This window comes from Burkholderia sp. AU30198 (assembly GCF_020419825.1).
Lineage (GTDB): Bacteria > Pseudomonadota > Gammaproteobacteria > Burkholderiales > Burkholderiaceae > Burkholderia.
This window is the reverse complement of sequence record NZ_JAIZSA010000019.1, coordinates 110629-166346: the sequence shown is the minus strand read 5'-3', so window position 1 is coordinate 166346 and position 55718 is coordinate 110629. Positions and strand designations below refer to the sequence as shown.

The window sequence follows — 55718 nt, the reverse complement described above, 5'->3', positions numbered from 1 at the left end:
CGAACAGTCGGTGAACATCTACAACTGCGAGCGGCCACATGCCGCCCTCAAATACAAAACGCCCGATGCGGTGCATCGGGCGTTTAGCGGGTGAACACTGTCAACCTATTCCAGGACTTGACACCGGGCCGGTGATCAGTGCGCGAACAGGTTCATGATGTCCTGCTTTTCCTGCTCGTCGACGTGCGGCACGGTGGCGTCGACGTTCTGCGCGGCCGGTGCCTGCGGTACGCCGACTGTCGACACGAAGCCGTGACCCGGCGCGAACTCGGTGAAGTACAGCTCGCCGCCGAGCGATTCGACGCCGTCCGGCACCGTCGGCTTGAATTCGGGTACGCCCTTCAGCGCGGCCCCCATGTAGTCGATCCAGACGGGCAGCGACAGGCCGCCGCCCGTTTCGCGATCGCCGAGGCTGCGCGGATTGTCGTAGCCGATCCACGCGATCGCGGCGAGCGTGTGCTGGTAGCCGGCGAACCACGCGTCGTGCGAGTCGTTCGTCGTGCCGGTCTTGCCCGCGAGGTCGGTGCGCTTCAGCACGTTGGTCCGTGCGCCCGTGCCGCGCTGCGCGACGCTCTGCAGCAGGCTGTTCATCACGTACGCGTTGCGTGCGTCGATCGCGCGCGGCGCGTTCTGCTCGGCGACGAGCGGCTGCGCGCGCACGACGATCGCCCCGTTCGGATCGGTGACTTCGGCGATCAGGTACGGATTGACGCGGTAGCCGCCGTTCGCGAAGACCGAGTACGCGCCTGCCATCTGCAGCGGCGTGACCTGGCCCGCGCCGAGTGCCATCGGCAGGTAGGCCGGATGGCGTTCGGCGTCGAAGCCGAAGCGCGTGATGTACTGCTGCGCGTACTTCGTGCCGATGTGGTTCAGGATCCGGATCGACACGAGGTTGCGCGAGCGCTGCAGCGCGGTGCGCATCGACATCGGGCCTTCGAAGCCGCCACCGTAGTTCTTCGGCTCCCACGGCTGGCCGCCCGTTTCGGCGGCGCTGAAATACAGCGGGCCGTCGTTGATCACGGTTGCCGGCCCGAGGCCCTTGTCGAGCGACGCCGAATAGATGAACGGCTTGAACGACGAACCCGGCTGCCGCCATGCCTGCGTGACGTGGTTGAACTTGTTCTTGTTGTAGTCGAAGCCGCCGACGAGCGAGCGGATCGCGCCGTCCTGCGGGACGATCGACAGGAACGCCCCCTCGACCTGCGGCAACTGCGTGATCGACCATTTGCCGGCGTCGTTCTTCACGACGCGGACGATCGCGCCCGGGCGGATGCGGCGATTCGGCTGCGCATTGGCTGACAGCGCGCCCGACGCGAAGCGCAGGTTGTCGCCTTCGACCGTCGCATTGCTGCCGTCGATGAACGCAACCGTGATCTGGCGCGGGCTGGCGGCCGTGACGACCGCGGCAATCAGTTCGCCGTTGTCGGGGTGTTCGAGCAGCGCATCGTCGATCGCCTGTTCGCGGTCGTCGGCACCGGCCGGCAGTTCGATGAAGCCTTCCGGCCCCCGATAGCCGTGCCGGCGTTCGTAATCCATGATGCCCTTGCGCAGCGCGGTGTAAGCGACCTGCTGGTCCGCGGAGTCGATCGTCGTGACGACGTTGAAGCCGCGCGTGTAGGTTTCCTCACGGTACTGCGCGTACATCATTTGTCGGACCATTTCCGCGACGTACTCGGCGTGCACGCTGAAATCGCGGCCCGGCCCCTTGACGACGAGCGGCTGTGCGACAGCCTCGTCGTACTGCTCGCGCGAGATGAAGTTCAGCTCGAGCATCCGTTGCAGGATGTATTCCTGGCGCACTTTCGCGCGCTTCGGGTTCACGACCGGGTTGTACGCGGACGGCGCCTTCGGCAGCCCGGCGAGCATCGCGGCTTCGGCGAGCGTGATGTCCTTCAGGTCCTTGCCGAAATAGACCCGTGCGGCGCTCGCGAAGCCGTACGCGCGCTGGCCGAGATAGATCTGATTCATGTAGACCTCGAGAATCTGATCCTTCGTCAGCGCCCGCTCGATCCGGTACGCGAGCAGCATCTCGTAGATCTTGCGCGTGTAGGTCTTCTCGCTCGACAGGAAGAAGTTGCGCGCGACCTGCATCGTGATCGTGCTCGCACCCTGCGACGCATGGCCGTTCGTCAGCGCGACGAAGCCGGCGCGGACGATGCCGGTGAGGTCGACGCCGCCGTGATCGTAGAAGCGCGCGTCCTCGATCGCGAGGATCGCATTCTTCAGCGAGTCGGGCACGTCCTTGAAATGGACGACGTCGCGGCGCTCTTCGCCGAATTCGCCGATCAGCACGTGATCGGACGTATAGATGCGCAGCGGCACCTTCGGCCGATAGTCGGTCAGCGCGTCGAGCGACGGCATGTTCGGCCAGGCGACGACGAGCGCGTAGCCGAGCACGAGGCCGCCGGCCACGACGAGCGCCACGCACATCGTGGCGAATCCGAGCAGGACTTTTTGCCACCAGGGCCGCTTCTTCGGCTCCGGGGCGGGAGGCGGGGACGTAGGAGTCGTGGATTGCATAGGCATACCGGAAAACAGTCCCGCGATTATAGCTGCCCGGTAAGACCGGTCCTGACGCGAGGGGCCGCCCGCCGCGAAGCTGCGGGCTGGCGTACTACCAGCATAGCCCGCGCACGGCCGTGGCGAGCGGATGCTGGCCGTTAGGCCGACTGTCGGCCGCGCGCGCCGCTTTGCAGAATCAGGTCTCGGAAACGCGGCGTGGGCCGCGACGATCTCGGGAGGCTGGGATGGCAGGACGATGGGGAGCGTGGTTTGCGCGGAGCGGGCACCGGTCGACGGGAATCGACGTCGGTTCGGACGAGGTGAGGGTGGTCGTGCTGAGCCGGCGCGGCCGGGGCGCGGAGGTGTGCGTCGAGGGGCTTGAGCGGGAGCCGGTCGGGTTGGCGGGCGGGCCGGAGGATGCGCGTTGGGCGGCGGTCGCGCGTGCGCTGGCCGCCGCCGTGTCGAGGCTGTCGGCGGCCGACGTGCGGTGCGATGCGCGCGGGGTGATGGCATTGCACGATGACGAGATGCGCACCGCGACGCTCGATCTGGCCGGGCGGGATGACGTTGAAGACGCTGCGCGGCAGGCGGCTGAGCGCATCTCGGGGCTGGCGCCGGACAGCCTCGCGTTCGACTGGCGGCAGGATGGCGGCGCGGGGGCGGGCGAGATCGAGGTTGCCGTGGCCCCGCTGGCGCTGCTCGAACGGCGGATCGACGTGGCTGCGCAGGCCGGTGTCGACCTGACGGTGGTCGACGGCGAGTCGGCCGCAGCGCTGCGTGCGTTGCGCTACGCCGCGCAATTCGAACCCGACGCGCAGGCGGGCCCCTACGCGGCGCTCTGGTTTCACGACTCGGGCGTGCACGGCTGGCGAATCGACGGCCCGTTGGCCGTACCGGTGCTGACGCTGTCCGGTGCCGTGCCGGGGGCGTTTGCCGATGCATTGCGCCGGCGCGCGCTCGGGGCCGTGCAGTGCGTACTCGTGGCCGGGGACGAGCGGTGTATCGCCCGCTTCGATACGTCCGTCGCCGAGATTGGCGATGTGCTCGGCGCGGTTGCAGTGTCGTTCGACTGCACGGGCTGGAGCGGGCAGCCGCGCCAGCCCGCCGGCATGCCGGGCGGCCCGGCACTGGCTGTCGCATTCGGGCTGGCATTGCGCGGGGTGTGGGCGTGACGGCCGATCGCGCGGAGCAGGGCGGCTTCAACCTGCTGCCGTACCGCGAGCTGCTGGTGCAGGCGTTGCGACGTCGTCGGGCCGCGCAGTGCGGCATGGCGATTCTGTTCGGCGTGCTTGGCACCAGCCTGTGGACGGGCGCCGCCACCGGGGTGCGGTGGCGGGTGGATGCCGAGCGCGCAAGCGTGGAGGCGCGGCTGCGGCAGTTGCAGCCGCAGGTGGGCGCGGCGACGCGCGCCGCCAATGCAGCGGCCGTCGCCGCGCAGCGCGACGCGCAGGCGGCTGCGCTTGCCGTGCCTTACCGACACGTCGCGGGGCTGCTGGCGACACTGGCGCAGGTGGGCGACGGCACCGTCCGGCTCGACGCGCTGCGCACGACGTCGGCCAGTGCCGTGCTCGAGGCGCGCGCCGCGAGCTACCCGGCGGCGGCGCGATGGCTCGCGGCGATGGCGCACGCGCAGCGTGGCTGGCGGATCGATATCGATGCGTTGAAGCCTGCTTCGGATGCTCCGGTCGCGACGGGCGGGATGCCGTTCCGGTTCTCGGTCCAGTTGCGCCGGCACGATGCGATGCCGTCCCGGGAAGTGTCGGGAGGTGGCGCATGACGGCGCGCGCGCATCGGCCCGCACCGCGCGGTGACGGGTGGCTCGGCGGCATGCGGCGCGTGTCGCCGGCGGCGGTACACATCGCAGGCTGCGTGCTCGCGCTCGCCGCCGTGCTGGCGGGCGGCATTCATCTGGCAAATGCGGCCGACTGGAGCGGGCTCGCGCACAGCCGCGCGTTGCTGGCAGCGGCGCAGATGCGTGAGGCCGACGCGCAGCGTGTCCTGGCAGCCGCTGCACGGTCGCGCGGCGTGCATCCGGTGGCGGCACACGGCGATCGCTTGCCGCGAGCGCCGGAATGGGCCGCGTTGATGCTGGAACTGGCTGATCGCGCCGCGTCGAGCGGGCTGCACGGCGTCTCGATCGAACCGCAGCGCGCCGATGGCGCGGTGCCGGACGGTCGGCGCACGGTGCGCATCGTCGCGGATGGCGGCTTTCGTGCGTTGCTGCAGATGGTCGGCGGGCTGGCGCGTTTCCCGGTGCTGGCGGTGCCGACCGCGCTGCGTGTCGAACGCGGAAAGGCGGCGGCGCGCGTGGAAATGTCTGTCGACGTGTTTCCGGCGTTGCCGGCGGCAACGTCCACGGGCGGGGATGCGTCGGTTCTGGCCGATGCGCCCGGCGCCGATCCGTTCGGCGACGCCGGCAGGTCTGAAGCGGAGGGGGCGGCGGCCCGCCTGGCCGGCACGATTCGCGACGGGCGCGCCGGTCTCGCGCTGTTCGACGACGGTGACGGCGCGTTCGCGGCCGTGGTGCCCGGCGAAGCCCTCGGGGCCGCGCGAGTGGTACGAGTCGATCCCGTCACCGTGACGCTCGCGACGGCGGACGGCGCGTACCGCGTCACGCTGGATGACGGGAGGCGGCCATGATGAAGCACGGATGTCGGGTACTCGCCGTCTGGGCCGGATTGAGCGCGGCCGGCGCAAGCGCCTCGTTGCCACCGCTGCCGGCAGTCTGGCCAGCCGCCGCATCGATGGACATGCCGGTGCCGGGCCTGCCGTTGCCGCCAGGTACGGTGGACGGTGCGGACAACACCGTATCGGCGGAGGCCGGCCCGCCGCCGTTCGACCAGGCGGCTCGCGCGGCGCTTCAGGCGGGGGCCGCCACCCCGGCACCCGGGCTGGAGGGGCCGCCGATCCCGTTGGCGCCGCCGGCCCGGATCGGCGACGCCGCGGCGCGGCAACCCGGCGATGCGGACGATGCGCGGCGGATCTCGCTGAATCTGCGAGGCGCGGGGCTCGCGGCCGCGTTCGACGCGTTCGCGCGGTTCACCGGGCTCAATATCGTCGTCGGCGAACAGGTGCGCGGCACCGTCACGTTACGTCTGAACAATGTGCGCTGGCGCGACGCCTTCGACACGCTGCTCGACACGCACGGGCTCGCGATGTCCCGGCGGGGCAACGTGATATGGGTCACGCCGGCGGCCGAACTGGCCGCGCGCGAACGCGAGCGCTTCGAAATGCACGCGCGGGCCGCCGATCTGGAGCCGCTGGCGAGCCGCACGTTCGCGCTGCACTACCCGCGCGCGCAGGATGTGCAACGGCTGCTGGCCGGTGCGACGGGCCAGCGCCTGCTGTCGAAACGCGGCGCCGCGGCGGCCGATCCGCGTACGAACCTGCTGTTCGTCACCGATCTCGCGCCGCGTCTCGACCAGATCGCGAGCCTGATCGATGCGATCGACCGGCCGTCGCGGCAGGTCCGGATCGAGGCCCGCATCGTCGAGGGCGAGCAGGGTTTTTCGCGTAATCTCGGCGCTCGCGTTGCGTTGCGGGCGCAGGAGCGACCGCCGTCGGGCGAGAGCGCCACGTTCACGGCCGGCGCGCGCAACGCGCTCGACCTTGCCGCGCGGCCGCTCGGCGGCTTCGAAGCGGCAACCGCGGGCTTTACGCTGTTCGCCGCACCGCTCAGCCGTGTGCTCGACGTCGAACTGAGCGCGCTCGAGGCGCAGGGGCGGGGTCAGATCGTTTCGAGTCCGCGCGTGGTGACCGCCGATCGCGTCAAGGCCATCGTCGAACAGGGTTCGGAACTGCCGTACCAGGCGAAGGTCGGCAACGGCGTGAGCGGCGTGCAGTTCCGCCGGGCGACGCTCAAGCTCGAGGTCGAGCCGCAGATCACGCCGGACGGGCGCGTGGTGCTCGACCTCGACGTGACGAAGGACAGCATCGGCGAGCCGACCGCGGCTGGCCCGGCGATTCATACGAAGCACGTCCAGACGCGCGTCGAGGTCGAGAACGGCGGGACGGTCGCGATCGGCGGGATCTATGAGCAACTGAACCGGAACGATGTGACGCGCGTGCCGCTCTTGGGCAAAATACCGTTTCTGGGCGCGCTCTTCCGGCACCGCGCGCAGCGCGATCAGCGCAACGAACTGGTCGTCTTCATCACGCCGACCGTCGTCGATGCGCGCTGCGATGCGCGCGGCGCGGGCAGCGCGGATGGCGAAGAAACAGGGCCGGAAGCCGCCGGCGCAGGCTCGACAAGGCAGCCGCTTTGCCAGTAAGCTGCGCCACACACCAGCAAGATTGAAGCAGAGGAAGCCGTTGCAAGCGCGGGACCCACATGCAAGCGTATTTTTCGTCGGCCTTATGGGAGCGGGTAAGACCACCGTGGGCCGCGCGGTCGCGCGTCGTCTCGACAGGACGTTCTTCGACTCCGACCACGAAATCGAGGCCCGCACGGGCGCGCGCATTCCGACGATCTTCGAGATGGAGGGCGAGGCCGGGTTTCGCGATCGCGAAACGCAGGTGATCGCCGAGCTCACGCAGCGCGAGAACATCGTGCTCGCGACGGGCGGCGGCGCGGTGCTGCGCCCGGAAAATCGCGATTGCCTGAAAAGCAACGGCATCGTCATCTACCTGCGCGCCAATCCGCACGACCTGTGGCTGCGCACGCGCAAGGACAAGAACCGCCCGCTGCTGCAGACCGAAGATCCGAAGGGGCGTCTCGAAGCGCTATATGAAGTGCGCGACCCGCTGTACCGCGAATGCGCGGATTTCGTCATCGAGACCGGCCGTCCGTCGGTCAACGGTCTCGTCAACATGGTGCTGATGCAACTCGAACTGGCGGGCGTCATCGCCAAGCCGCTACAAGCATGATTACTGTCAACGTCGATCTGGGCGACCGCGCCTATCCGATTCACATTGGCGCCGGCCTGATCGGCCGCGCCGAGCTGTTCGCCCCGCACATCAAGGGTTCGTCCGTCACGATCGTCACGAACACGACGGTCGATCCGCTCTACGGCGATGCACTGCGCGCGGCGCTTGCACCGCTCGGCAAGCGCGTGTCGACGGTCGTGCTGCCGGACGGCGAGGCGTACAAGAACTGGGAAACGCTGAACCTGATCTTCGACGGCCTGCTGACCGACCGCGCGGATCGCAAGACGACGCTCGTCGCGCTCGGCGGCGGCGTGATCGGCGACATGACGGGCTTTGCCGCTGCGTGCTACATGCGCGGCGTGCCGTTCATCCAGGTGCCGACGACGCTGCTGTCGCAGGTCGACTCGTCGGTCGGCGGCAAGACGGGCATCAACCACCCGCTCGGCAAGAACATGATTGGCGCGTTCTACCAGCCGCAGGCCGTGATCGCCGACATCGGCGCGCTGACGACCCTGCCCGACCGCGAACTGGCGGCCGGCGTTGCCGAGGTCATCAAGACCGGCGCGATCGCCGATGCGCAATTCTTCGACTGGATCGAGGCGAACGTCGACGCGCTGAACCGTCGCGACCCGGCTGCGCTCGCGCACGCGGTGAAGCGCTCGTGCGAGATCAAGGCGAGCGTGGTGGCGGCCGACGAACGCGAAGGCGGCCTGCGCGCGATCCTGAACTTCGGCCACACGTTCGGCCACGCGATCGAGGCCGGGCTCGGCTATGGCGAGTGGCTGCATGGCGAGGCGGTCGGCTGCGGGATGGTGATGGCGGGCGACCTGTCGGTGCGGCTCGGCCTGCTCGACGAAGCGTCGCGGCAGCGCCTCGATGCGGTGATCGCGGCCGCGCACCTGCCGACCCGCGGGCCCGCGCTCGGCGATGCGCGCTACATGGACCTGATGCGCGTCGACAAGAAGGCCGAGGCCGGCGCGATCAAGTTCATCCTGCTGAAGCGATTCGGCGATACGCTGATCACGCAGGCGCCGGACGAAGCCGTGTTCGCTACACTGGCCCAGACCACCCGCTAACGGCGGCCCGGATGCCCCGGCGCCCCTGACATGGAGGAGACGTGAGCGAGACATCCAGCAGCACACTGCCCGAAGCCGGCCACGCATCCACTGCGCCGGTGGCCGAGCCGCCGACCTTGGCGGCGCTGGAAGCCCATCTCGCTCCGTATGCCGCTCACGCGTTGCAATCGCGCGGCCGTCGTCATCCGGAAACACCGCCGGCGGCGCGCACCGAATTCCAGCGCGACCGCGACCGCATCGTCCACTCGACCGCATTTCGCCGGCTCGAATACAAGACGCAGGTCTTCGTCAATCACGAAGGCGACCTGTTCCGCACACGTCTCACTCACAGTCTCGAAGTTGCGCAGATCGCACGCTCGGTCGCGCGCAACCTGCGTCTGAACGAGGATCTCGTCGAGGCGATCTCGCTCGCGCACGATCTCGGCCATACGCCGTTCGGCCATGCCGGGCAGGACGCGCTGAATGCCTGCATGCGCGAGCATGGCGGCTTCGAGCACAACCTGCAGAGCCTGGCGGTCGTCGACGAGCTCGAGGAGCATTACGGCGCGTTCAACGGGCTGAACCTGTGCTTCGAGACCCGCGAAGGCATTCTGAAGCACTGCTCGCGCGAGAATGCGCGCAAGCTCGGCGCGCTCGGCGAGCGCTTCCTGCAGGGTCGCCAGCCGTCGCTCGAAGCGCAGATTGCCAACATCGCGGACGAGATCGCGTATAACAACCACGACGTCGACGACGGCCTGCGTTCCGGCCTGATCACGATCGAACAGCTCGCGGAAGTCGAGCTGTGGCAGCGCCACTACGAGGCGGCGCTCGCCGAATTCCCGCACCTCGAAGGCCGCCGTCTCGTGCACGAGACGGTGCGCCGCATCATCAACACGCTGATCGTCGACCTGATCGACGAGACGACGCGCAACCTCGCGCGCGTCGCGCCCGCGTCGCTCGACGACGTGCGCGCCGCGCCGCCGCTCGTGTCGCACAGCGAATCTGTCGCCGCCCAGGCGGCCGCCCTCAAGCGTTTCCTCTTCAAGAACCTCTATCGCCACTACAAGGTGATGCGCATGGCGAGCAAGGCGCAGCGCGTGGTCACCGGGCTGTTCGAGGCGTTCATCGACGATCCGCGCCTGCTGCCGCCGCCGTACCAGTCCGACGACGCCGCGCAGCAGCCGCGTCTCGTCGCGCACTACATCGCCGGCATGACCGACCGCTTCGCGCTGAAGGAGTATCAGCGCCTGTTCGTCATCAGCGACAACTGACTGTCACAAACGATCACTAGACTTCGCCGGTTCAATGGCGATGGGAATGTTGCACGCGCTGTTGGTAACGTTTTCATAGGAGAGAGATCGATGAAGAAGAAGCCTGCGGGGACCATGGTTCGTTCGATCGCGCTCGGCGGCGCGCTGATGTTCGGGGCGCAGCACGTGGCGTTCGCCGCGACGGAGATCCAGTTCTGGCATGCGATGGAGGCCGCGCTCGGCGAGCGGGTCAACCTGATCGCCGACCAGTTCAACGCGTCGCAGAGCGACTACAAGATCGTGCCGGTCTTCAAGGGCACCTACGACCAAGCGCTCGCGGCCGGCATCGCCGCTTATCGCAGCGGCAACGCGCCGGCGATCCTCCAGGTCTATGAAGTCGGCACGGCCACGATGATGCAGGCGAAGAAGGCCGTCGTGCCTGTCCACGACGTGTTCAAGCAGGCCGGCGTGCCGCTCGACGAAAAGGCGTTCGTGCCGACCATCGCGAGCTACTACAGCGACGCGAAGACGGGCCATCTCGTGTCGATGCCGTTCAACAGCTCGACGCCGGTGCTGTACTACAACAAGGACGCGTTCAAGAAGGCCGGCCTCGATCCGAACCAGCCGCCGAAGACGTGGGCCGACGTGCAGGCCGATGCGGAGAAGCTGCGCAAGTCGGGGATGGCGTGCGGCTTCACGACCGGCTGGCAAGGCTGGATCCAGCTCGAGAACTACAGCGCCTGGCACGGGCTGCCGTTCGCGAGCCGCAACAACGGCTTCGACGGTAACGACGCGGTGCTCGAATTCAACAAGCCGCAGCAGATCGCGCACGTCGCGTTCCTGCAGCAGATGGCGAAGGACGGCACGTTCACGTACGCGGGCCGCAAGGATGAAGCGTCGGCGAAGTTCTACAGCGGCGACTGCGGGATCATGACGACGTCGTCGGGCGCGCTCGCGAACGTGCAGAAGTTCGCGAAGTTCAGCTATGGCACGGGCATGATGCCGTACGACGCGAACGTGAAGGGCGCACCGCAGAACGCGATCATCGGCGGCGCGAGCCTGTGGGTGCTGGCCGGCAAGGATCCGGCAACCTACAAGGGCGTCGCGAAATTCCTTGCGTACCTGGCCTCGCCGGCCGTTGCCGCGAAGTGGCACCAGGACACGGGCTACCTGCCGGTCACCACGGCCGCGTACGACCTGACGCGCCAGCAGGGCTTCTACGCGAAGAACCCGAGCGCCGAAACCGCGATCAAGCAGATGCTGAACAAGCCGCCGCTGCCGTACACGAAGGGGCTGCGCCTCGGCAACATGCCGCAGATCCGCACGGTGGTCGACGAGGAATTCGAGCAGGTCTGGGCGCAGAAGAAGTCGCCGAAGGATGCGCTCGATTCCGCGGCTTCGCGCGGCGACGAACTGCTGCGCCGCTTCGAGAAGTCGGGCGGCTGAGCCCGCATCGCACCGTGCCGCCGGCCGCGCCGCATCCCGGATGGATGCACGCGCCGGCCGGCGGCACGCCCCCCTTTCCGTTGCGCCTGACCGGATCTCCGCGATGCAATCCCGTTCCCGTTTCGGCACGAGCCTGTTGCCGTACCTGCTGATCGCCCCGCAGCTCGCGATCACCGCCGTGTTCTTCCTGTGGCCGGCCGGCGTCGCGCTGTGGCAGTCGACGCAGATGCAGGACGCGTTCGGCACGTCGAGCGAATTCGTCGGCTTCGCGAACTTCACGCACCTGTTCGCCGATCCGCTGTATCTCGATTCGTTCCGCACGACGCTCGTGTTCAGCTCGCTCGTCACGGTGAGCGGGCTCGTCGTGTCGCTGATCCTCGCCGCGTGCGCCGACCGCGTGATCCGCGGTGCACGCGTGTACCGCACGCTGCTGATCTGGCCGTACGCGGTCGCCCCGACGATCGCCGCCGTGCTGTGGGCGTTCCTGTTCAACCCGAGCATCGGCCTGATCACCTATGCGCTCGCGAAGAGCGGCATCGTGTGGAACCACGCGCTGAACGGCGGCCAGGCGATGTTCCTCGTCGTGCTCGCGTCGGTGTGGAAGCAGGTGAGCTACAACTTCCTGTTCTTCTATGCGGGCCTGCAGGCGATCCCGCGCTCGCTGATCGAGGCGGCCTCAATCGACGGCGCCGGGCCGGTGCGGCGCTTCTTCAACATCGCGCTGCCGCTGCTGTCGCCCACCAGTTTCTTCCTGCTGGTCGTGAACCTCGTGTACGCCTTCTTCGACACGTTCCCGGTGATCGACGCGGCCACCGGCGGCGGCCCCGCGCAAAGCACCAAGACGCTGATCTACAAGATTTTCGCGGAGGGCTTCCAGGGGCTCGACATCGGCAGCTCGGGCGCGCAGTCGGTCGTGCTGATGATCATCGTCGTCGGGCTCACGGTGATCCAGTTCCGCTTCGTCGAACGCAGGGTGCAATACGCATGATCGAGAATCGCAAGGGCTTCGACCTGTTCTGCCACGCGGTGCTGATCGCGGGTGTCGTGCTGATCGTGTTTCCCGTCTACGTTGCGTTCTGCGCGGCGACGATGAACGCGCAGGAAGTGTTCACGGTGCCGCTGTCGCTCGTGCCGAGCACGCACCTGTTCGAGAACGTCGCGTACATCTGGGGGCACGGCAGCGGCGGCACGACGGCGCCGTTCGGCCGCCTGCTCGTGAACAGCTTCGCGATGGCGCTCGGCATCGCGGTGGGCAAGATCGCGGTGTCGATCCTGTCCGCGTACGCGATCGTCTATTTCCGCTTCCCGTTCCGCAACACGGCGTTCTGGCTGATCTTCATCACGCTGATGCTGCCGGTCGAGGTGCGGATCTTCCCGACCGTGCAGGTCGTGTCGACGCTGCACCTGACGAACACCTATGCGGGGCTCACGCTGCCGCTGATCGCATCGGCGACCGCGACGTTCCTGTTCCGCCAGTTCTTCATGACGCTGCCCGACGAGCTGATGGATGCCGCGCGCATCGACGGCGCGGGGCCGCTGCGGTTCTTCTGGGACGTCGTGCTGCCGCTGTCGAAGACGAGCATCGCGGCGCTGTTCGTGATCACGTTCATCTACGGCTGGAACCAGTATCTGTGGCCGATCCTGATCACGACGGAGGCATCGCTGTCGACGGCGGTGGTGGGTATCAAGACGATGATCGCGAGCGGCGACGCCGCAACCGAATGGCAATACGTGATGGCGGCGACGCTGCTGGGGATGATCCCGCCGCTCGTCGTCGTGCTGGCGATGCAGCGCTGGTTCGTGCGCGGCCTCGTCGATTCCGAGAAATAAACAACGGACGGTAACCGGGAGAAGGACCAGGTATGGCTGCGCTGAGCTTGAAGGGCGTCAGGAAATCCTACGACGGCAAGCAGCACGTGCTGCATGGCATCGACGTGGAGATCGCCGACGGCGAATTCATCGTGCTGGTCGGCCCGTCGGGCTGCGGCAAGTCGACGTTGCTGCGGATGATCGCGGGGCTCGAGACGGTGACGGACGGCGAGATCGCGATCGGCGAGCGCGTCGTCAACGCGCTGGAGCCGAAGGATCGCGACATCGCGATGGTGTTCCAGAACTATGCGCTGTACCCGCACATGACGGTCGCGCAGAACATGGGCTACGGGCTGAAGATCCGCGGGATCGAGCGCGCGACGATCGACTCGCGCGTCGCCGCGGCCGCGAAGATCCTCGAGCTCGAGCCGCTGCTCGCACGGCGGCCGCGCGAGCTGTCGGGCGGCCAGCGGCAGCGCGTCGCGATGGGGCGCGCGATCGTGCGCGAGCCGTCGGTGTTCCTGTTCGACGAGCCGTTGTCGAACCTCGACGCGAAATTGCGCGTGCAGATGCGGCTCGAGATCCAGCGGCTGCATGCACGGCTCGCGACGACGAGCGTCTACGTGACGCACGACCAGATCGAGGCGATGACGCTCGCGCAGCGCGTGATCGTGATGAACCGCGGCTACGCGGAGCAGATCGGTGCGCCGGTCGACGTGTACGAGAAGCCGGCGACGGTGTTCGTCGCGGGCTTCATCGGCTCGCCCGCGATGAACCTGATGCACGGCCGGCTGTCGGACGACGGTGCGATGTTTACGGTTGCAGGCGGCGGCCCTGCGCTGCCGGTTGCCGGCGCGCCCGGCATCGGTACCGCGATCGCCACCGGGCGCGACTGGGTGCTCGGCGTGCGTCCCGAGCACATGACGCCGCAGCCGGGCGTCGCGCAGGCGACGCTGCCGGTCGATTCGTGCGAGCTGCTCGGCGCGGACAATCTCGCGCATGGCCGCTGGGGCAATCACGATGTTGCGGTGCGCCTGCCGCACGCAGACCGCCCCGCGCGCGGCACGGCGCTGGCGGCCGCGCTGCCTGCGCACCGGCTGCATTTCTTCGATCCCGAGACCGGCAAGCGTGCCGCCTGAACCTGCTGTACCAGCCGAGAGACCGACGATGACAACCCGTACCGACTGGCCCTATCCGCGCGTCGTCGCCCATCGCGGCGGCGGCACGCTCGCGCCGGAGAACACGCTCGCCGCGCTCGACGAAGGCGCGCGCCGTGGCCACCGGATGGTCGAGTTCGACGCGAAGCTGTCGGCCGACGACGTGACGTTCCTGCTGCACGACGACACGGTCGACCGCACGTCGAACGGTCACGGCGCGGCGGCAGGCATGCGCTATGACGCGCTGGCCGCGCTCGACGCGGGTGCGTGGCTCGACGCGCGCTTCGCGGGCGAGCGGATGCCGACGCTCGAGGCGGCGGCGGCGCGCTGCCTCGCCCACGGGCTGGCAGCCAATGTCGAGATCAAGCCGTGCCCGGGGCGCGAGCGCGAGACCGGGCAGCGCGTGGCGGCCGACGCGGCCGCGTACTGGCGCGATGCCGCGGTCCCGCCGCTCCTGTCGTCGTTCTCGTTCGATGCGCTGCAACAGGCGCGCGCGACGGCGCCGGCGCTGCCGCGCGGGATGCTCTACGAGGCCGTGCCGGACGACTGGCACGCGCAAGTGGTCGGCGCGCTCGGCTGCGTTTCGTTGCATGCAGACCACAAACAGCTCGACGAACCGCTCGTGCGCGCGATCAAGGCGGCCGGGTTGCGCATCCTGGTTTACACGGTAAACGACCTCGAACGGGCACGCGAACTGGCGCGCTGGGGCGTCGACGCGGTCTGCACGGACCGGATCGACCTGATCGCCTCCACGGCACTGGACGACATCGACATCGCCTGACGGCCGCGACGGCGGCCGGTGAAACCCGTGTCGGGAACGTGCCCGACGCGAAAAAAGCGACGCCCCGGCGGGTTTCCCGCCGGGGCGTTTTACATCGTGGAGACGTTACGTCAGGAAAAATCCGCTACAAATTGCAGCAGGATTAACCATTCCCCAAATATTCGACTACGCTTAGAAGCGGTAGCCGACGTTCAGGTACGTCACGATCGGGTTCAGCGAGATGTGCGCTTTCGACGTTTCGGTCAGGGTGCCCACCTGGGTTCGCTTGGCGGTCGTGAACGTCGCGGTCACGCTGACCGGGATGTACGACATCGAGAGGCCGGCGAACCAGTGTTTCGTGAAGTTGTACGTGAAGCCGGCGTTGAACACGGGCGCCCACTGGTTGCTGGTCTGTGCGCTGGTCGGGCCGCCGAGCGCGCCGTTTTCGAACGCGCTGTTCGTGATCTTCGCGCCGGTGAACCAGATATACGTCGCGCCGACGCCGACATACGGACGGAACTTCGCGTTGGCGTCGTTGAAGTAGTACTTGAGGAGGAGCGCGGGGCTCCACTGGTACGCGCGGCCGAGCGTACCAAAATTCGCGAACTGACCCTTGCCGGTGATGTCGAACTTCGGCGGAATGCCGGCAATGAACTCGGTGGCGATATGGTCGGTCACGAAGTAACCGGTCGCCAGTGCGAGCGTGTCGGCGTCGCTGATGCCAGCACCCGTGTTGGGAATCGATTGGTTGACGGGCGTGCCGCCGACGCCGTAGAGGTACAGCGGATCGCTGCTGTCCTGTGGCGCGAGGTGCAGCCAGCCGGTGCTGACGTAGAAATCGCCTGCGGATTGTGCGTGTGCCGTACCGCCCGCAAACGTGAATGCGAGCGCTGCAGCCCCCGTAATGGCCAGTTTTCGTTTCATTGTGTCTCCTCCGATGTAAGGCGTGCTCATTATGACGACTGCGTTTAAAACCAAACAAGCTCGTAAGTTAGAGTTTTCACCCTAGGATTAGTACGACCGTACGCTTCCGCGCCCTGTCGGGACAGGCATTCTACGCAGGTGCGCACTATCGGACCCCCGGGTATTTCCTAACGCGTTCAAACGGACATTCAGCATGGCACGGTTAGCACGACTCTACGTTCCCGACCAGCCGCAGCACGTGATACTGCGCGGCCTGGATCAGCAACCCGCGTTCGTCGACGACCAGGACTACGAACTCTTCATCGATTGCCTGAAGGCCGCCGCGCGCGATCATCACCTGTCGGTGCACGCCTACGTGCTGCTGCCGCGCCAGGTGCAACTGCTCGTGACGCCGAGCGACGAGGCGAGCCTGCCGAAAGCGATGCAGGCTGTCGGCCGCCGCTATGTCGCACATTTCAACCGGCGCTATTCGCGGCGCGGCACCCTGTGGGAAGGCCGCTACCGCGCGACGGTGATCGAAGGCGAGCGCTATTTCCTGCTCGGGAGCCGCGTGGTCGAGATGAGCCCGGTGCGCGCGCAGCTCGTCGCGACGCCCGAGGCTTATCGCTGGTCGAGCTACCGGCATCACGTCGGGCTCACCGTCGACAGCCTGATCACCGACCATCCGCTCTACTGGGCGCTCGGCAATACGCCGTTCGACCGCCAGCGCGCGTACAAGGAGCTGTGCGAGCAGCCGCTCGACGAGCGGCAGGCCGACCAGTTGCAGCAGGCGACGTTGAAGGGTTGGGTGCTCGGCGGCGAGAATTATCGCGAGTGGGCGGCGCGTACCGCGAACCGGCGCGTGTCGCCGCTACCGCGCGGACGCCCCAGAAAGGTGCGTGAAAACACGCCGCCGATCCAGCAGTAATCCGGGAATGGCGGTTCAGGAGGCGGCGCTGCGGGCGCCGCTTCTTTTTGCACCAAAATGATGCGGCCCCAATAAAATGGCACCAGATCGAGGCATGCATTTAATTGGGGTTCAATCAAGCGGTTTTTGTTGCTATTCCTTTGATTCGTCGCGTATATTCCGAATTCCGGTGGCCCGGGCGAAGCATGCCCATCCACTGTCGGCCGTGCCGTCTCCCGTCGGGAGCGGGATCGACGGCAACAAGAAAATGGTTCAACGGCCTCCAGGCCCCCTTTACGACGGTGTCCCCATGAACGACCACCAGCAGCCGCTCGCCGCGGTGCCCGCCGCACAAGGTCTGTATGACCCGCAAAACGAACACGACGCCTGTGGCGTCGGCTTCGTCGCTCACATCAAGGGCAAGAAGAGCCACGAGATCATTCAGCAGGGTCTGAAGATCCTCGAGAACCTCGATCACCGCGGCGCGGTCGGCGCCGATCCGCTGATGGGCGACGGCGCGGGCATCCTGATCCAGATCCCGGACGCGTTCTATCGCGAGGAAATGGCGAAGCAGGGCGTGAACCTGCCGCCGGCTGGTGAATATGGGGTCGGCATGATCTTCCTGCCGAAGGAAAACGCATCGCGCCTCGCGTGCGAGCAGGAGCTCGAGCGGACGGTGAAGGCCGAAGGCCAGGTCGTGCTCGGCTGGCGCGACGTGCCGGTCGACCATGCGATGCCGATTTCGCCGACCGTGAAGGCGAGCGAGCCGCTGATCCGCCAGATCTTCATCGGCCGCGGCAAGGACATCATGGTGACGGACGCGCTCGAGCGGAAGCTGTATGTGATCCGCAAGACGGCGAGCCACCGCATCCAGGCGCTGAAGCTCAAGCACGGCAAGGAATACTTCGTGCCGTCGATGTCGGCGCGCACGATCGTCTACAAGGGCCTGCTGCTCGCGGGCCAGGTCGGCGTGTACTACCGCGACCTGCAGGACGCGCGCGTCGTGTCGGCGCTCGCGCTCGTGCACCAGCGCTTCTCGACCAACACGTTCCCGGCGTGGGAACTGGCTCACCCGTACCGGATGATCGCGCACAACGGCGAGATCAACACCGTGAAGGGCAACGTGAACTGGCTGAACGCGCGTACCGGCGCGATCGCGTCGCACGTGCTCGCCGACGATCTGCCGAAGCTGTGGCCGCTGATCTACCCGGGCCAGTCGGATACCGCGTCGTTCGACAACTGTCTCGAGCTGCTGGTGATGGCCGGCTACCCGCTCGTGCACGCGGTGATGATGATGATCCCGGAAGCGTGGGAACAGCACACGCTGATGGACGAGAACCGCCGCGCGTTCTACGAATACCACGCCGCGATGATGGAGCCGTGGGACGGCCCGGCCGCGATCGCGTTCACCGACGGCCGCCAGATCGGTGCGACGCTCGACCGTAACGGCCTGCGCCCGGCGCGCTACATCGTGACCGACGACGACCTCGTCATCATGGCGTCGGAAGCCGGCACGCTGCCGATCCCCGAATCGAAGATCGTCAAGAAGTGGCGCCTGCAGCCGGGCAAGATGTTCCTGATCGACATGGAACACGGCCGCATCATCGACGACAAGGAACTGAAGGACAACCTCGCGAACGCGAAGCCGTACAAGAGCTGGATCGACGCCGTGCGCATCAAGCTCGACGAGATCGAGCCGAAGGCCGAGGAAGTCGCGGCCGGCCGCACGCAGGGCGCCGCGCTGCTTGATCGCCAGCAGGCGTTCGGCTATACGCAGGAAGACCTGAAGTTCCTGATGGCGCCGATGGCGCAGCAGGGTGAAGAAGCCGTCGGCTCGATGGGCAACGACTCGCCGCTTGCGGTGATGTCGAACAAGAACAAGACGCTCTATCACTACTTCAAGCAGCTGTTCGCGCAGGTCACGAACCCGCCGATCGACCCGATCCGCGAGAACATGGTCATGTCGCTCGTGTCGTTCATCGGCCCGAAGCCGAACCTGCTCGACACGAACAACATCAACCCGCCGATGCGTCTCGAAGTGTCGCAGCCGGTGCTCGACTTCAAGGACATCGCGAAGATCCGCGCGATCGACCAGTACACGGGCGGCAAGTTCAGCGCCTACGAACTGAACATCTGCTACCCGGTCGCTTGGGGCAAGGAAGGCATCGAGGCACGCCTCGCGTCGCTGTGCGCGGAAGCCGTCGACGCGGTGAAGTCGGGCTACAACATGCTGATCGTGTCGGACCGCAAGACGGACGCCGAGCATGTCGCGATCCCGGCGCTGCTCGCCACGTCGGCGATCCACTCGCACCTCGTCCAGCAAGGGCTGCGCACGAGCACGGGCCTCGTCGTCGAGACGGGCTCCGCGCGTGAGACGCACCACTTCGCGCTGCTCGCGGGCTACGGCGCGGAAGCCGTGCACCCGTACCTCGCGATGGAAACGCTCGCGAAGATGGCGGAAGGGCTGCCGGGCGACCTGTCGCCGGAGAAGGCCGTCTACAACTTCACGAAGGCGGTCGGCAAGGGCCTGCAGAAGGTGATGTCGAAGATGGGCATCTCGACGTACATGTCGTACACGGGCGCGCAGATCTTCGAAGCGCTCGGCCTGTCGAGCGACCTGGTCGAGAAGTACTTCAAGGGCACGGCGTCGAAGGTTGGCGGCATCGGCCTGTTCGAAGTCGCGGAAGAAGCGATCCGCCTGCACCGCGATGCGTTCGGCGACAACCCGGTCCTGCGCGACATGCTCGACGCGGGCGGCGAGTACGCGTACCGCGTGCGTGGCGAAGACCACATGTGGACGCCGGATTCGATCGCGAAGCTGCAGCACGCGACGCGCAGCAACTCGTACCAGACGTACAAGGAATACGCGCACCTGATCAACGACCAGACCAAGCGTCACATGACGTTCCGCGGCCTGTTCGAGTTCAAGGTCGAGCCGACCAAGGCGATCCCGATCGACGACGTCGAATCGGCGAAGGACATCGTCAAGCGCTTTGCGACGGGCGCGATGTCGCTCGGTTCGATCAGCACCGAAGCGCACGCAACCCTCGCGGTCGCGATGAACCGGATCGGCGGCAAGTCGAACACCGGCGAAGGCGGCGAGGACCAGAAGCGCTACCGCAACGAGCTGCGCGGCATTCCGATCAAGGCCGGCGAGACGCTGAAGTCGGTGATCGGCGACGAGATCGTCAGCGACATTCCGCTGAAGGACGGCGATTCGCTGCGCTCGAAGATCAAGCAGGTCGCGTCGGGCCGCTTCGGCGTCACCGCCGAGTACCTCGCGTCGGCCGACCAGATCCAGATCAAGATGGCGCAGGGCGCGAAGCCGGGCGAAGGCGGCCAGTTGCCGGGCCACAAGGTGTCGGAATACATCGGCAAGCTGCGTTACTCGGTGCCGGGTGTCGGCCTGATCTCGCCGCCGCCGCACCACGACATCTACTCGATCGAGGATCTGGCGCAGCTGATCCACGACCTGAAGAACGTGAACCCGAGCTCGAGCATCTCCGTGAAGCTTGTGTCGGAAGTGGGCGTCGGCACGGTCGCGGCCGGTGTCGCGAAGGCGAAGGCCGATCACGTCGTGATCGCCGGCCATGACGGCGGCACGGGTGCGTCGCCGCTGTCGTCGGTCAAGCACGCGGGCACGCCGTGGGAACTCGGCCTCGCCGAAACGCAGCAGACGCTGGTGCTGAACCGCCTGCGCGGCCGCATCCGCGTGCAGGCCGACGGCCAGATGAAGACGGGCCGTGACGTCGTGATCGGCGCGCTGCTCGGCGCGGACGAATTCGGCTTCGCGACGGCACCGCTCGTCGTCGAAGGCTGCATCATGATGCGCAAGTGCCACCTGAACACGTGCCCGGTCGGCGTCGCGACGCAGGATCCGGTGCTGCGTGCGAAGTTCCAGGGCCAGCCCGAGCACGTCGTGAACTACTTCTTCTTCGTCGCCGAGGAAGTGCGCGAGATCATGGCGCAGCTCGGCGTCGCGAAGTTCGACGACCTGATCGGCCGCGCCGACCTGCTCGACACCCGCAAGGGCATCGAGCACTGGAAGGCGAAGGGCCTCGACTTCTCGCGCGTGTTCTACCAGCCGGAAGAGTGCGAGGACGTCGCGCCGCGTCACGTCGACGTGCAGGATCACGGCCTCGAGCGCGCGCTCGACCACGTGCTGATCGAGAAGGCGAAGGCCGCGATCGAGAACGGCGAGCATGTGTCGTTCATCCAGCCGGTGCGCAACGTGAACCGCACGGTCGGCGCGATGCTGTCAGGCGTGATCGCGAAGAAGCACGGCCACGACGGCCTGGCCGACGATGCGGTGCACATCCAGCTGAAGGGCACGGCCGGACAGAGCTTCGGCGCGTTCCTCGCGAAGGGCGTGACGCTCGACCTCGTCGGCGACGGCAACGACTACGTCGGCAAGGGCCTGTCGGGCGGCCGGATCATCATCCGTCCGACCAACGACTTCCGCGGCAAGTCCGAGGAAAACATCATCTGCGGCAACACGGTGATGTACGGCGCGATCGAAGGCGAATCGTTCTTCCGCGGCGTCGCGGGCGAGCGCTTCTGCGTGCGTAACTCGGGCGCGACGGCGGTCGTCGAAGGCACGGGCGATCACGGTTGCGAATACATGACGGGCGGTACGGTCGTCGTGCTCGGCGAGACCGGGCGCAACTTCGCGGCCGGCATGTCGGGCGGTCTCGCGTACATCTACGATCCGGAAGGCACGTTCGCGGCGAAGTGCAACAAGTCGATGGTCGCGCTCGAGCCGGTGCTGCAGCAGGCCGAGCAGGAGCGCACGGTCGACCGCGCGCTCTGGCATGCGGGCATGACGGACGAAGCGCTGCTCAAGGGGCTCGTCGAGCGTCATTTCCAGTTCACGGGTTCGCCGCGCGCGAAGTCGCTGCTGGAAAACTGGGACGCGGCGCGCCGCCAGTTCGTGAAGGTGTTCCCGCACGAATACAAGCGCGCGCTGGGCGAGATCGGTGCGAAGAAGGCGGCGAAGGAAGAACTGGCCGCCTGAGCGACGAACGACATAGCGAATGCCGCGCGCGCATGATTGCCGCGCGCGGCTCCCCCACCCGATACACCGAACAGAAGAGCACCTTATGGGCAAGGCAACCGGTTTTCTGGAGTTCGAACGCCGCCACGAGGCGTACGAAGCACCGCTCACGCGCGTGAAGCACTACAAGGAATTCGTCGCGGCACTGACCGACGCGGACGCGAAGGTCCAGGGCGCACGCTGCATGGATTGCGGCATCCCGTTCTGCAACAACGGCTGCCCGGTCAACAACATCATTCCGGACTTCAACGATCTCGTTTACCGGCAGGACTGGCAGCAGGCGATCGAAGTCCTGCACTCGACCAACAACTTCCCGGAATTCACGGGCCGCATCTGCCCGGCACCGTGCGAGTCGGCATGCACGCTCGGGATCAACGACGACCCGGTCGGCATCAAGTCGATCGAGCACGCGATCATCGACAAGGCCTGGGCGGAAGGCTGGGTGAAGCCGCTGCCGGCCGAGCACAAGACGGGCAAGAAGGTCGCGGTCGTCGGCTCGGGCCCCGCGGGCCTCGCCGCCGCGCAGCAGCTCGCGCGCGCGGGCCACGACGTGACGGTGTTCGAGAAGAACGATCGCGTCGGCGGCCTGCTGCGCTACGGGATCCCCGACTTCAAGCTCGAGAAGTGGCTGATCGACCGCCGCATGCGCCAGATGGAAGCGGAAGGCGTGACGTTCCGCACCAGCGTGTTCATCGGCAAGGATCAGCTGCCCGAGTCGATCGGCAGCCTCGCGAAGGAAACCATCTCGCCGGACACGCTGAAGGAAGAATTCGACGCGGTCGTGATCGCCGGTGGTTCGGAAACGCCGCGCGACCTGCCGGTGCCGGGCCGCGAACTCGCGGGCGTGCATTACGCGATGGACTTCCTGCCGCAGCAGAACCGCGTGAACGCGGGCGACAAGCTCGTCGACCAGCTGCTCGCGAAGGGCAAGCACGTGATCGTGATCGGCGGCGGCGATACGGGTTCCGACTGCGTCGGCACGTCGAACCGTCACGGCGCGAAGCACGTCACGCAGTTCGAGCTGCTGCCGCAGCCGCCGGAAGAGGAAAACAAGCCGCTCGTGTGGCCGTACTGGCCGATCAAGCTGCGCACGTCGTCGTCGCATGAGGAAGGTTGCGAGCGCGACTGGGCGGTCGCGACGAAGCGCCTCGAAGGCAAGAACGGCAAGGTCGAGAAGCTGATCGCGGTGCGCGTCGAGTGGAAGGACGGCAAGATGCAGGAAGTGCCGGGCTCCGAGTTCGAGATGAAAGCCGACCTCGTGCTGCTCGCGATGGGCTTCACGCAGCCGGCAGCGCCCGTGCTCGAAGCGTTCGGCGTCGCGAAGGATGCGCGCGGCAATGCACGCGCTGCAACCGAAGGCGATCGCTCGTACTACACGTCGGTCGACAAGGTGTTCGCGGCGGGCGACATGCGCCGTGGCCAGTCGCTCGTGGTGTGGGCGATCCGCGAAGGCCGCCAGTGCGCGCGGTCGGTCGATGCGTACCTGATGGGGCATTCGAGCCTGCCGCGGTAAGCGCGGGTCGAGCAGCATCGCGGTATCAGCCGGGCGTCCGAAAGGGCGCCCGGTTTTTTTATGGTGCGGCCAGTATCGATGATGCTGGGGGCCGAACGACGTCAATGCGCTGGTTTCGCCGGCGCGAGCGGAAGCATCTGGATTCTTCCGAAGCCGGTGACGCGGCCGTCGCAAGCGATCGTCGCGACGTAGCTGGCGTCGCCCGATCTCAGATCGAATCTCCACCAGCCGAGCGTGTCGGTGTGGTAGCGGGGCGTGCCGACGAATTCAACTTCGTCGGTAAGGCTCCCCTGCGCTTTCGCGAAAGCAAGAATCCCTGCCTCAAGCTCCGCGATCGATGCGTTGGGGCACATGCCTTCGTCTCGCTCGTATCTCGCCATTCCGACGACGAAGAGCAAGAGCAACGCAAGCGCGGCGGCTGCCGCGATCAGGATAAAGGTCAGGCGAACGACGCAACGGGTGACGGTCGGGATCATGAAGGTGTCCGGAGGTTTCGTGACGAGCGAGACGGCGATTTCGGCTGAAGCTCTCGGCAGCGTACGATTCATGGTCCTCCGGGCGCATCGCCCTGCCGGGCAGTCGCACCCGGCCCACCCCCGCATTTTCGCGAAGCGTCGCCTAATCTGATCACATCCGGCGGCGATTTCCCGGCATCTCAAAGCTTTCGTTTTGTAATGATCCTTGCAAATTGTCATATCATGTCGCCCCTCCGGCCGTGAAGCGAGCGGCCATCACATATGACTGACCCTATTTACAAGGACTCTGGATGGAAGCATTCGTGCAAGGGCTGATCGACGCCGTCAACGGCGTGCTGTGGAACTACGTGCTGATCGCGCTGCTGCTCGGCGTGGGCGTGTGGTTCACGCTGCGGTTCAGGATGATCCAGCTGAAGGCGCTGTTCCTCAGCATGAAGCTGGTCGGCAGCAAGGGCGAGCCGGGCAGCATCTCGTCGTTCCAGGCGTTCGCGACCGGGCTCGCGAGCCGCGTGGGGACCGGCAACATCGCCGGCGTCGCGGTCGCGCTGACGGTCGGCGGGCCCGGCGCGATCTTCTGGATGTGGATGACGGCGCTGGTCGGGATGTCGTCCGCGTTCGTCGAGGCGACGCTCGCGCAGATCTTCAAGGTGTCGCACCCGGACGGCAGCTATCGCGGCGGCCCCGCGTACTACATCCAGACGGGCCTGCGCTCGCGCGGCTTCGGCGTGCTGTTCTCGCTGTCGCTGATCCTCGCGTTCGGCTTCGTGTTCAACGCGGTGCAGGCCAACGCGATCGCCGATGCGTTCGACACGTCGTTCGGCTGGAGCCGCGCGAGCGTCGGTCTCGGGCTCGTGCTGCTGACCGCACCGATCATCTTCGGCGGGATCCGCCGGATCGCGGCGGTTGCGCAGGTGATCGTGCCGCTGATGGCAATCGGCTACCTCGCGCTCGCGGTCTATGCGGTCGCGACGCACATCGCGCTGGTGCCGGGCGTGATCGAGTTGATCGTGAAGAGCGCGTTCGGTCTCGAGCAGGCGGCGGGCGGCCTGACGGGCTATGCGGTCAGCCAGGCGGTCGCGATGGGCGTGAAGCGCGGGCTGTTCTCGAACGAGGCCGGCATGGGCAGTGCACCGAATGCGGCGGCGACCGCCAGCACGCGGCATCCGGTCGTGCAGGGGCTGATCCAGATGCTCGGCGTGTTCGTCGACACGATCGTGATCTGCAGCGCGACCGCCTTCGTGATCCTGCTGTCGGGCCAGTACGAACTGGGCACCGGCATGGAAGGCGCGGCGCTCACGCAGCGCGCGATCGCGAGCCACGTGGGCGGCTGGGGCGGCATCTACATGGCGTTCGCGATCTTCTTCTTCGCGTATTCGTCGGTGATCGGCAACTACGCGTATGCGGAAGGCAACGTCGAATTCATCACGAAGCGGCGCGGCGTGCTGCCGCTATTCCGCATCGCGGTGCTCGGCATGGTGATGTTCGGCAGCGTCGGGCAACTGCCGCTCGTGTGGGCGATGGCCGATACGAGCATGGGGCTGATGGCGATCATCAACCTGATCGCGATCCTCGCACTCGGCAAGTATGCGCACGCCGCGTGGGCCGACTATCGCCGCCAGCGCGCTCAAGGCGTTGCCGATCCGGTGTTCACGCGCAACACGATTCCGGAACTCGCGAACGTGCTGCCGACCGACGTGTGGGGCGAGCATGGCCCGCTGCCGCAGCGTCCGGCCGCGGCCGAAGCCGACAGCGTGCCGCGCGCGGTGGTGCGCGAGTCATGAACGGCGACCGGCTGCGCGTGTTCGTCGCGCTGATGCCCGATGCGGCATCGCGCGACGCGCTGCACGCGTTGCCGGTTACCCGTGGCGCGCGGCGTCCGCTGCCCGCGCAACTGCATGTGACGCTCGCGTTCGTCGGCGCGATCGAGCGGGCGTGCTGCGACGCGCTGGCCGCGTACCTGCCGACGCTTGCGGCCGCGCATGCGCTGCCGTTGGTGCCGGTCGAACGGATCGCGTGGTGGCCGAGCCTGCCGCGCGCGCGGCTGATCGTCGCGGAACTGGCCGCCGAGCCGGCGTGTGCTGCGTTGAATGCCGCGCTGTCGGCGAAGCTGCGCGAGCTCGGCGTACCGGCTGACCGGCGGCCGTTCCGTCCGCACGTGACGCTCGCGCGGCTGCCGCACGATGCGGTCGGGCAGCCGGCGCACGGCGGTGCGGTGAAGCGGCCGGTCGTGCTGCGGTTCGACGCGCTCACGCTGTTCGAAAGCCGGTTGTCGCACGAAGGCGTGTCGCATTGGCCGATCGTGTCGGCGCCGATTGCGCGGGCGGACGGCGCGGCAGCGGGGTGAGCCGTGCCGGCGCGGCCGGGCGAAGGCCGGCCGCCATCTTTGTCGTGCCGCATGCGGGCTTGCCGCTGTGGCGCTCCGGCGACGTCGTGCGACGTCCGGCCTGCTACCCGTAGCGGGCGAGCGTCCACCCCGATGGATCGATCTTCGGTCCTCTCCCGGTGACGAGATCCACCATCACCTTTTCCGAACCCATCGACATCGTTCAGCCCGGCTTACCGAGGTCTCCGAGATCGCCAGAGAGCGTGACGCACGCCGCGCCGCGCCGTGCGCGCACGGGAGCCTTCGGCGAGCCGTGCGCTGTGCAGCGCCAATACCATGCCGCGACCTGCGACCTGCGACCTGCGACCTGCGACCTGCGACCTGCGACCTGCGACCCGCGACCCGCGACCCGCGAGTCGCCGCGCAAGCGCCGCGCCGAGCCCCGAGCCGAGTCCCGAGCCGAGTCCCGAGCCGAGTCCCGAGCCCCGAGCCCCGAGCCCCGAGCCCCGAGCCCCGAGCCCCGAGCCCCGAACCGGCGCCGGTGACGGGCGCGATCCTTGCGATGTGCGCGCCGCGTGCGCTTACGCCGCGACCTTGTCGCTGTCGCTCACGCGCTCGACGTTGATCGTGCCGACATGGAACGCGGCCAGCGACTCGCGGTGCGCGATGCTGACGATCGCGGCCTTCGGCAGCCGTTCGGCGAACAGGTGATAGAGGCGTGCCTCGTTGTCGGCGTCGAGCGCGCTCGTCGCTTCGTCGAGGAACAGGAAGTCGGGCTTGTGCAGCAGCACGCGTGCGCCGGCCAGGCGCTGCTGTTCGCCCGGCGACAGCACGCGGGTCCAGTGCGCGGTCTCGCCGAGGCGCTCGACGTAATCCTCGAGGCGGCATGCGCGCAGCGCGTCGCGGCAGGCATCGTCGCTGAACGCGTCGGCCGTCGCCGGATAGGTGAGCGCGGCCTTCAGCGTGCCGATCGGCAGATAGCTCGTCTGCGGCACGAACATCATTCGCGCGCCGACCGGCGCATCGATCGCGCCGTCGCCGAACGGCCACAGGCCCGCGAGCGCGCGCATGAACGTGCTCTTGCCGGAACCCGACTTGCCGATCACGAGCCAGCGCGAGCCGGGCTCGATCGTGACGCTGCCGATGTTCGCGAGCGCGTTGCCGTTCGGCAGCGCGAGCTTGAGCGATGACGTCGACAGCGTCACGTCGTCGACGTAGTGCAGGTTGATGCCGCCGTGCTCGGTCGCGGGCGACAGGCTTTCCTTCAGGTGCGACGTGCCCATCACGCGCTTGAATTCGCGCAGACGGTTGACGGTGGCGCGCCATTCGACGAGGGTCGAGTAGCTGTTGATGAACCACGAGAACGAATCGCTGACGGTGCCGAACGCGGACGAGATCTGCATCAGCACGCCGAACGAGAACGCACCCGCGAAATAGCGCGGCGCGGCGACGACGAGCGGGAAGATGATCGCGATCTGCCCGTAGAAGCTCAGCACGAACGTGAGCCGCTTCGTGTACTTCATCACGCGCCACCAGTTGTCGCGGATGCGCGCGAAGAGGTTTTGCGCGTTACCGGTCTCGGTCTTCTCGCCGTCGTAGAACGCGATCTGCTCGGCGTTCTCGCGCACGCGGATCAGCCCGAAGCGGAAGTCGGCCTCGACGCGCTGCTGCTGGTAGTTGATCGACACGAGCGGATGGCCGACCTTCTGGATGATCAGCGAGCCGACCACCGCGTACAGCGCGGCCGCCCACACCATGTAGCCGGGGATCGCGATCGGCGTCGCGCCGAGCGAAATCGTCAGCGCGCCGGCGAGCGACCACAAAATCGTGATGAACGACACGAGCGTGACGACCGTCGACAGCAGGTCGAGCGACAGCGCGAGGGTGGTCGTCGCGAACGACTGGAGGTCGTCGGTGATCCGCTGGTCGGGGTTGTCGGCGAGACGGTCACGCTCGATCCGGTAGAACGCGCGATCGCCGAGCCACTGGCCGAGAAAGCGGTCGGTGAGCCACTGGCGCCAGCGGAAGCCGAGCATCTGCCGCAGGTAGCGGCCGTACACGGCGAGGATGATGAACGCGAATGCGAGCGCGGAGAACTGCATCAGCAGGTTCGGGAAGTCGTGGACGTCCTTCGACTGCAGCGCGTTGTAGAACTCCGCGTTCCACTTGTTCAGCCGGACGTTGATCCAGACCACGCAGAGGTTGATCGCGATGATCGCGACCAGCAGGCCCCATGCGATTTTCCATTCGGACGATACCCAGTAGGGCTTGACGAGGCTCCATGCGGATACCGGACGCTCGTCCTGCGGCGCGTCGGAGGCGGAGCGGACGGGATCGATCGATTGGGTCATGTGCTTCCTGATGAGTAGCCGGCGCGCGGGCCGGGCGAAGCCGGGCGCGCGCCGCGATACGGCATGCCGGGACGCGGCGCCGACTGACGGCGGGCGTCCGGATGGTCGCCCGCGCGTCTTAAACGGCACTTAAGGCCGGCGGTGACGCGGCAACCGGCCGCTCGCGCGGCCGGCCTGCGGGCATTGTGCCAGAGCGGCGCGGCACGACGGCGAATTTGCCGCAAGGGGGACAGTTTGCGGCGCTTTCCGCTTTTATGGTCTAATGGCCGACGACGAAACAGGGGTGCTTTGTGGCGCGGCCGGCAGATGTTCCGGGCAGCGCGATGAGGCTGAGAAAAACCCTTTGCACCCGATCCGGGTAATACCGGCGAGGGAAGTTTCTGAACCCGCCGGGTCGCGCTGGCTGCCATCCCACATGGTCAGCGCCCTTGTCCCGCCCGGCCGGCCTTTGCTGCCGGTTTCGTCCTTTTGGGTACGCGCTTTGCGCGTTACGGAAGGAATGATGACCGCACAATCTTCAGTCTTTTGCATGGTTCCCGGCCCGATGTCGCGTGTGTTTGCACACGGCGGCGCGTGCGCATTCGCATCGACGTTCGTCGTGCGCGCTTGCGCGGAGGGTGCGCGATGAACGTCCGGGATTCCCGACCCGATTTCGCGGTGCTCGGCGGCGGCCTCGTCGGCCGCCTGATCGCATGGCGGCTCGCCGGCGACGGGCATCGTGTCGCGCTTTACGAGCGCGGCGGCTCGGACGGCGAGCAGTCGGCCGCGTGGATCGCGGCTGCGATGCTCGCGCCGCTCGCGGAAGCGGCGAGCGCGGAGCTGCTGATCACCGAGCTCGGCGCCGCGTCGCTCGCACGCTGGCCGCAGTGGCTCGCGGAACTGCCCGAACCCGTCTTCTTCCAGCATCACGGCACGCTCGTCGTCTGGCATCACGCGGATCGCGCGGAGGCGCCGTTGTTCGAGCGGCGCGTGCGCGCGAACGCGCCGGCCGACCTGTTCGACCGCGGTTTCGTGACGCTCGCCGGTGCGCAGGTCGATGCGGCCGAGCCGGTGCTCGCGGGCCGCTTCGCACGCGGCCTGCTGCTGCCGAACGAAGGCCAGCTCGACAATCGCCAGGCGCTGCGCGCGCTCGCGGCGGGCCTCGCCGAGCGCGGCGTCGATCTGCACTGGCACGTCACGATCGACGATGCGAACCTGCCCGCCGCGCATTTCACGATCGATTGCCGCGGGCTCGGCGCGAAACCCGCGCTGCCCGCGTTGCGCGGCATCCGCGGCGAAGTCGCACGCGTGCGCGCGCCCGGCATCGGGCTCACCCGGCCCGTGCGGCTGCTGCATCCGCGCTACCCGCTGTACATCGCGCCGAAGCAGGACGATCTCTATGTGATCGGCGCGACCGAGGTGGAGGGCGAGGACATGTCGCCCGTCAGCGTGCGCTCCGCGCTCGAACTGCTGAGCGCGGCGTTCTCCGTGCATCCGGCATTCGGCGAGGCGCGCATCCTCGAACTCAATGCGCAGTGCCGGCCGACGCTGCCCGATCATCGCCCGGCGGTGATCTGGGACGGCGCGTCGACGCTCGCCGTCAACGGCCTGTACCGGCACGGCTTCATGATCGCGCCGGAAGTCGCGCACGCGGCGGTCGCGGTCGCCGAAGCCGCGCTCGGCGGCACGTTCGGCGATGCCGACGCGTTCGCCGTGTGGCGCGACGCGCAGCGCTGGCCGACGCTCCTTCATCACCGCAACGACGCGCGCCAGCTGGCCTGACGCGCACCGCTGACCGAATTCGACGAAGCCTCATGGATATCCAGATCAACCAACAGACCCTGACGTTGCCCGACGGCGCAACGGTGTCCGACGCGCTCGCCGCGTACGGCGCGCGTCCGCCGTACGCGGTCGCGCTGAACGGCAACTTCGTCGCGCGCACGCAGCACGCGGCGCGCGCACTCGCGGCGGGCGACAAGCTCGACGTCGTGCACCCCGTCGCGGGCGGCTGAGCGCCGCCGGATCGTCCCCGCTCTTCCAGGAAAACGACATGACGTCCCCCACCTCCGCCGACGCGTTGACGCTGTACGGCGAAACATTCGCAAGCCGCGTGCTGATCGGCACGTCGCGCTATCCGTCGCTGCAGTCGCTGTCCGATTCGATCGCCGCGTCGAGTCCCGGGATGGTGACGGTCGCGCTGCGCCGCCAGATGACGGGCGGTACGGCCGAAGCCGGCTTCTTCGACCTGCTCAAGCGCCACGCGGTGCCGCTGCTGCCGAACACGGCCGGCTGCCAGACCGTCGCCGAAGCCGTGACGACCGCGCACATGGCGCGCGAGGTGTTCGGCACCGACTGGATCAAGCTCGAACTGATCGGCGACGACTACACGTTGCAGCCCGACCCGGTCGGCCTGATCGAAGCAGCCGCGCAACTGGTCAAGGACGGTTTCAAGGTGCTGCCGTACTGCACCGAGGATCTGGTGATCGGCCGGCGCCTGCTCGACGTCGGCTGCGAGGCGCTGATGCCGTGGGGCGCACCGATCGGCACGGGCAAGGGCGTCGTGAACCCGTACGGCCTGCGCGTGCTGCGCGAGCGGCTGCCCGACGTGCCGCTGATCGTCGACGCGGGGCTCGGCGTGCCGTCGCATGCGTGCCAGGTGATGGAGTGGGGCTTCGACGGCGTGTTGCTGAACACCGCCGTGTCGCAGGCCACGCACCCCGAGATCATGGCGCGCGCGTTTGCGCAGGGTGTCGAGGCCGGCCGTGCCGCGTACCTCGCCGGGCCGATGGATGCGCGCGAGACCGCGCATGCGAGCACGCCGGTCGTCGGGATGCCGTTCTGGCACCAGGACGGAGGTGGCGCATGAGTGCGCGTTTCGCGGATGCATTCTGGCCGCCGGCGGACGAACTGGCCGAAGCGGCCGAACGGATTCGCGCCCGGCTCGGCGACTGGCCGGGCGGCGCCGCGCCATGGCGGCTCTGCGTTGCGGTGCCCGACGCGCCGGCCGACGGCGATGTGCTGATCGTATCGGCCGGCGACCGCGCCGCGCAGGCGCGCGCGTCGGCCGCTTCGCGGCCCGCGGCGGCACCGGGCGCGATTGCGATCGAATTCGGCGAGCAGGGCGCGGTGTTGCACACGGCGGGCGCGCGCTACGCGCTCGACGCCGCGCATCCGCTCGCGGACGACTGGATCGCCGCGCTCGCCGCGTTTCTCGACTGCGGCTTTGCGCCGGTCGATGCGCTGGTGCTGGCGCTGGCGTGGCGCGACGGCGACGAAACGCGCGCCGCCGATGCGTGGCCGGTCGACGCCGCGCGGTTCCCGCGTGTCGCCGGGCTGCCGGCCGCGCCCCAACCGGCATTCGCGCCGTGCCCCGCGCAACTCGGCCTTTATCCGGTCGTGCCGGACGCCGAATGGGTCGAACGCGTGCTCGATTGCGGCGTGCGAACCGTGCAACTGCGTGTGAAAGGCGCGACGCCGGATACCTTGCGGCGGGACATCGCGCGCGCGGTCGCGGCCGGGCGCCGCTATCCCGATGCGCGCGTGTTCATCAACGATCACTGGCAGATCGCTGCAGAAGAGGGTGCGTACGGCGTTCATCTGGGCCAGGAAGACCTCGAAACGGCCGATCTGGCCGCGATCGCGGGGGCGGGCCTGCGGCTCGGACTTTCGAGCCACGGTTATTACGAAATGTTGCGGGCGCTGCATGAGCGCCCGAGCTACCTCGCGCTCGGCCCGGTGTATGCGACCGCGACCAAGGCCGTTGCTGCGCCGCCACAGGGCCTCGCCCGGATCGCCCGTTATGCGCGCTTCGCGGGCGCGCGGGCGCCGCTCGTCGCGATCGGCGGGGTGGGGCTCGACGCGCTGCCGGCCGTGCTGGCAACGGGCGTCGGCAGTGTCGCGGTGGTCAGTGCGGTGACGGGCGCGGCCGACTATCGGACCGCCATTGCTGCATTGCAGCAATGCTTTCCCGGACAATTTGACAATCATTGACCGCAGGGGCTGAAGCGGCGTCACGACATCATTCCAAGGCAGGCCCTATAATTCGGCGTTCTGCGTAAAAGGACTGTCCGCTCCGTGAGCCCCACTCCTACCGAGACACTGCTGGAACTTCGCGACGTCGACTTTGGCTACGGCGACCGCCTCGTCCTGTCCAACCTGAACCTGCGCTTCGGGCGCGGGCAGGTCGTTGCGGTCATGGGCGGGTCGGGTTGCGGCAAGACGACCGTGCTGCGCCTGATCGGCGGGCTCGTGCGAGCGCGCCGCGGCCAGGTGCTGTTCGACGGCGCCGATGTCGGCGCGCAAACGCGCGACGGCCTGTACGCGCTGCGCCGCAAGATGGGCATGCTGTTCCAGTTCGGCGCGCTGTTCACCGACATGTCGGTATTCGAGAACGTCGCGTTCGCGCTGCGCGAGCATACTGACCTGCCCGAAGACCTGATCCGCGACCTCGTGCTGATGAAGCTCAACGCGGTCGGGCTGCGCGGCGCGCGCGACCTGATGCCGTCCGAGGTGTCGGGCGGGATGGCGCGCCGCATCGCGCTCGCGCGCGCGATCGCGCTCGATCCGCAGCTCATCATGTACGACGAGCCGTTTGCGGGCCTCGATCCGATCTCGCTCGGCATCACCGCGAACCTGATCCGCACGCTGAACCAGGCGCTGGGCGCCACGTCGATCCTCGTTACGCACGACGTGCCCGAATCGTTCGCGATCGCCGACTACGTGTATTTCCTGGCCAACGGTGGCGTGCTCGCGCAGGGCACGCCCGACGAACTGCGCGCATCGACCGATCCGAGCGTGCGGCAGTTCATCGACGGTGCGCCGGATGGCCCGTTCAAATTTCATTACACGAGCCCGCCGCTCGCAGCGGATTTCGGGCTCGGCGGAGGGCGCGCATGATCAGCGCGATCGGACGTTTCGTCATTGGCGGCCTCGAGCGCGCGGGCTACGGCACGCGGCTGTTCGTGCGCCTCGTGCTGGAATTCTTCCCGCTGCTGCGCCGGCCGCGGCTGGTCACGAAGCAGATCCACTTCCTCGGCAACTATTCGTTCGTGATCATTGCCGTGTCGGGGCTGTTCGTCGGCTTCGTGCTCGGCCTGCAGGGGTATTACACGCTGAACCGCTACGGTTCCGAGCAGGCGCTCGGCCTGCTGGTCGCGCTGTCGCTCGTGCGCGAGCTCGGGCCGGTCGTCACCGCGCTGCTGTTCGCGGGCCGCGCGGGCACGTCGCTCACGGCCGAGATCGGTCTGATGAAAGCCGGCGAGCAGCTCACCGCGCTCGAGATGATGGCGGTGGACCCGATCAAGAACGTGATCGCGCCGCGCATGTGGGCGGGCATCATCGCGATGCCGCTCCTGGCCGCGATCTTCAGCGCAGTCGGCGTGCTCGGCGGTTATATCGTCGGCGTCGTGCTGATCGGCGTCGATCCGGGTGCGTTCTGGTCGCAGATGCAGGGCGGGGTCCAGGTCTGGGCCGACGTCGGCAACGGCGTGCTGAAGAGCATCGTGTTCGGGTTCGCCGTGACCTTCATTGCGCTGTTTCAAGGGTATGAAGCGAAGCCCACGCCCGAGGGCGTGTCGCGCGCGACCACCAAGACGGTCGTGTTCGCGTCGCTCGCCGTACTCGGCCTCGATTTCCTGCTGACCGCGCTGATGTTCAGCTAAGCCTCAGCCAAGCCAAATTTTGGGATGACGATGAAAAAGACTGCTCTCGACTTCTGGGTCGGCCTGTTCGTGGTGGTGGGCTTCCTTGCGGTGCTGTTCCTGGCGCTGAAGGTCGGCAACATGAGCTCGCTGTCGTTTCAGCCGACCTATTCGGTGAAGATGAAATTCGACAATATCGGCGGGCTGAAGCCGCGTGCGGCCGTGAAGAGCGCGGGTGTCGTGGTCGGCCGCGTGAAGACGGTCGGCTTCGACACGAACACGTACCAGGCGCTCGTCACGATCGATATCGACGGCCAGTTCCCGTTCCCGAAGGATTCGTCCGCGAAGATCCTGACGTCGGGCCTGCTCGGCGAGCAATATATCGGTCTCGAGCCGGGCGGCGACACCGAAATGCTGAAGGCGGGCGATACGATCACGATGACGCAATCGGCGATCGTGCTCGAGAACCTGATCGGCCAGTTCCTGTATAGCAAGGCCGCCGATGCGGGCGGTGCGAAGCCGGCAGCCGGTGCACCGGTCGCGCCTGCACCGGTGTCGGTGCCGGCATCGGCGGTGTCCGCCGCGTCCGGTTCGGCGGCTCAATAACCACACGAGAGAATACAGAGGGTAATGACCATGCAGACGATCCGCATCAGGCACGCCGCACTGGCGGTAGCGGCAGTCGCCGCGTTGAGCGGCTGCGCGACCGTGCAGACGCCGACCAAGGGCGATCCGCTCGAAGGTTTCAACCGGTCGATGTACAAGTTCAACGACACGGTCGATACGTATGCGCTGAAGCCGGTCGCGCAGGGCTACCAGTACGTGGTGCCGCAGCCGGTGCGCGACAGCGTGACGAACTTCTTCTCGAACATCGGCGACGTCTACATCGCGGCGAACAACATCGTGCAGCTGCGGATCGCGGACGGCGTCGGCGACCTGATGCGCGTGGTGATCAACACGGTGTTCGGCGTCGGCGGCCTGTTCGACGTCGCGACGATTGCGAAGCTGCCGAAGCACACGGCCGACTTCGGGATCACGATGGGCCGCTACGGCATGCCGTCGGGCCCGTACCTGGTGCTGCCGCTGCTCGGCCCGAGCACGGTGCGCGACACGGCCGGCCTGGGCGTCGACTACGTTGGCAACCCCCTCACCTATGTGAAGCCGGATGGCGTGGGCTACGGCCTGTTCGGCGTGAACCTCGTCAATACGCGCGCGAACCTGCTCGGCGCGGGCGACGTGCTGAACGCCGCGGCGCTCGACAAGTATTCGTTCGTGCGCAACGCGTACCTGCAGCGCCGCCAGGCGCTGATCGACAACGCGCGTGGCGAAGCCGGCTCGACGGCGAGCAACGACGCGCTGCCGAAGTACGACCTGCCGGACGACGGCGCGGCGCCGGCGGCCGGCGCAGCGGCGGCAGGCGGTGCGAAGGCGCCGGCGGGCGCGGCAGTGGCCGCGCCGGCTTCGGGCGCCACGGCCGGATCGCCGAACCCGGCCAGCGAAACGAGCGTGCCGCCGATGCAGGTGGCGCCGCCGTCGCCGGGCGGGTTCCGCTTCCCGAGCATCCGGCTGCACTGACGGATTTACATTCGTTACAGCCGGAAACGATTCAGTCGGTAGCGTGCGCGAACTTGCGCGTAAGCTACCTGCTCCAACCTCCGCATCGACTCATATGCAGGTCACCATGATGAAAAAACTGTTCCTGATCCCCGTTTTCGCGGCGCTGTTCTCGTTCGGCAGCGCGGCTCACGCGCAAGTCGACCAGTCGAACCCGCAGGCGCTGATCAAGACCGCGACGCAGCAGGTGCTCGACGAAGTCAAGGCGCAGACGATCAAGCAGGGCGACACCAACCGCATCATCACGATCGTCAACAAGGACATCCTGCCGTACACCGATTTCCGCCGCACCACGCAGCTCGCGATGGGCCGCAACTGGCGCACGGCGACGGCCGAGCAGCAGCAGCAGGTTCAGGAGCAGTTCAAGCTGCTGCTGATCCGCACGTATTCGGGCGCGCTGGCGCAACTGAAGCCGGACCAGCAGATCCAGTACCCGCCGTTCCGCGCCGATCCGGCCGATACCGATGTCGTGGTCAAGACGGTTGCGATGAACAACGGCCAGCCGGTCCAGATCGATTACCGCCTGTACAAGTCGGCGAGCGGCTGGAAGGTGTATGACCTGAACGTGCTCGGCGCGTGGCTGATCCAGACGTACCAGCAGCAGTTCAACGAGAAGATCCAGCAAAGCGGCGTGGACGGCCTGATCCAGTTCCTCACGCAGCGCAACCAGCAACTTGCCGCCGGCAAGCAAGCGTCGTGAGCGGCTTCGAAGCCGGCTCCTCGCTGACCGTCGCGAGCGCGAAGTCCGCGCTCGCGGACGGTCTTGTGCGCATCGGCGCGGGCGCGACCGCCGTCGATTGCGCGGCGCTGACGCAGTTCGACTCGTCCGCGCTCGCCGTGCTGCTCGCATGGCAACGTGCCGCCAAAGCGCGCGGTGCGACCCTCGACATCCTCAATCTCCCGCCGAAGCTCGCCAGCCTCGCGCGCGCCTACGGCGTCGACACGCTCATCGAAGGCACCGGGCGACATTGACCCTGTCCGACCGGAGCCTGCCGCGCCGCCCGGCGCGCGCAAGCTTCAGGCCGCGTGCCTCCGGCACCGGCTTCACCAGCCGGTTTGCCCTATAATCAAGCGTTTTGCGGGGCAGCCAATCGGCGTCCGGCCCCCATTTTCATTCGCAGCAAGCACAGAATAGGCGTCGCGGCCCTGGCGTCGCGCACAGTCATGTCAGCCATAGAAATCCGTCACGTCAAGAAGCGCTACAAGTCGCTTCAGGCGCTCAAGGGCGTCAGCCTGTCGGTCGAGGAGGGCGAGTTTTTCGGTCTGCTCGGCCCCAACGGCGCAGGCAAGACCACGCTCATCAGTATCCTCGCCGGGCTTGCCCGGGCCGACGAAGGCAGTATCTCGGTGCGCGGTCACGACGTCGTCAAGGACTTCCGTGGCGCGCGTCGTGCACTCGGCGTCGTGCCGCAGGAACTCGTGTTCGATCCGTTCTTCACCGTCCGCGAGACGCTGCGGATCCAGTCCGGCTATTTCGGGCTGCGCCGCAACGACGACTGGATCGACGAAGTGATGGCCAATCTCGACCTCACCGAGAAGGCCGACGCGAACATGCGCGCGCTGTCGGGCGGGATGAAGCGCCGCGTGCTGGTCGCGCAGGCGCTCGTGCACCGGCCGCCCGTGATCGTGCTCGACGAACCGACCGCCGGCGTCGACGTCGAATTGCGCCAGACGCTGTGGAAATTCATCTCGCGGCTGAACCGCGAGGGCCACACGATCGTGCTGACCACCCATTACCTCGAGGAAGCCGAGTCGCTGTGCGACCGCATCGCGATGCTGCGCCGTGGCGAAGTGGTCGCGCTCGACCGCACCGACGCGCTGCTGCGCCGCTTCGCGGGGCTGCAGCTCTACCTGCGCCTCGCGACCGGCGCACTGCCGTCCGAGCTGCGCGGGCTGGAGTCCGACCCGGCCGCTCGCGCGCCGGGCGAGCACCTGCTGCGCCTGACGAGCTACGACGATGTCGAACGCATCCTCGCGCAATGCCGCGCGGCGGGCTGCACGTTCGACGAGATCGAGGTCCGCAAGGCCGACCTCGAGGATGTGTTCGTCCAGGTGATGAACGGGGCAGACGTCATCGAGGGATTGGCATGAGCGGGTTTCAAACGCTGTTCTACAAGGAACTGCTGCGTTTCTGGAAGGTGTCGTTCCAGACGGTGTGCGCACCGATCGTCACGGCGCTGCTGTATCTGACGATCTTCGGCCACGCGCTGTCGGGCCGCGTCGAGGTCTATCCGGGCGTCGAGTACGTGAGTTTTCTCGTGCCGGGCCTCGTGATGATGAGCGTGCTGCAGAACGCGTTCGCGAACAGTTCGTCGTCGCTGATCCAGTCGAAGATCACCGGCAACCTCGTGTTCATGCTGTTGCCGCCGCTGTCGTACCGCGACATCTTCGGCGCGTACGTGCTCGCGTCCGTGGTGCGCGGCCTCGCGGTCGGCACGGGCGTGTTCGTCGTGACGATCTGGTTTATCCCGATGCATTTCGCGGCGCCGCTGTTCATCATTGCGTTCGCGCTGCTCGGCTCGGCGATCCTCGGCACGCTCGGCCTGATCGCCGGGATCTGGGCAGAGAAGTTCGACCAGCTCGCCGCGTTCCAGAACTTCCTGATCATGCCGCTGACGTTCCTGTCCGGCGTGTTCTATTCGACGCACTCGCTGCCGCCCGTGTGGCGCGAGATCTCGCGTCTCAATCCGTTTTTCTACATGATCGACGGCTTCCGTTTCGGGTTCTTCGGCGCGTCCGACATCAACCCGTTCGCGAGCCTCGCGATCGTCACCGGTTTCTTCGTGCTGCTCGCGCTGATCGCGATGCGGCTGCTCGCGACCGGCTACAAACTGCGTCATTGATATCGACAGGCAGCGGCCGCCATCGGGGCGGCGCGCGCCGACAGGAGCCTTACACCATGTTGCCGACTCCCGAACAGGTCAAGCAATACATCGCCGGCGGTCTCGCCTGCACGCATCTGGAAGTCGAAGGCGACGGCCAGCATTTCTTCGCGACGATCGTGTCGGCGGCCTTCGAAGGCAAGCGGCCGATCCAGCGGCACCAACTGGTCTACGCGGCGCTCGGCGATCGCATGAAGCAGGAAATTCACGCGCTCAGCATGAAGACGCTGACGCCCGCCGAATGGCAGAACGCATAACCGGAAATCACTGAGTGCAAGTCACCGTCAACGAGCGCGACGCCGTCCAGAGCGTCGCCACGGCACACCCGGCCGCCAACGGGGAATCGCATGGCCATGGGATGGACAAGCTCGTGATCGAAGGCGGCCACCGCCTGTCGGGCGAGATCGTCGTGTCGGGTGCGAAGAACGCCGCGCTGCCGATCTTGTGCGCGGGGCTGCTCACCGCCGATCCGGTCGACCTCGACAACGTGCCGAACCTGAAGGACGTGCGTACCACGCTGAAGGTGCTGAACCAGATGGGCGTGAAGAGCGAGACCGACGGTTGCCGCGTCCAGCTCGACGCGTCGCGCGTCGACAACCTCGTCGCGCCGTACGAACTCGTGAAGACGATGCGCGCGTCGATCCTCGTGCTCGGGCCGCTGCTCGCGCGCTTCGGCGAGGCGAAGGTGTCGCTGCCGGGCGGCTGCGCGATCGGCGCGCGTCCGGTCGACCAGCACATCAAGGGCCTGCAGGCGATGGGTGCCGAGATCAGCATCGAGCACGGCTTCATCGAAGCCCGCGCGAAGCGCCTGAAGGGCGCGCGCATCGTGACCGACATGATCACGGTGACGGGCACGGAAAACCTGCTGATGGCCGCGACGCTCGCGGACGGCGAGACGGTGATCGAAAACGCCGCGCGTGAGCCGGAAGTGAGCGATCTCGCACACTTGCTGGTCGCGATGGGCGCGAAAATCGACGGCATCGGCACCGATCGCCTTGTGATCCAGGGCGTCGAGCGGCTGCACGGCGCGCGCCATTCGGTGATCCCCGACCGCATCGAGGCCGGCACGTTCCTGTGCGCGGTCGCAGCGGCCGGCGGCGACGTGATGCTGACGGGCGTGCGCCCGCACATCCTCGACGCGGTGATCGACAAGCTGCGCGAAGCCGGCGTGTCGATCGAGGAAGGCGACAGCTGGCTGCGCGTGAAGATGGATCGCCGCCCGTCGGCGGTCACGATCCGCACGTCGGAATACCCGGCGTTCCCGACCGACATGCAGGCGCAGTTCATGGCGCTCAATACGGTCGCGGCGGGCACCGCGCAGGTCGTCGAAACCATTTTCGAGAACCGTTTCATGCACGTGCAGGAGCTGAACCGGCTTGGCGCGAACATCACGATCGACGGCAACACCGCGCTCGTGACGGGTGTCGACAAGCTGTCGGGCGCGAACGTGATGGCGACCGACCTGCGTGCATCGGCGAGCCTCGTGATCGCCGGGCTGCGTGCCGACGGCGAGACGCTCGTCGACCGCATCTATCACCTGGACCGCGGCTACGACCGCATGGAAGCCAAACTGACCGCCGTCGGCGCGAACGTGCGCCGCCTTTCCGGGAGCCAAGCATGACCGCGCCGCTGACCCTCGCCCTGTCGAAGGGCCGGATTTTCGAGGAAACCCTGCCGCTGCTGGCCGCGGCCGGCGTGCAGGTGACCGAGGATCCGGAAACGTCGCGCAAGCTGATCCTGCCGACGACGAACCCCGACCTGCGCGTGATCATCGTCCGCGCGAGCGACGTGCCGACCTATGTCGAATACGGCGCGGCCGATTTCGGCGTGGCCGGCAAGGACGTGCTGGTCGAGCACGGCGGCTCGGGCCTGTACCAGCCGATCGATCTGAACATTGCGCGCTGCCGGATGTCGGTGGCCGTGCCGGCCGGCTTCGACTACGCGAGCGCCGTGCGCCAGGGTGCACGCCTGCGCGTCGCGACGAAGTACGTCGAAACGGCACGTGAACACTTTGCCGCTAAGGGCGTGCACGTCGACCTGATCAAGCTGTACGGCTCGATGGAGCTCGCGCCGCTGGTCGGGCTGGCCGACGCGATCGTCGACCTCGTCAGCTCGGGCGGCACGCTGAAGGCGAACAATCTGGTCGAGGTCGAGGAGATCATGGCGATCTCGTCGCGCCTCGTCGTGAACCAGGCTGCGCTGAAGTTGAAGCGCACGGCGCTCAAGCCGATCCTCGACGCGTTCGAACGCGCGTCGCAGAATGGCGGTTGAGCGCATCACCGTAACGGAACTCCCATGTCCATCACCATCCGCAAGCTCGATTCGACGAGCGAAGGCTTCGGCGCCGAGCTGCGCGCGCTGCTCGCATTCGAGGCGAGCGAAGACGCGGCGATCGAGCAATCGGTCGCGCAGATCCTCGCTGACGTGAAGTCGCGCGGCGACGCCGCGGTGCTCGAGTACACGAACCGTTTCGACCGGCTGAGCGCGAACAGCGTCGCCGCGCTCGAACTGCCGCAGGACGCGCTGCAGACGGCGCTCGACGGCCTCGCGCCGAAGGCGCGTGCGGCGCTGGAAGCGGCTGCGGCGCGCGTGCGCGCCTACCACGAGAAGCAGAAGATCGAGTGCGGCACGCATAGCTGGCAGTACACGGAAGCGGACGGCACGGTGCTGGGCCAGAAGATCACGCCGCTCGACCGCGTCGGCCTGTACGTGCCGGGCGGCAAGGCCGCGTATCCGTCGTCGGTGCTGATGAACGCGATTCCCGCGCGCGTCGCGGGCGTCGGCGAGATCGTGATGGTCGTGCCGACGCCGGACGGCGTGAAGAACGACCTCGTGCTCGCCGCGGCGCTGCTCGGCGGCGTCGATCGCGTGTTCACGATCGGCGGTGCGCAGGCGGTCGGCGCGCTCGCATACGGCACGGCGACCGTGCCGGCCGTCGACAAGATCTGCGGCCCCGGCAATGCGTACGTCGCGTCGGCGAAGCGCCGCGTGTTCGGCACGGTCGGCATCGACATGATCGCCGGACCGTCGGAAATCCTCGTGCTGTGCGACGGCACGACCGACCCGAACTGGGTTGCGATGGACCTGTTCTCGCAGGCCGAGCACGACGAACTCGCGCAATCGATCCTGCTGTGCCCGGACGGTGCGTTCCTCGAGCGCGTCGAAAAGGCGATCGTCGAGCTGCTGCCGTCGATGCCGCGCCAGGACGTGATTCGCGCGTCGCTCGAAGGCCGCGGCGCGCTGATCAAGGTGCGCGACATGGCCGAGGCCTGCCGGATCGCGAACGACATCGCGCCCGAGCACCTGGAGATTTCGGCGCTGGAGCCGCAGCAATGGGGCAAGCAGATCCGCCATGCGGGCGCGATCTTCCTCGGCCGCTACACGAGCGAGAGCCTCGGCGACTACTGCGCGGGCCCGAACCACGTGCTGCCGACGTCGCGCACCGCGCGCTTCTCGTCGCCGCTCGGCGTGTACGACTTCATCAAGCGCTCGAGCGTGATCGAGGTCAGCGCAGAAGGCGCGCAGACGCTCGGCGAGATCGCATCCGAGCTCGCGTACGGCGAGGGGCTGCAGGCGCACGCGAAGAGCGCCGAGTTCCGGATGAAGAACTGACCGCACGCTGCATGGGGCCGCGGCTGGCGCAGATGCGCCGCCCGGCCTGCCCCCGAAGGCCGGGGCTGGAGACACCTGTGCAGGGCGGCAGCCGCCGCTCTGCCGATCATTTGACGCCGGCGCGACGCACGCCGGCTTGAGACCATGACGACGCCACAAGACATCATCCGCCGCGACGTGCTCGCGATGACGAGCTACCCGGTGCCGGACGCGAGCGGGTTCGTGAAGCTCGACGCGATGGAGAACCCGTACCCGCTGCCCGAACCGCTCGCCGCGGCGCTCGGCGAGCGTCTCGCACAGGTCGCGCTGAACCGCTACCCGGCGCCGCGCCCGGCCGCGCTGCTCGACAAGCTGCGCCACGCGATGGGCGTGCCGGCCGCCTGCGACGTGCTGCTCGGCAACGGCTCGGACGAAATCATCAGCATGATGTCGGTTGCCTGCGCGAAGCCGGGCGCGAAGGTCCTCGCGCCGGTGCCGGGCTTCGTGATGTACGAACTGTCCGCGAAGTTCGCGCAGCTCGAATTCGTCGGCGTGCCGTTGAAGGCCGACCTGACGCTCGACGTCGACGCGATGCTCGCGGCGATCGCCGAGCATCGTCCGGCGCTCGTCTATCTCGCGTACCCGAACAATCCGACCGGCACGCTGTACGACGATGCCGACATCGAACGGATCGTCGCGGCCGCGCGGCACAGCCTGATCGTGATCGACGAGGCGTACCAGCCGTTCGCCGTTCGCTCGTGGCTGCCGCGCGCCGCCGAATTCGACAACGTCGTCGTGATGCGCACGGTGTCGAAGCTCGGCCTCGCGGGCATCCGCCTCGGCTATCTGGTCGGTTCGCCCGCGTGGCTGACCGAATTCGACAAGGTGCGCCCGCCGTACAACATCAACGTGCTGACCCAGGCGACCGCCGATTTCCTGCTCGACCACCTCGACGTGCTCGACGCGCAGGCGGCCGATCTGCGTACGGAACGCACGCGCCTCGCGCAGGAAGTGGCCGCGCTGCCGGGTGCGACGGTGTTCCCGAGCGCCGGCAATTTCCTGCTGGTGCGCGTGCCGGATGCGGCTGCCGTGTTCGATGCGCTGCTCACCGAGCGGGTTTTGGTCAAAAACGTGAGTAAAATGCATCCGTTGCTGGCTGAATGCGTGCGGCTGACCGTCGGCTCTCCCGACGAAAACGCGCACCTGCTGGCCGCTTTGAAACTCGCGCTGCCCGGTTGAGCCTCTGGGCGCCGCAGCGCGAAACGATCAATCCCCATTTACATCGACTCAGTCAAGGAATTGCCATGCGTGTGGCGGAAGTCGTTCGCAATACCAGCGAAACGCAGATCCGTGTGAAGCTCAATCTCGACGGCACGGGCCAGCAGAAGCTGGCCACCGGCGTGCCGTTCCTCGACCATATGCTCGACCAGATCGCTCGACACGGTCTGGTCGATCTCGAGGTTGAAGCGCATGGCGATACGCATATCGACGACCACCACACGGTCGAGGATGTCGGCATCACGCTCGGGCAGGCTGTTGCGAAGGCGATCGGCGACCGCAAGGGCATCCGCCGCTATGGCCATTCGTACGTGCCGCTCGACGAGGCGCTGTCGCGCGTCGTGATCGACTTCTCGGGCCGGCCGGGCCTCGAATTCCACGTGCCGTTCACGCGGGCGCGGATCGGCACGTTCGACGTCGACCTGTCGATCGAGTTCTTCCGCGGTTTCGTGAACCACGCGGGCGTCACGCTGCACATCGACAACCTGCGCGGGATCAACGCGCACCATCAGCTCGAGACCGTGTTCAAGGCGTTCGGCCGTGCGCTGCGCGCGGCGGTGGAGCTGGACGAGCGTGCGGCGGGGCAGATCCCGTCGACGAAGGGCAGCCTCTGAACCTGAACTGACCGGACGGAGCGTCAAGGACAACCTCACGGCTTCGGCGCGTGGCGCCGGCTTGCGATGGATCTGCTCAAATCGTTCATTTCGCTGCTGGCGCTGATCAACCCGGTCGGTGCGGTACCGTTCTTCCTGAGCCTGACGGCCCAGCAGACGGATGCCGAGCGGCGGCGCACGATCCGGATCGCGTCGGTGTCGGTGTTCTGCGTGATCACGGTGACGACGCTGCTCGGGCAGCAGATCATCAACTTCTTCGGCATTTCGGTCGGGTCGCTCGAAGTGGGCGGCGGGATCATCATGCTGCTGATGGCGATCAACATGCTGAACGCGCAGATCGGCAACACGCGATCGACGCCGGAGGAGCGCCACGAGGCCGAGCTGAAGGACAACATCGCGGTCGTGCCGCTGGCGATTCCGCTGCTCACGGGCCCCGGCTCGATCAGCACGGTGATCATCTATGCGGCGAACTCGCATCACTGGTATGAGCGGGCCGGGCTGGTCGCGATCGGCGCGGTCCTGGCTTTTCTGTGTTTCGTCGCGATGCGGCTCGCCGAGCCGATCGCGAACTGGATCGGCCGCACGGGCATCAACATCGCCACGCGGCTGATGGGTCTGATGCTGTCGGCGCTGGCGGTGGAATTCATCGTCAATGGACTGAGGGCGCTACTGCCTGCACTGAGATGAAAACTTCGATTGCGATTGTGGATTATGGGATGGGCAACCTGCGCTCGGTCGCGCAGGCGCTCAAGAAGGCCGAACCGGCCGCCGACGTGGCGATCGTCGACACGCCGGCCGCGATTCGCGCGGCCGACCGTGTCGTGCTGCCCGGCCAGGGTGCGATGCCCGACTGCATGCGCTGCCTGGGCGAATCGGGCCTGCAGGAGGCCGTGATCGAGGCCTCGCGCACGAAGCCGCTGCTCGGCGTGTGCGTCGGCGAGCAGATGCTGTTCGACTGGAGCGCGGAGGGCGACACGAAGGGCCTCGGCCTGTTGCCCGGCAAGGTCGTGCGTTTCGAGCTCGACGGCCGCCTGCAGGACGACGGCTCGCGCTTCAAGGTGCCGCAGATGGGCTGGAACCGCGTGCGCCAGTCGCAGCCGCACCCGCTGTGGGACGGCGTGCCCGACGACGCGTATTTCTACTTCGTGCACAGCTATTACGTGACGCCGGACAACCCGGCTCATACGGTGGGCGAAACGGCATACGGCGCGCCGTTTACGTCCGCGGTCGCGCGGGATAACCTCTTCGCGACCCAATTCCACCCCGAGAAAAGCGCGGAGGTCGGGTTGCGTCTGTATCGCAACTTCGTACACTGGAAGCCGTGAACGTCGCGTGCGTGCCACAGTCGGCGGGCCGGAAAGGCCTGTCGCGTGGGGCTCGCCCGCCTAAGCGCCGAAAGAGTTGTACTAAACTAGCGAGACGGCGCGGTACCGGATTGGCCGGTACGCGCCGGATTCTTTTCTTCTTCCACAACGACACCCGATTGCTATGTTGCTGATTCCGGCCATCGATCTCAAAGACGGTCAGTGTGTGCGCCTCAAACAGGGCGATATGGACCAGGCCACGATTTTCTCCGAGGACCCGGCGGCGATGGCCCGCAAGTGGGTCGATCTCGGCGCCCGGCGGCTCCATCTGGTCGACCTGAACGGCGCATTCGCTGGCAAACCGAAAAACCTCGAGGCCATCGAGGCGATCCTCGAAGAGGTCGGCGATGAAATCCCCGTACAGCTCGGCGGCGGCATCCGCAGCCTCGAGACGATCGAGAAGTATCTCGACGCCGGCCTGTCCTACGTGATCATCGGCACGGCGGCCGTGAAGGATCCGGGCTTCCTGCAGGACGCGTGCACCGCGTTCGCCGGTAGCATCATCGTCGGGCTGGACGCGAAGGACGGCAAGGTCGCGACCGACGGCTGGAGCAAGCTGACGGGCCACGAAGTGATCGATCTCGCGCGGAAGTTCGAGGACTACGGGGTCGAATCGATCGTCTACACGGACATCGGCCGCGACGGGATGCTGCAGGGCATCAACATCGAGGCGACCGTGAAGCTCGCGCAGGCGGTCGGCATCCCGGTGATCGCCAGCGGCGGCCTGTCGAACCTCGTGGACATCGAGAATCTGTGCGAAGTGGAAGAGCAGGGCGTCGAAGGCGTGATCTGCGGCCGTGCGATCTACTCCGGCGATCTCGATTTCGCGGCCGCGCAAAAGCGCGCGGACGAACTGAACGGCGAACTCGACAACGCGTAAGCGCGGTTGTCCCGCTCGCCGGGGCTGCCAGCAGGCGGCCCCGACCGGAAGCCTCGCGCGAGGCTTTCCGTAACCGGCCGTCCCATCGCGGCATTTGGCGCAACATCATGGCTCTAGCTAAACGCATCATCCCCTGCCTGGACGTGACTGCCGGGCGTGTCGTCAAGGGCGTCAACTTCGTCGAGCTGCGCGACGCCGGCGACCCCGTCGAGATCGCCCGCCGCTACGACGACCAGGGCGCCGACGAACTGACGTTCCTCGACATCACCGCGACGTCCGACCAGCGCGACCTGATCCTGCCGATCATCGAAGCCGTCGCGTCGCAGGTCTTCATTCCGCTGACCGTCGGCGGCGGCGTGCGCGCCGTCGAGGACGTGCGACGCCTGCTGAACGCGGGCGCGGACAAGGTCAGCATGAATTCGTCGGCGGTCGCGAACCCGCAGCTCGTGCGCGACGCGGCCGACAAGTACGGCTCGCAGTGCATCGTCGTCGCGATCGACGCGAAGCGCGTGTCGGCCGACGGCGAGACGCCGCGCTGGGAAGTCTTCACGCACGGCGGCCGCAAGAACACGGGCCTCGACGCGATCGAATGGGCGCGCAAGATGGCCGAGCTCGGCGCGGGCGAGATCCTGCTCACGAGCATGGACCGCGACGGCACCAAGTCGGGCTTCGACCTCGCGCTCACGCGCGGCGTATCGGACGCGGTGCCGGTGCCGGTGATCGCATCGGGCGGTGTCGGCTCGCTGCAGCACCTGGCCGACGGCATCAAGGACGGCCGCGCCGATGCGGTGCTGGCCGCGAGTATCTTCCACTACGGCGAGCACACGGTCGGCGAGGCGAAGCGCTTCATGGCCGACCAGGGCATCCCGGTGAGGCTGTGATGAATACGGAAACGAATGCATTGCCCGCGTGGCTCGACAAGGTCCGCTGGGACGACAACGGCCTCGTGCCGGTGATCGCGCAGGAAGCGTCGACGAACGACGTGCTGATGTTCGCGTGGATGAACCGCGAGGCACTGGCGAAGACGATCGAGACGCAGCGCGCGGTCTACTATTCGCGCTCGCGCAAGCGCCTGTGGTTCAAGGGCGAGGAGTCGGGCCACGTGCAGCACGTGCACGAGGTGCGGCTCGACTGCGACGAGGACGTCGTGCTGCTGAAGGTCGAGCAGGTATCGGGCATCGCGTGCCACACCGGCCGGCATTCGTGCTTCTTCCAGAAATTCGAAGGCACCGTCGACAGCGGCGACTGGGTCGCGGTCGAACCGGTGCTGAAAGATCCCGAACACATCTACAAATGACGCAATCGACCGAAGACACGCTGCTGCGCCTCGCGGCCGTGATCGATAGCCGCAAGGGCGGCGACCCCGATCAATCGTACGTATCGCGCCTGTTCCACAAGGGCGACGACGCGGTGCTGAAGAAGATCGGCGAAGAGGCGACGGAAGTCGTGCTGGCCGCGAAGGACGTGCGTCAGGGCGGCGCGCCGACGGCGCTGGTCGGCGAGGTGGCCGACCTGTGGTTCCACTGCCTCGTGATGCTGTCGCATTTCGACCTGAGCCCGGCCGACGTGATCGCCGAGCTTGAGCGCCGCGAAGGACTGTCGGGTATCGAAGAGAAGGCCCTGCGCAAGCGCCGCGAGCGCGAGGAAAACGGCGGCTGACACGTAGCGTCCCGCCGCGGTGGCAACAGTGCGGTAAGCTGTAAGAATTGTCATCTAACGGGGGTAGCATCATGACCGATACGTCGAACCAGTTTCCGACGCCTGCGGTGCCGGGGGCTGCGGACGCCGAACGCCTGAACGGGCTGCGCACGCTGACTCATGTGCTCTATGGCCTCTATGCGTTTCATTGGCTGACGGGCGGCGTCACGGGCATCATCGCGATCATCATCAACTACGTGAAGCGCGACGACGTGGCCGGCACGCCGTATGCGGCCCACTTCGAGTGGCAGATCCGCACGTTCTGGCGCGCGCTGATCGCGTACGTGATCGGGTTCGCGCTGATGTTCGTGGTGGTCGGATTCGCAGTGATGTTTGTCACATGGATCTGGACGCTGTACCGTATCATCAAGGGTTGGCTGTACCTGAACGACAACAAGCCGCTCGATCCGCAGGCCTGGTTCTGACCGGCTGCGCGCGGGCGTCTGCAGGAGCAACATGAGTCACGATCCGAATTGCCTGTTCTGCAAGATCGCGGCAGGCGAGATCCCGAGCACGAAGGTGCACGAGGACGACGAATTCGTCGCGTTCCGCGACATCCGCCCGGCGGCCGAGACGCACGTGCTCGTGATTCCGCGCCAGCATCTGCCGACGCTGTCGGCGGCGAGCGAGACCGACGCGCCGATGCTAGGCCGGCTGATGCTGCTCGTCTCGCGTCTGGCCGACCAGCTCGGCGTCGCGTATACGGGTGGCGAAACCGGTTTCCGTACGGTGATCAATACGGGCCCGGGCGGCGGGCAGGAGGTCTACCACCTGCACGCGCATATCCTGGCGGGCCCGCGCCCCTGGCAGCGGATGGGTTGACGGCGCGGGGCGTATCCCTGCATCGATGGTCGAAGCCGGCGCGTTGCCGGCGATTTACGCCGCATGGCGGCGTGGTTGAGGAGAGGTTTTATCATGGGTGGATTGAGCATTTGGCACTGGCTGATCGTGCTGCTGATCGTCGCGCTGGTTTTCGGTACCAAGAAGCTGCGCAACATCGGCAACGATCTCGGCAGCGCCGTGAAGGGTTTCAAGGACGGCATGAAGGACGGCGAAGCACCGGCGGACGCGCAGCAACTGCCGCGCTCGGGCTCGGTCGACGTCAACGCGAAGGAAACGACGCGTTCCGATTCGAACAAGGCGTAACGCCGGCACGCTGACAGGCATTCGCGATGCTGGATCTCGGTCTTTCGAAGATGGCGCTGATCGGCGTCGTCGCGCTCGTGGTGCTCGGCCCCGAGCGCCTGCCGCGCGTTGCGCGCACGGCAGGCGCGCTGTTCGGTCGTGCGCAGCGGTACATCAATGACGTGAAGGCCGAGGTCTCGCGCGAAATCGAACTCGACGCGCTGCGGACGATGAAGACCGATTTCGAGGCGGCCGCGCGCAATGTCGAGACGACGATTCACGACAACCTGCGCGAGCACGAGAAGGAACTGAACGACACGTGGCATTCCGCGGTCGGCGGTCTCAACGAAGCGGCGGGTGACGCCGGTTCGTACGGTTCCGACACACCCGCCGCGCCGTCGTGGCGTGGCAGTACGGCCGCGCTCGCGCCGAAGCGCCGCAACTGGCGCGTCAAGCAGGCGGCTGCGCCTGTCTGGTACAAGCGCGCGACCACCCGCCGTACGCACGTGCAGTCGGGCGCCGCGCGTGTCGCGCGCCACCAGCCGGCCAGCCTGCGCCGGCCGACGCGCTTCTTCTGAGCCGAGCGCATGCTCGCTCGTCAATCCTACCGAGGGCCGGCGTGAGCGACCCCCAGCAGAACCCGGGCGACGCCCCGGAAGAAACCTTCATTTCCCATCTCGTCGAGCTTCGCGATCGCATCATTCGCGCGGGCGCGGCCGTGATCGTCGTGTTCCTCGGGCTCGTCTACTGGGCGCCCGACATCTTCCGGCTGCTCGCGCGGCCGCTGATGCAGAACCTGCCGAAGGACGGCAAGATGATCGTCACCGACGTCACCGGCTCGTTCTTCGTGCCGATGAAGGTCACGATGCTCGTCGCGCTCGTGATCGCGTTGCCGATCGTGCTGTACCAGATCTGGGCGTTCGTCGCGCCGGGGCTGTACCAGCACGAGAAGAAGCTCGTCGCGCCGCTCGTCGGCAGCAGTTACGTGCTGTTCCTGTGCGGGATGGCGTTCGCATACTTCCTCGTGTTCCCGACGATCTTCCGCGTGATGGCGCACTACAACGCCCCGCTCGGGGCGGAAATGACGACCGACATCGACAACTACCTGAGCTTCGTGCTCGGGATGTTCATCGCGTTCGGGGTCACGTTCGAGGTGCCGATCGTCGTCGTGCTGCTCGTCCGGATGGGCGTGCTGTCGCTGAAGAAGCTGAAGGAGATGCGGCCGTACGTGATCGTCGGCGCGTTCGTCGTCGCGGCGGTCGTCACGCCGCCGGACGTGTTCTCGCAACTGATGCTCGCGTTGCCGCTGGTCGTGCTGTTCGAGATCGGGTTGCTGGCTGCGCGGTTCTTCGTACCGAAGAAGCCGGCCGAAGCGGGCGAGGCGGAGAACGGCGAAGCCGCCAGTTGATGGCGGCGCGCCAGGGCGGTGCGCGGTGGGGCCGGACTTCCGGCCGCACCTGAACGGGCCCGGTGGAGCTGGTAGCTGGAAAGCACGTGGCGAAGGCCACCTTCCCGGCAACGAAGGTCTTTCGATGCAAAACGAAAGGGCAGCCAACCGGCTGCCCTTTTTCATTTCCGATGGTGCTCGGCACACGGCGGTGCGCCGCGCGCCCGACGTCATTCGGTATCGCTGTCCTGCTCGTCGAGCGTCTGCTTCGGCGGCGGCGGGCGCTTGCCGATCACCACATTCACATCGAACTCTTTGCCCTTGCGCACGACGTGCACCTTGGTCGGCGTGCCGGGTTTGATCTGCGCGACAGTGTTCAGCAGCTTCGTCGTGTCGGTGATCTCGTCGCCGTTGACCGACACCAGGATGTCGCCCGGCTTGATGCCGGCCTTGTCGGCCGGGCCGCCCTGCAGCACGCCGGCGACGATCGCGCCCGATTTCTGCGACAGCCCGAACGACTCGGCGATTTCCGGCGTGACGTCCTGCGGCTCGACGCCGATCCAGCCGCGCGTGACCGAGCCCGACGTGATGATGCTTTCGAGCACCGTGCGCGCGGTCGACACGGGGATCGCGAAGCCGATCCCGAGCGAGCCGCCCGAGCGCGAGTAGATCGCGGTGTTGATGCCGAGCAGGTTGCCGTTCACGTCGACCAGCGCGCCGCCCGAGTTGCCGGGGTTGATCGGCGCGTCGGTCTGGATGAAGTTCTCGAACGTGTTGATGCCGAGGTGGTTGCGGCCGAGCGCGCTGATGATCCCCATCGTGACGGTCTGGCCGACGCCGAACGGGTTGCCGATCGCGAGCACGACGTCGCCGACGCGCGACTGGTCGGAGCGGCCGAGCGTGATCGTCGGCAGGTTCGTCATGTTGATCTTCAGCACCGCGAGATCGGTCTCGGGATCGCTGCCGATCACTTTCGCAGTGGCGGTGCGGCCGTCGGCGAGCGCGACTTCGATCTGGTCGGCGCCATCCACGACGTGCTGGTTCGTTAGAATGTAACCTTCAGGGCTCACGATAACGCCCGAGCCAAGGTTGGCGGCCGGTTCGTCCTGCTGCTTGCGGGCGTTGCGGTCGCCGAAGAAGTAGCGGAACAGCGGATCTTTCGCGCGCGGGTCGGGCGGCAGCGAGCCGTCCTTGCTGGAGAACACGTTGACGACGGCCGGCATCGCCTTTTGCGCGGCTTCGGCGTACGACGTGGTCGCCGGCGCGCCGCCGATGCCCGGCGCGACTTCCCGCAGCGCAACGATCGGCGTGGCGAGCTGCTTGCCGAGCTGTCCTTGCCGTTGCAGCCATTGCGGCTTGAGCGTCACGACGATGAACATCAGCGCGAGCAGCACGGTAACCGCCTGCGCGAAGAACAGCCAGAAGCGTCTAAGCATCTGAATAGACTAGAGGTTTATATGGATCGGATCGAACTTGAATTGTACTTGAACAATACCCTTGAAACCGCGCGCTTCAAGGACTATTGCCCGAATGGCCTTCAGGTCGAGGGGCGTCGCAAGATCGAGAAGATCGCCACCGGCGTGACGGCATCGGTCGCGTTTCTCGAAGCCGCGCTCGAATGGGGGGCAGATGCCGTGCTCGTCCATCACGGCTATTTCTGGCGCAACGAGCCGCCGCAGATCACGGGCCGCAAGTACCAGCGCCTGAAGCTGCTGCTCGCGAACGACCTGAACCTGTTCGCGTTCCACCTGCCGCTCGACGCGCATCCCGAGTTCGGCAACAACGCGCAGCTCGGCGACCGGCTCGGGCTGATCGGCGAGCAGCGCTTCGGCGAAGGCGACCTCGGCTGGATGGCGACGCTGCCGATGCCCGTCACGCTCGAGCACTTCGTCGCGAAGGTCGAGCGCACGCTCGGCCGCACGCCGCTCGTGCTCGGCGATTCGGACACGCAGCTGCGCCGCATCGCGTGGTGCACGGGCGCCGCGCAAAGCTATTTCGATGCGGCGATCGACGCCGGCGCCGACGTGTTCCTGACCGGCGAGGTGTCCGAATACGTGACGCACATGGCCGCCGAGAGCGGTGTCGCGTTCGTTGCGGCAGGGCACCATGCGACCGAGCGCTACGGAATCCAGGCACTTGGCGCCCACTTGTCCGAAGAATTCGATATCGAACACCTTTTTATCGATATCCATAACCCGGTCTGAATGCCGGATTTGCGGCAGCGCATCGAAATTTCACAATGTAGCGGACGCTTAAAAGTGAAATGATTTAATCGCTCCGGTAGTGGGGGGAAACCCTTAACTATCAATCACTTCGAAGGGATTTTCATCTCCGGGCCTTGTAAATGGCGGCTCCATTCGAGCAAACTAGCGGCGGAATGGAAAGTCGTGACGGAAAATCCAACTCAGAAGTGGGGCGTGTGATGCGAGACAAGGAAGAGAAACGCGTCGACAGCGGCCGCCGTACCTGGCTGATTGCGACATCCGTAGCAGGTGGCGTGGGAGGCGTAGCCACCGTCATACCTTTCGCGGCGTCGCTTGCGCCGTCCGCGAAAGCGAAAGCGGCCGGTGCACCGGTCGAAGTCGACATCAGCGGGCTGAAGCCCGGTGAAATGGTCACCGTGCCGTGGCGCGGCAAGCCGGTGTGGATCTTGAACCGCACCGACTCGATGCTGGCCGATGTGGTCAAGGCCGACAAGGAAGTGGCCGATCCGACCTCCGAAAAGCCCTATACGATGCCGTTGCCCGCGTATTGCGCGAACGAATATCGCTCGCGGGCCGATCGCAAGAACATTCTCGTCGTGATGGCCGTGTGTACGCACCTCGGCTGCACGCCAAGCCAACGCTTCACGCCGGGTCCGCAGCCGAACCTGCCGGATGACTGGCCGGGCGGTTTCCTGTGCCCGTGCCATGGTTCGACCTACGACCTCGCCGGCCGTGTGTTCAAGAACAAGCCGGCGCCTCAGAATCTCGACATCCCGCCCTACATGTTCACGTCGGCAACGACCCTCGTGATCGGCAAGGACGAGAAAGGAGAAGCGTGATGGCCGACAACAAGGAAGTCTCCACGACAGGTCTCACCGGCTGGATCGATCAGCGCTTCCCGCTCACGTCCACCTGGAAGAAGCACGTTTCCGAGTACTACGCGCCGAAGAACTTCAACTTCTGGTACTTCTTCGGCTCTCTCGCGCTGCTGGTGCTCGTCAACCAGATCGTCACGGGCATCTTCCTGACGATGAACTACAAGCCCGACTCGACGCTCGCGTTCGCGTCGGTCGAGTACATCATGCGCGAGGTGCCGTGGGGCTGGCTGATCCGCTACATGCACTCCACGGGCGCGTCGATGTTCTTCGTGGTCGTCTACCTGCACATGTTCCGCGGGCTGCTTTACGGGTCGTACCGCAAGCCGCGCGAACTCGTGTGGATCTTCGGCTGCGCGATCTTCCTGTGCCTGATGGCCGAGGCGTTCTTCGGCTACCTGCTGCCGTGGGGCCAGATGTCGTTCTGGGGCGCGCAGGTGATCGTGAACCTGTTCTCGGCGATCCCGTTCGTCGGCCCCGACCTGTCGCTGTGGATTCGCGGCGACTACGTGGTGTCGGACGTCACGCTGAACCGCTTCTTCGCGTTCCACGTGATCGCGATTCCGCTTGTGCTGGTCGGCCTCGTGATCGCGCACCTGGTCGCGCTGCACGAAGTGGGCTCGAACAACCCGGACGGCATCGAGATCAAGGCGAAGAAGGACGCGAACGGCGTGCCGCTCGACGGCATCCCGTTCCATCCGTACTACTCGGTGCACGATTTCCTCGGCGTGTGCGTGTTCCTGATGGTGTTCGCGCTGATCGTGTTCTTCTCGCCGGAGATGGGCGGCTACTTCCTCGAGGCGAACAACTTCGTCCCGGCGAACCCGCTGCAGACGCCGCCGGAGATCGCGCCGGTCTGGTATTTCACCGCGTTCTACGCGATGCTGCGCGCAACCACCGACCCGTTCAAGATCGTGCTGATGATCGTGATCGCGGTGCTCGGCGTGCTCGCGCTGATCCGCGCGCGCGGCAAGTGGAAGGCCGGGCTGCCGGTGCTGGCCGCGGCGATCGTCGTGTTCATGTACCTGACGGAGTCGAAGTTCTGGGGCGTCGTCGTGATGGGGTCGGCGGTGATCACGCTGTTCTTCCTGCCGTGGCTCGACCGCAGCCCGGTGAAGTCGATCCGTTATCGGCCGCTGTTTCACAAGGTGTTCCTCGGGATCTTCGTCGCGGCGTTCCTGACCCTCGGGTTCCTCGGCACGCGGCCGCCATCGCCCGCGTCGACGCTGATCGCGCAGGCTTGTGCGCTGATCTACTTCGCGTTCTTCCTCGGCATGCCCGTCTGGACGCCGCTTGGCACGTTCAAGCAGCCGCCGGAGCGGGTGCGCTTCAAGCCCCATTAACGTGAGCGAGGAGAGAACGACATGAAGAAACTGCTTTCGACACTCGCGCTGATCGGGGCGACCGCGTGTGCGCTGCTGGTGGCGCCGGCGGTTCGGGCGGAAGGTAATTTTCCGCTCGACCGGGCGCCCGATAACACGGAAAATCTCGTTTCGCTTCAGCACGGCGCGCAATTGTTTGTAAACTATTGCCTGAACTGCCACAGCGCGAACCTGATGCGCTACAACCGTCTGACGGATCTGGGCATATCCCAGAAGGAGATCGAAACGAATCTCCTGTTCACGACCGACAAGGTCGGGAACACGATGTCCGTCGCGATGCGCCCTGAAGACGCGAAGAACTGGCTCGGCACCTCGCCGCCCGACCTGTCGGTCGAGGAGCGGGCGCGCGGCCGCGACTGGCTGTATACGTATCTGCGCAGCTTCTATCGCGACGATACACGGCCGAGCGGCTGGAACAACGCGGTGTTCGAGAACGTCGGCATGCCCCATGTCCTGTGGCAGCTGCAGGGGCAGCGCACCGCCAAATTCGAAGACAAGACGGACGAGGAGACGGGGGAGAAGGTCCATACGCTCGTCGGCTTCCAGCAGGTCACGCCGGGGACACTGTCCGCGGTGGATTATGATGCTGCGGTTGCCGACCTGGTGGCGTACATGACCTGGATGTCCGAGCCGGCTCAGCAGACCCGCAAACGCCTCGGCGTCTGGGTGCTGATCTTTCTCGGTGTCCTGACTTTCCTGGCCTGGCGGCTCAATGCCGCGTACTGGAAAGATATCAAGTAATCACGCCTGACCGGCGTGGGGCCGGCGCAAGGTGGAACCCCGGAAGGGGTTCGCCGCGTGCCGGCCCTCGGCTTTTTTGAGGAAACGCAAACAT

At 66.9% G+C, this 55718-nt stretch carries 56 protein-coding genes and 1 riboswitch (1 of these 57 running past the window's edge); of the genes, 51 read left to right on the top strand and 5 right to left on the bottom strand.

From position 1 onward, the window contains the following. Positions 1-135: 135 nt before the first annotated feature. Entirely contained in the window at positions 136-2526 is a 2391-nt protein-coding gene (locus LGN19_RS32440) for a penicillin-binding protein 1A (RefSeq protein ID WP_226219338.1), read from the bottom strand. A 221-nt stretch (positions 2527-2747) separates the two neighbouring features. Here LGN19_RS32440 and LGN19_RS32435 point away from each other — a divergent pair, with 221 nt between their 5' ends. The 12 genes from LGN19_RS32435 (at position 2748) to ugpQ (ending at position 14866) form a co-directional block, all read left to right on the top strand. Next, positions 2748-3674, top strand: coding sequence for a competence protein ComA (locus tag LGN19_RS32435; protein WP_226219336.1), 927 nt, complete (start codon positions 2748-2750; stop codon positions 3672-3674). Next, positions 3671-4279 carry a fimbrial protein gene (locus LGN19_RS32430; RefSeq protein WP_226219334.1) on the top strand — a complete coding sequence of 203 codons (609 nt, stop codon included), beginning with the start codon at positions 3671-3673 and terminating at the stop codon, positions 4277-4279. The genes LGN19_RS32435 and LGN19_RS32430 overlap by 4 nt, the downstream gene beginning before the upstream one ends. Further along, positions 4276-5142: a pilus assembly protein gene (locus LGN19_RS32425; protein WP_226219332.1), complete on the top strand. Its 867-nt coding sequence runs from the start codon at positions 4276-4278 to the stop codon at positions 5140-5142. The genes LGN19_RS32430 and LGN19_RS32425 overlap by 4 nt, the downstream gene beginning before the upstream one ends. Further along, positions 5139-6773 (top strand): type IV pilus secretin PilQ, encoded by a 1635-nt coding sequence (locus LGN19_RS32420; protein WP_226219330.1) that lies wholly within the window; start codon positions 5139-5141, stop codon positions 6771-6773. The genes LGN19_RS32425 and LGN19_RS32420 overlap by 4 nt, the downstream gene beginning before the upstream one ends. Before the next feature lie 40 nt (positions 6774-6813). Next, positions 6814-7368: a shikimate kinase gene (locus LGN19_RS32415; RefSeq protein ID WP_122944213.1), complete on the top strand. Its 555-nt coding sequence runs from the start codon at positions 6814-6816 to the stop codon at positions 7366-7368. Continuing rightward, the gene (gene aroB, locus LGN19_RS32410; protein ID WP_226219328.1) at positions 7365-8444 is read left to right on the top strand and encodes a 3-dehydroquinate synthase; all 1080 of its coding nucleotides are present in this window, start codon (positions 7365-7367) and stop codon (positions 8442-8444) included. Before LGN19_RS32415 ends, aroB begins: the two co-directional genes overlap by 4 nt. A gap of 41 nt (positions 8445-8485) precedes the next feature. Then, on the top strand, positions 8486-9694 hold the full coding sequence (locus tag LGN19_RS32405) for a deoxyguanosinetriphosphate triphosphohydrolase (RefSeq protein WP_413227257.1): 1209 nt from the start codon (positions 8486-8488) through the stop codon (positions 9692-9694). Between the two features lie 90 nt (positions 9695-9784). Continuing rightward, positions 9785-11119, top strand: coding sequence for a sn-glycerol-3-phosphate ABC transporter substrate-binding protein UgpB (gene ugpB / locus LGN19_RS32400; RefSeq protein ID WP_226219326.1), 1335 nt, complete (start codon positions 9785-9787; stop codon positions 11117-11119). A gap of 103 nt (positions 11120-11222) precedes the next feature. Next, the gene (ugpA, locus tag LGN19_RS32395) at positions 11223-12107 is read left to right on the top strand and encodes a sn-glycerol-3-phosphate ABC transporter permease UgpA (protein WP_226219325.1); all 885 of its coding nucleotides are present in this window, start codon (positions 11223-11225) and stop codon (positions 12105-12107) included. Continuing rightward, complete coding sequence (gene ugpE, locus LGN19_RS32390; RefSeq protein ID WP_089444814.1) at positions 12104-12949, top strand: sn-glycerol-3-phosphate ABC transporter permease UgpE; 846 nt, start codon at positions 12104-12106, stop codon at positions 12947-12949. The genes ugpA and ugpE overlap by 4 nt, the downstream gene beginning before the upstream one ends. Before the next feature lie 32 nt (positions 12950-12981). Next, on the top strand, positions 12982-14067 hold the full coding sequence (locus LGN19_RS32385; protein ID WP_226219323.1) for a sn-glycerol-3-phosphate import ATP-binding protein UgpC: 1086 nt from the start codon (positions 12982-12984) through the stop codon (positions 14065-14067). A 28-nt stretch (positions 14068-14095) separates the two neighbouring features. Next, positions 14096-14866 carry a glycerophosphodiester phosphodiesterase gene (ugpQ, locus tag LGN19_RS32380; RefSeq protein WP_226219321.1) on the top strand — a complete coding sequence of 257 codons (771 nt, stop codon included), beginning with the start codon at positions 14096-14098 and terminating at the stop codon, positions 14864-14866. Between the two features lie 171 nt (positions 14867-15037). Here ugpQ and LGN19_RS32375 read toward each other — a convergent pair whose 3' ends face one another. Further along, entirely contained in the window at positions 15038-15769 is a 732-nt protein-coding gene (locus LGN19_RS32375) for an OmpW/AlkL family protein (protein WP_226219319.1), read from the bottom strand. 193 nt (positions 15770-15962) lie between these two features. On the opposite strand from LGN19_RS32375, the gene LGN19_RS32370 reads away from it, so the two are divergent. From LGN19_RS32370 to LGN19_RS32360, 3 genes are all read left to right on the top strand, one after another. Further along, positions 15963-16676 carry a transposase gene (locus LGN19_RS32370; RefSeq protein ID WP_122944220.1) on the top strand — a complete coding sequence of 238 codons (714 nt, stop codon included), beginning with the start codon at positions 15963-15965 and terminating at the stop codon, positions 16674-16676. Between the two features lie 289 nt (positions 16677-16965). Continuing rightward, entirely contained in the window at positions 16966-21669 is a 4704-nt protein-coding gene (locus LGN19_RS32365; RefSeq protein WP_174958678.1) for a glutamate synthase-related protein, read from the top strand. Between the two features lie 85 nt (positions 21670-21754). Further along, a complete protein-coding gene (locus LGN19_RS32360) occupies positions 21755-23221 on the top strand; it encodes a glutamate synthase subunit beta (protein ID WP_122944222.1) in 1467 nt (488 codons plus the stop codon). A 101-nt stretch (positions 23222-23322) separates the two neighbouring features. Here LGN19_RS32360 and LGN19_RS32355 read toward each other — a convergent pair whose 3' ends face one another. Beyond that, a complete protein-coding gene (locus LGN19_RS32355) occupies positions 23323-23769 on the bottom strand; it encodes a hypothetical protein (protein WP_226219317.1) in 447 nt (148 codons plus the stop codon). Between the two features lie 218 nt (positions 23770-23987). On the opposite strand from LGN19_RS32355, the gene LGN19_RS32350 reads away from it, so the two are divergent. Both LGN19_RS32350 and thpR read left to right on the top strand, forming a co-directional pair. Continuing rightward, positions 23988-25478, top strand: coding sequence for an alanine/glycine:cation symporter family protein (locus LGN19_RS32350; protein WP_226219315.1), 1491 nt, complete (start codon positions 23988-23990; stop codon positions 25476-25478). After that, positions 25475-26041, top strand: a complete 567-nt coding sequence (gene thpR / locus LGN19_RS32345) for an RNA 2',3'-cyclic phosphodiesterase (protein ID WP_226219313.1) — start codon at positions 25475-25477, stop codon at positions 26039-26041. Before LGN19_RS32350 ends, thpR begins: the two co-directional genes overlap by 4 nt. Before the next feature lie 560 nt (positions 26042-26601). Here the strand turns inward: thpR and LGN19_RS32340 are convergent. Continuing rightward, positions 26602-28371 carry an ABC transporter ATP-binding protein/permease gene (locus LGN19_RS32340; protein ID WP_122944225.1) on the bottom strand — a complete coding sequence of 590 codons (1770 nt, stop codon included), beginning with the start codon at positions 28369-28371 and terminating at the stop codon, positions 26602-26604. A gap of 269 nt (positions 28372-28640) precedes the next feature. After that, positions 28641-28764, top strand: a riboswitch (TPP riboswitch). A gap of 231 nt (positions 28765-28995) precedes the next feature. On the opposite strand from LGN19_RS32340, the gene LGN19_RS32335 reads away from it, so the two are divergent. From LGN19_RS32335 to tatC, 29 genes are all read left to right on the top strand, one after another. Next, entirely contained in the window at positions 28996-30132 is a 1137-nt protein-coding gene (locus tag LGN19_RS32335; RefSeq protein ID WP_226219311.1) for an FAD-dependent oxidoreductase, read from the top strand. Between the two features lie 32 nt (positions 30133-30164). Beyond that, the gene (gene thiS, locus LGN19_RS32330; RefSeq protein WP_043191789.1) at positions 30165-30362 is read left to right on the top strand and encodes a sulfur carrier protein ThiS; all 198 of its coding nucleotides are present in this window, start codon (positions 30165-30167) and stop codon (positions 30360-30362) included. A 38-nt stretch (positions 30363-30400) separates the two neighbouring features. Next, entirely contained in the window at positions 30401-31216 is an 816-nt protein-coding gene (locus tag LGN19_RS32325) for a thiazole synthase (protein ID WP_226219309.1), read from the top strand. Continuing rightward, positions 31213-32340 (top strand): thiamine phosphate synthase, encoded by a 1128-nt coding sequence (thiE, locus tag LGN19_RS32320; RefSeq protein WP_226219306.1) that lies wholly within the window; start codon positions 31213-31215, stop codon positions 32338-32340. The genes LGN19_RS32325 and thiE overlap by 4 nt, the downstream gene beginning before the upstream one ends. An 84-nt stretch (positions 32341-32424) precedes the next feature. Continuing rightward, entirely contained in the window at positions 32425-33246 is an 822-nt protein-coding gene (locus tag LGN19_RS32315) for an ABC transporter ATP-binding protein (protein ID WP_006477138.1), read from the top strand. Next, positions 33243-34010 (top strand): lipid asymmetry maintenance ABC transporter permease subunit MlaE, encoded by a 768-nt coding sequence (gene mlaE / locus LGN19_RS32310; protein WP_122944230.1) that lies wholly within the window; start codon positions 33243-33245, stop codon positions 34008-34010. Before LGN19_RS32315 ends, mlaE begins: the two co-directional genes overlap by 4 nt. Before the next feature lie 24 nt (positions 34011-34034). Then, on the top strand, positions 34035-34595 hold the full coding sequence (mlaD, locus tag LGN19_RS32305; RefSeq protein WP_226219305.1) for an outer membrane lipid asymmetry maintenance protein MlaD: 561 nt from the start codon (positions 34035-34037) through the stop codon (positions 34593-34595). A gap of 30 nt (positions 34596-34625) precedes the next feature. Next, the gene (locus tag LGN19_RS32300; protein ID WP_226219303.1) at positions 34626-35564 is read left to right on the top strand and encodes a VacJ family lipoprotein; all 939 of its coding nucleotides are present in this window, start codon (positions 34626-34628) and stop codon (positions 35562-35564) included. A gap of 109 nt (positions 35565-35673) precedes the next feature. Beyond that, positions 35674-36303, top strand: a complete 630-nt coding sequence (locus LGN19_RS32295; protein WP_096473120.1) for a phospholipid-binding protein MlaC — start codon at positions 35674-35676, stop codon at positions 36301-36303. Beyond that, positions 36300-36575, top strand: a complete 276-nt coding sequence (locus LGN19_RS32290) for a lipid asymmetry maintenance protein MlaB (protein WP_226219301.1) — start codon at positions 36300-36302, stop codon at positions 36573-36575. Before LGN19_RS32295 ends, LGN19_RS32290 begins: the two co-directional genes overlap by 4 nt. Positions 36576-36767: 192 nt before the next feature. Beyond that, a complete protein-coding gene (locus tag LGN19_RS32285; RefSeq protein WP_011350722.1) occupies positions 36768-37694 on the top strand; it encodes an ABC transporter ATP-binding protein in 927 nt (308 codons plus the stop codon). Continuing rightward, positions 37691-38446 (top strand): ABC transporter permease, encoded by a 756-nt coding sequence (locus LGN19_RS32280; protein ID WP_011350723.1) that lies wholly within the window; start codon positions 37691-37693, stop codon positions 38444-38446. Before LGN19_RS32285 ends, LGN19_RS32280 begins: the two co-directional genes overlap by 4 nt. A 56-nt stretch (positions 38447-38502) precedes the next feature. Next, entirely contained in the window at positions 38503-38742 is a 240-nt protein-coding gene (locus LGN19_RS32275) for a BolA family protein (protein WP_006477131.1), read from the top strand. 14 nt (positions 38743-38756) lie between these two features. Then, positions 38757-40106, top strand: coding sequence for a UDP-N-acetylglucosamine 1-carboxyvinyltransferase (gene murA, locus LGN19_RS32270; protein WP_122944232.1), 1350 nt, complete (start codon positions 38757-38759; stop codon positions 40104-40106). After that, positions 40103-40756, top strand: coding sequence for an ATP phosphoribosyltransferase (gene hisG, locus LGN19_RS32265; protein WP_043191773.1), 654 nt, complete (start codon positions 40103-40105; stop codon positions 40754-40756). Before murA ends, hisG begins: the two co-directional genes overlap by 4 nt. Positions 40757-40780: 24 nt before the next feature. Continuing rightward, positions 40781-42097, top strand: coding sequence for a histidinol dehydrogenase (gene hisD, locus LGN19_RS32260; protein ID WP_122944233.1), 1317 nt, complete (start codon positions 40781-40783; stop codon positions 42095-42097). A gap of 144 nt (positions 42098-42241) precedes the next feature. Further along, positions 42242-43315 (top strand): histidinol-phosphate transaminase, encoded by a 1074-nt coding sequence (hisC, locus tag LGN19_RS32255; RefSeq protein WP_226219299.1) that lies wholly within the window; start codon positions 42242-42244, stop codon positions 43313-43315. 65 nt (positions 43316-43380) lie between these two features. After that, entirely contained in the window at positions 43381-43968 is a 588-nt protein-coding gene (gene hisB, locus LGN19_RS32250; RefSeq protein ID WP_011350728.1) for an imidazoleglycerol-phosphate dehydratase HisB, read from the top strand. 66 nt (positions 43969-44034) lie between these two features. Beyond that, positions 44035-44655 carry a YchE family NAAT transporter gene (locus LGN19_RS32245; protein WP_011350729.1) on the top strand — a complete coding sequence of 207 codons (621 nt, stop codon included), beginning with the start codon at positions 44035-44037 and terminating at the stop codon, positions 44653-44655. Then, a complete protein-coding gene (gene hisH, locus LGN19_RS32240) occupies positions 44652-45293 on the top strand; it encodes an imidazole glycerol phosphate synthase subunit HisH (protein WP_014898304.1) in 642 nt (213 codons plus the stop codon). The genes LGN19_RS32245 and hisH overlap by 4 nt, the downstream gene beginning before the upstream one ends. A 163-nt stretch (positions 45294-45456) precedes the next feature. Then, complete coding sequence (hisA, locus tag LGN19_RS32235) at positions 45457-46212, top strand: 1-(5-phosphoribosyl)-5-[(5-phosphoribosylamino)methylideneamino]imidazole-4-carboxamide isomerase (RefSeq protein ID WP_226219297.1); 756 nt, start codon at positions 45457-45459, stop codon at positions 46210-46212. A gap of 107 nt (positions 46213-46319) precedes the next feature. Next, positions 46320-47093: an imidazole glycerol phosphate synthase subunit HisF gene (gene hisF, locus LGN19_RS32230; RefSeq protein ID WP_011350732.1), complete on the top strand. Its 774-nt coding sequence runs from the start codon at positions 46320-46322 to the stop codon at positions 47091-47093. After that, positions 47093-47509: a phosphoribosyl-AMP cyclohydrolase gene (gene hisI, locus LGN19_RS32225; protein WP_039366640.1), complete on the top strand. Its 417-nt coding sequence runs from the start codon at positions 47093-47095 to the stop codon at positions 47507-47509. Before hisF ends, hisI begins: the two co-directional genes overlap by 1 nt. Further along, positions 47506-47871: a phosphoribosyl-ATP diphosphatase gene (locus LGN19_RS32220; protein ID WP_006485344.1), complete on the top strand. Its 366-nt coding sequence runs from the start codon at positions 47506-47508 to the stop codon at positions 47869-47871. The genes hisI and LGN19_RS32220 overlap by 4 nt, the downstream gene beginning before the upstream one ends. Positions 47872-47942: 71 nt before the next feature. Further along, positions 47943-48335 carry a DUF4870 family protein gene (locus LGN19_RS32215; RefSeq protein WP_122944238.1) on the top strand — a complete coding sequence of 131 codons (393 nt, stop codon included), beginning with the start codon at positions 47943-47945 and terminating at the stop codon, positions 48333-48335. A gap of 31 nt (positions 48336-48366) precedes the next feature. Further along, complete coding sequence (locus tag LGN19_RS32210) at positions 48367-48732, top strand: histidine triad nucleotide-binding protein (RefSeq protein ID WP_043191762.1); 366 nt, start codon at positions 48367-48369, stop codon at positions 48730-48732. Between the two features lie 93 nt (positions 48733-48825). After that, positions 48826-49056, top strand: a complete 231-nt coding sequence (tatA, locus tag LGN19_RS32205) for a Sec-independent protein translocase subunit TatA (protein ID WP_021161850.1) — start codon at positions 48826-48828, stop codon at positions 49054-49056. Positions 49057-49082: 26 nt separating this feature from the next. Continuing rightward, positions 49083-49613, top strand: a complete 531-nt coding sequence (tatB, locus tag LGN19_RS32200) for a Sec-independent protein translocase protein TatB (RefSeq protein WP_226219295.1) — start codon at positions 49083-49085, stop codon at positions 49611-49613. A 41-nt stretch (positions 49614-49654) separates the two neighbouring features. Then, positions 49655-50443 carry a twin-arginine translocase subunit TatC gene (tatC, locus tag LGN19_RS32195; RefSeq protein ID WP_174958705.1) on the top strand — a complete coding sequence of 263 codons (789 nt, stop codon included), beginning with the start codon at positions 49655-49657 and terminating at the stop codon, positions 50441-50443. A gap of 209 nt (positions 50444-50652) precedes the next feature. Here tatC and LGN19_RS32190 read toward each other — a convergent pair whose 3' ends face one another. Next, positions 50653-51858: a Do family serine endopeptidase gene (locus tag LGN19_RS32190; RefSeq protein WP_174952897.1), complete on the bottom strand. Its 1206-nt coding sequence runs from the start codon at positions 51856-51858 to the stop codon at positions 50653-50655. Between the two features lie 21 nt (positions 51859-51879). Between LGN19_RS32190 and LGN19_RS32185 the strand changes: the two genes are divergently transcribed. From LGN19_RS32185 to LGN19_RS32165, 5 genes are all read left to right on the top strand, one after another. After that, positions 51880-52626 carry a Nif3-like dinuclear metal center hexameric protein gene (locus LGN19_RS32185; protein WP_122944241.1) on the top strand — a complete coding sequence of 249 codons (747 nt, stop codon included), beginning with the start codon at positions 51880-51882 and terminating at the stop codon, positions 52624-52626. Positions 52627-52844: 218 nt separating this feature from the next. After that, positions 52845-53465, top strand: a complete 621-nt coding sequence (gene petA, locus LGN19_RS32180) for a ubiquinol-cytochrome c reductase iron-sulfur subunit (RefSeq protein ID WP_057924755.1) — start codon at positions 52845-52847, stop codon at positions 53463-53465. Beyond that, positions 53462-54844, top strand: a complete 1383-nt coding sequence (locus LGN19_RS32175) for a cytochrome b (RefSeq protein ID WP_226219293.1) — start codon at positions 53462-53464, stop codon at positions 54842-54844. The genes petA and LGN19_RS32175 overlap by 4 nt, the downstream gene beginning before the upstream one ends. Before the next feature lie 21 nt (positions 54845-54865). Then, on the top strand, positions 54866-55624 hold the full coding sequence (locus LGN19_RS32170) for a cytochrome c1 (RefSeq protein WP_085042770.1): 759 nt from the start codon (positions 54866-54868) through the stop codon (positions 55622-55624). A gap of 92 nt (positions 55625-55716) precedes the next feature. Further along, positions 55717-55718, top strand: a 2-nt sliver of a protein-coding gene (locus LGN19_RS32165) for a glutathione S-transferase N-terminal domain-containing protein (RefSeq protein ID WP_006400565.1). It continues 610 nt past the right edge of the window; only 2 of the gene's 612 nt are visible here; only part of the start codon is in view: it crosses the right edge, with 2 bases visible at positions 55717-55718; its stop codon lies off the right edge, out of view.

Coding starts and splice junctions, on each gene's coding strand:
- hisI (WP_039366640.1), top strand. CDS start 47,093: ATGAATACGGAAACGAATGCATTGCCCGCGTGGCTCGACAAGGTCCGC.
- LGN19_RS32210 (WP_043191762.1), top strand. CDS start 48,367: ATGAGTCACGATCCGAATTGCCTGTTCTGCAAGATCGCGGCAGGCGAG.
- ugpQ (WP_226219321.1), top strand. CDS start 14,096: ATGACAACCCGTACCGACTGGCCCTATCCGCGCGTCGTCGCCCATCGC.
- hisH (WP_014898304.1), top strand. CDS start 44,652: ATGAAAACTTCGATTGCGATTGTGGATTATGGGATGGGCAACCTGCGC.
- LGN19_RS32300 (WP_226219303.1), top strand. CDS start 34,626: ATGCAGACGATCCGCATCAGGCACGCCGCACTGGCGGTAGCGGCAGTC.
- LGN19_RS32385 (WP_226219323.1), top strand. CDS start 12,982: ATGGCTGCGCTGAGCTTGAAGGGCGTCAGGAAATCCTACGACGGCAAG.
- mlaE (WP_122944230.1), top strand. CDS start 33,243: ATGATCAGCGCGATCGGACGTTTCGTCATTGGCGGCCTCGAGCGCGCG.
- LGN19_RS32245 (WP_011350729.1), top strand. CDS start 44,035: ATGGATCTGCTCAAATCGTTCATTTCGCTGCTGGCGCTGATCAACCCG.
- LGN19_RS32325 (WP_226219309.1), top strand. CDS start 30,401: ATGACGTCCCCCACCTCCGCCGACGCGTTGACGCTGTACGGCGAAACA.
- LGN19_RS32435 (WP_226219336.1), top strand. CDS start 2,748: ATGGCAGGACGATGGGGAGCGTGGTTTGCGCGGAGCGGGCACCGGTCG.
- LGN19_RS32220 (WP_006485344.1), top strand. CDS start 47,506: ATGACGCAATCGACCGAAGACACGCTGCTGCGCCTCGCGGCCGTGATC.
- LGN19_RS32190 (WP_174952897.1), bottom strand. CDS start 51,858: ATGCTTAGACGCTTCTGGCTGTTCTTCGCGCAGGCGGTTACCGTGCTG.
- ugpB (WP_226219326.1), top strand. CDS start 9,785: ATGAAGAAGAAGCCTGCGGGGACCATGGTTCGTTCGATCGCGCTCGGC.
- aroB (WP_226219328.1), top strand. CDS start 7,365: ATGATTACTGTCAACGTCGATCTGGGCGACCGCGCCTATCCGATTCAC.
- hisF (WP_011350732.1), top strand. CDS start 46,320: ATGGCTCTAGCTAAACGCATCATCCCCTGCCTGGACGTGACTGCCGGG.
- LGN19_RS32215 (WP_122944238.1), top strand. CDS start 47,943: ATGACCGATACGTCGAACCAGTTTCCGACGCCTGCGGTGCCGGGGGCT.
- tatA (WP_021161850.1), top strand. CDS start 48,826: ATGGGTGGATTGAGCATTTGGCACTGGCTGATCGTGCTGCTGATCGTC.
- LGN19_RS32280 (WP_011350723.1), top strand. CDS start 37,691: ATGAGCGGGTTTCAAACGCTGTTCTACAAGGAACTGCTGCGTTTCTGG.
- LGN19_RS32365 (WP_174958678.1), top strand. CDS start 16,966: ATGAACGACCACCAGCAGCCGCTCGCCGCGGTGCCCGCCGCACAAGGT.
- LGN19_RS32295 (WP_096473120.1), top strand. CDS start 35,674: ATGAAAAAACTGTTCCTGATCCCCGTTTTCGCGGCGCTGTTCTCGTTC.
- LGN19_RS32350 (WP_226219315.1), top strand. CDS start 23,988: ATGGAAGCATTCGTGCAAGGGCTGATCGACGCCGTCAACGGCGTGCTG.
- thiE (WP_226219306.1), top strand. CDS start 31,213: ATGAGTGCGCGTTTCGCGGATGCATTCTGGCCGCCGGCGGACGAACTG.
- LGN19_RS32335 (WP_226219311.1), top strand. CDS start 28,996: ATGAACGTCCGGGATTCCCGACCCGATTTCGCGGTGCTCGGCGGCGGC.
- thiS (WP_043191789.1), top strand. CDS start 30,165: ATGGATATCCAGATCAACCAACAGACCCTGACGTTGCCCGACGGCGCA.
- LGN19_RS32285 (WP_011350722.1), top strand. CDS start 36,768: ATGTCAGCCATAGAAATCCGTCACGTCAAGAAGCGCTACAAGTCGCTT.
- LGN19_RS32170 (WP_085042770.1), top strand. CDS start 54,866: ATGAAGAAACTGCTTTCGACACTCGCGCTGATCGGGGCGACCGCGTGT.
- LGN19_RS32375 (WP_226219319.1), bottom strand. CDS start 15,769: ATGAAACGAAAACTGGCCATTACGGGGGCTGCAGCGCTCGCATTCACG.
- LGN19_RS32440 (WP_226219338.1), bottom strand. CDS start 2,526: ATGCCTATGCAATCCACGACTCCTACGTCCCCGCCTCCCGCCCCGGAG.
- LGN19_RS32340 (WP_122944225.1), bottom strand. CDS start 28,371: ATGACCCAATCGATCGATCCCGTCCGCTCCGCCTCCGACGCGCCGCAG.
- petA (WP_057924755.1), top strand. CDS start 52,845: ATGCGAGACAAGGAAGAGAAACGCGTCGACAGCGGCCGCCGTACCTGG.
- hisB (WP_011350728.1), top strand. CDS start 43,381: ATGCGTGTGGCGGAAGTCGTTCGCAATACCAGCGAAACGCAGATCCGT.
- LGN19_RS32275 (WP_006477131.1), top strand. CDS start 38,503: ATGTTGCCGACTCCCGAACAGGTCAAGCAATACATCGCCGGCGGTCTC.
- LGN19_RS32355 (WP_226219317.1), bottom strand. CDS start 23,769: ATGAATCGTACGCTGCCGAGAGCTTCAGCCGAAATCGCCGTCTCGCTC.
- hisC (WP_226219299.1), top strand. CDS start 42,242: ATGACGACGCCACAAGACATCATCCGCCGCGACGTGCTCGCGATGACG.
- LGN19_RS32185 (WP_122944241.1), top strand. CDS start 51,880: ATGGATCGGATCGAACTTGAATTGTACTTGAACAATACCCTTGAAACC.
- mlaD (WP_226219305.1), top strand. CDS start 34,035: ATGACGATGAAAAAGACTGCTCTCGACTTCTGGGTCGGCCTGTTCGTG.
- ugpE (WP_089444814.1), top strand. CDS start 12,104: ATGATCGAGAATCGCAAGGGCTTCGACCTGTTCTGCCACGCGGTGCTG.
- hisG (WP_043191773.1), top strand. CDS start 40,103: ATGACCGCGCCGCTGACCCTCGCCCTGTCGAAGGGCCGGATTTTCGAG.
- LGN19_RS32420 (WP_226219330.1), top strand. CDS start 5,139: ATGATGAAGCACGGATGTCGGGTACTCGCCGTCTGGGCCGGATTGAGC.
- hisA (WP_226219297.1), top strand. CDS start 45,457: ATGTTGCTGATTCCGGCCATCGATCTCAAAGACGGTCAGTGTGTGCGC.
- hisD (WP_122944233.1), top strand. CDS start 40,781: ATGTCCATCACCATCCGCAAGCTCGATTCGACGAGCGAAGGCTTCGGC.
- ugpA (WP_226219325.1), top strand. CDS start 11,223: ATGCAATCCCGTTCCCGTTTCGGCACGAGCCTGTTGCCGTACCTGCTG.
- LGN19_RS32425 (WP_226219332.1), top strand. CDS start 4,276: ATGACGGCGCGCGCGCATCGGCCCGCACCGCGCGGTGACGGGTGGCTC.
- tatB (WP_226219295.1), top strand. CDS start 49,083: ATGCTGGATCTCGGTCTTTCGAAGATGGCGCTGATCGGCGTCGTCGCG.
- LGN19_RS32360 (WP_122944222.1), top strand. CDS start 21,755: ATGGGCAAGGCAACCGGTTTTCTGGAGTTCGAACGCCGCCACGAGGCG.
- LGN19_RS32370 (WP_122944220.1), top strand. CDS start 15,963: ATGGCACGGTTAGCACGACTCTACGTTCCCGACCAGCCGCAGCACGTG.
- thpR (WP_226219313.1), top strand. CDS start 25,475: ATGAACGGCGACCGGCTGCGCGTGTTCGTCGCGCTGATGCCCGATGCG.